The 57671-nt window shown below is 42.5% G+C and carries 54 protein-coding genes and 1 riboswitch (2 of these 55 cut by a window edge); of the genes, 20 read left to right on the top strand and 34 right to left on the bottom strand.

Annotated features, from left to right (window positions below):
• The 3 genes from mgtA to uvrA form a co-directional block, all read right to left on the bottom strand.
• Window positions 1-1280, bottom strand: the beginning of a protein-coding gene (mgtA, locus tag ACVC7S_RS04940; protein WP_447266400.1) for a magnesium-translocating P-type ATPase. 1381 nt of this gene lie to the left of the window's left edge; only the first 1280 of its 2661 coding nucleotides appear in the window; the start codon lies at window positions 1278-1280; its stop codon lies off the left edge, out of view.
• A 195-nt stretch (window positions 1281-1475) separates the two neighbouring features.
• Window positions 1476-1627, bottom strand: a riboswitch (M-box (ykoK) riboswitch).
• Window positions 1628-1682: 55 nt separating this feature from the next.
• Window positions 1683-2744, bottom strand: a complete 1062-nt coding sequence (locus ACVC7S_RS04935) for a M24 family metallopeptidase (protein WP_125457135.1) — start codon at window positions 2742-2744, stop codon at window positions 1683-1685.
• On the bottom strand, window positions 2737-5568 hold the full coding sequence (gene uvrA, locus ACVC7S_RS04930) for an excinuclease ABC subunit UvrA (RefSeq protein ID WP_447266399.1): 2832 nt from the start codon (window positions 5566-5568) through the stop codon (window positions 2737-2739). The genes ACVC7S_RS04935 and uvrA overlap by 8 nt, the downstream gene beginning before the upstream one ends.
• Before the next feature lie 136 nt (window positions 5569-5704).
• Between uvrA and ACVC7S_RS04925 the strand changes: the two genes are divergently transcribed.
• From ACVC7S_RS04925 to ACVC7S_RS04905, 5 genes are all read left to right on the top strand, one after another.
• On the top strand, window positions 5705-6649 hold the full coding sequence (locus ACVC7S_RS04925; protein WP_000815616.1) for a magnesium transporter CorA family protein: 945 nt from the start codon (window positions 5705-5707) through the stop codon (window positions 6647-6649).
• 11 nt (window positions 6650-6660) lie between these two features.
• Entirely contained in the window at window positions 6661-7338 is a 678-nt protein-coding gene (locus ACVC7S_RS04920; protein WP_000077994.1) for a DUF1129 domain-containing protein, read from the top strand.
• Between the two features lie 15 nt (window positions 7339-7353).
• On the top strand, window positions 7354-7701 hold the full coding sequence (locus ACVC7S_RS04915; RefSeq protein ID WP_000331825.1) for a TfoX/Sxy family protein: 348 nt from the start codon (window positions 7354-7356) through the stop codon (window positions 7699-7701).
• Between the two features lie 313 nt (window positions 7702-8014).
• A complete protein-coding gene (locus ACVC7S_RS04910) occupies window positions 8015-9049 on the top strand; it encodes a S66 family peptidase (RefSeq protein WP_447266398.1) in 1035 nt (344 codons plus the stop codon).
• Between the two features lie 105 nt (window positions 9050-9154).
• Window positions 9155-9418, top strand: a complete 264-nt coding sequence (locus tag ACVC7S_RS04905; RefSeq protein WP_000166112.1) for a SemiSWEET family transporter — start codon at window positions 9155-9157, stop codon at window positions 9416-9418.
• An 82-nt stretch (window positions 9419-9500) separates the two neighbouring features.
• Here ACVC7S_RS04905 and ACVC7S_RS04900 read toward each other — a convergent pair whose 3' ends face one another.
• The 3 genes from ACVC7S_RS04900 to ACVC7S_RS04890 are packed head-to-tail and all read right to left on the bottom strand — an operon-like array spanning window position 9501 to window position 11913.
• On the bottom strand, window positions 9501-10064 hold the full coding sequence (locus ACVC7S_RS04900; RefSeq protein WP_447266397.1) for a DNA-3-methyladenine glycosylase I: 564 nt from the start codon (window positions 10062-10064) through the stop codon (window positions 9501-9503).
• A gap of 10 nt (window positions 10065-10074) precedes the next feature.
• On the bottom strand, window positions 10075-10668 hold the full coding sequence (gene ruvA, locus ACVC7S_RS04895; RefSeq protein WP_042767653.1) for a Holliday junction branch migration protein RuvA: 594 nt from the start codon (window positions 10666-10668) through the stop codon (window positions 10075-10077).
• A 12-nt stretch (window positions 10669-10680) separates the two neighbouring features.
• The gene (locus tag ACVC7S_RS04890; protein ID WP_316584470.1) at window positions 10681-11913 is read right to left on the bottom strand and encodes an MFS transporter; all 1233 of its coding nucleotides are present in this window, start codon (window positions 11911-11913) and stop codon (window positions 10681-10683) included.
• Between the two features lie 172 nt (window positions 11914-12085).
• On the opposite strand from ACVC7S_RS04890, the gene ACVC7S_RS04885 reads away from it, so the two are divergent.
• Window positions 12086-12583: a helix-turn-helix domain-containing protein gene (locus ACVC7S_RS04885; RefSeq protein ID WP_447266463.1), complete on the top strand. Its 498-nt coding sequence runs from the start codon at window positions 12086-12088 to the stop codon at window positions 12581-12583.
• A 153-nt stretch (window positions 12584-12736) separates the two neighbouring features.
• Here the strand turns inward: ACVC7S_RS04885 and mutL are convergent, their stop codons facing one another.
• Window positions 12737-14686 carry a DNA mismatch repair endonuclease MutL gene (gene mutL, locus ACVC7S_RS04880; RefSeq protein WP_447266396.1) on the bottom strand — a complete coding sequence of 650 codons (1950 nt, stop codon included), beginning with the start codon at window positions 14684-14686 and terminating at the stop codon, window positions 12737-12739.
• 313 nt (window positions 14687-14999) lie between these two features.
• Here mutL and ACVC7S_RS04875 point away from each other — a divergent pair, with 313 nt between their 5' ends.
• Both ACVC7S_RS04875 and ACVC7S_RS04870 read left to right on the top strand, forming a co-directional pair.
• Window positions 15000-15440, top strand: coding sequence for a LytTR family DNA-binding domain-containing protein (locus ACVC7S_RS04875; RefSeq protein WP_447266395.1), 441 nt, complete (start codon window positions 15000-15002; stop codon window positions 15438-15440).
• Entirely contained in the window at window positions 15437-15895 is a 459-nt protein-coding gene (locus ACVC7S_RS04870) for a DUF3021 domain-containing protein (RefSeq protein ID WP_096408517.1), read from the top strand. The genes ACVC7S_RS04875 and ACVC7S_RS04870 overlap by 4 nt, the downstream gene beginning before the upstream one ends.
• A 38-nt stretch (window positions 15896-15933) precedes the next feature.
• Here ACVC7S_RS04870 and mutS read toward each other — a convergent pair whose 3' ends face one another.
• Both mutS and argR read right to left on the bottom strand, forming a co-directional pair.
• The gene (gene mutS / locus ACVC7S_RS04865; RefSeq protein WP_447266394.1) at window positions 15934-18468 is read right to left on the bottom strand and encodes a DNA mismatch repair protein MutS; all 2535 of its coding nucleotides are present in this window, start codon (window positions 18466-18468) and stop codon (window positions 15934-15936) included.
• 50 nt (window positions 18469-18518) lie between these two features.
• Window positions 18519-18965, bottom strand: a complete 447-nt coding sequence (gene argR / locus ACVC7S_RS04860; protein WP_096408522.1) for an arginine repressor — start codon at window positions 18963-18965, stop codon at window positions 18519-18521.
• 156 nt (window positions 18966-19121) lie between these two features.
• On the opposite strand from argR, the gene argS reads away from it, so the two are divergent.
• Window positions 19122-20810: an arginine--tRNA ligase gene (gene argS / locus ACVC7S_RS04855; protein WP_447266393.1), complete on the top strand. Its 1689-nt coding sequence runs from the start codon at window positions 19122-19124 to the stop codon at window positions 20808-20810.
• Window positions 20811-21377: 567 nt separating this feature from the next.
• Window positions 21378-21623, top strand: coding sequence for a hypothetical protein (locus ACVC7S_RS04850; protein WP_000084851.1), 246 nt, complete (start codon window positions 21378-21380; stop codon window positions 21621-21623).
• 109 nt (window positions 21624-21732) lie between these two features.
• Here ACVC7S_RS04850 and nrdI read toward each other — a convergent pair whose 3' ends face one another.
• From nrdI to ACVC7S_RS04825, 5 genes are all read right to left on the bottom strand, one after another.
• Complete coding sequence (nrdI, locus tag ACVC7S_RS04845; RefSeq protein WP_447266392.1) at window positions 21733-22197, bottom strand: class Ib ribonucleoside-diphosphate reductase assembly flavoprotein NrdI; 465 nt, start codon at window positions 22195-22197, stop codon at window positions 21733-21735.
• A 76-nt stretch (window positions 22198-22273) separates the two neighbouring features.
• Window positions 22274-22807 carry an ABC transporter permease gene (locus ACVC7S_RS04840; RefSeq protein ID WP_447266391.1) on the bottom strand — a complete coding sequence of 178 codons (534 nt, stop codon included), beginning with the start codon at window positions 22805-22807 and terminating at the stop codon, window positions 22274-22276.
• A gap of 59 nt (window positions 22808-22866) precedes the next feature.
• Window positions 22867-24153 carry a response regulator transcription factor gene (locus ACVC7S_RS04835; protein WP_447266390.1) on the bottom strand — a complete coding sequence of 429 codons (1287 nt, stop codon included), beginning with the start codon at window positions 24151-24153 and terminating at the stop codon, window positions 22867-22869.
• Between the two features lie 11 nt (window positions 24154-24164).
• Window positions 24165-25835, bottom strand: a complete 1671-nt coding sequence (locus ACVC7S_RS04830; protein ID WP_000800566.1) for a sensor histidine kinase — start codon at window positions 25833-25835, stop codon at window positions 24165-24167.
• Window positions 25813-26427, bottom strand: a complete 615-nt coding sequence (locus tag ACVC7S_RS04825) for a YesL family protein (RefSeq protein WP_049536854.1) — start codon at window positions 26425-26427, stop codon at window positions 25813-25815. The genes ACVC7S_RS04830 and ACVC7S_RS04825 overlap by 23 nt, the downstream gene beginning before the upstream one ends.
• 133 nt (window positions 26428-26560) lie before the next feature.
• Between ACVC7S_RS04825 and ACVC7S_RS04820 the strand changes: the two genes are divergently transcribed.
• The gene (locus ACVC7S_RS04820) at window positions 26561-27130 is read left to right on the top strand and encodes an MptD family putative ECF transporter S component (RefSeq protein ID WP_061407485.1); all 570 of its coding nucleotides are present in this window, start codon (window positions 26561-26563) and stop codon (window positions 27128-27130) included.
• 28 nt (window positions 27131-27158) lie between these two features.
• Here ACVC7S_RS04820 and ACVC7S_RS04815 read toward each other — a convergent pair whose 3' ends face one another.
• The 13 genes from ACVC7S_RS04815 to tsaB all read right to left on the bottom strand — a co-directional run bounded on the left by ACVC7S_RS04815 (window position 27159) and on the right by tsaB (window position 38171).
• Window positions 27159-27851: a methionine ABC transporter permease gene (locus tag ACVC7S_RS04815; RefSeq protein WP_220106705.1), complete on the bottom strand. Its 693-nt coding sequence runs from the start codon at window positions 27849-27851 to the stop codon at window positions 27159-27161.
• A gap of 1 nt (window position 27852) precedes the next feature.
• Window positions 27853-28914 (bottom strand): methionine ABC transporter ATP-binding protein, encoded by a 1062-nt coding sequence (locus ACVC7S_RS04810; protein WP_061407488.1) that lies wholly within the window; start codon window positions 28912-28914, stop codon window positions 27853-27855.
• Window positions 28907-30280 (bottom strand): M20 family metallopeptidase, encoded by a 1374-nt coding sequence (locus ACVC7S_RS04805; RefSeq protein ID WP_447266389.1) that lies wholly within the window; start codon window positions 30278-30280, stop codon window positions 28907-28909. Before ACVC7S_RS04805 ends, ACVC7S_RS04810 begins: the two co-directional genes overlap by 8 nt.
• A 117-nt stretch (window positions 30281-30397) precedes the next feature.
• Window positions 30398-31252, bottom strand: a complete 855-nt coding sequence (locus ACVC7S_RS04800) for a MetQ/NlpA family ABC transporter substrate-binding protein (RefSeq protein WP_447266388.1) — start codon at window positions 31250-31252, stop codon at window positions 30398-30400.
• A gap of 153 nt (window positions 31253-31405) precedes the next feature.
• Window positions 31406-32248 (bottom strand): amino acid ABC transporter substrate-binding protein, encoded by an 843-nt coding sequence (locus tag ACVC7S_RS04795; RefSeq protein WP_444817578.1) that lies wholly within the window; start codon window positions 32246-32248, stop codon window positions 31406-31408.
• 103 nt (window positions 32249-32351) lie between these two features.
• Window positions 32352-32675, bottom strand: a complete 324-nt coding sequence (locus tag ACVC7S_RS04790; RefSeq protein WP_061407499.1) for an AzlD domain-containing protein — start codon at window positions 32673-32675, stop codon at window positions 32352-32354.
• Complete coding sequence (locus ACVC7S_RS04785) at window positions 32665-33360, bottom strand: AzlC family ABC transporter permease (protein WP_447266387.1); 696 nt, start codon at window positions 33358-33360, stop codon at window positions 32665-32667. The genes ACVC7S_RS04790 and ACVC7S_RS04785 overlap by 11 nt, the downstream gene beginning before the upstream one ends.
• A 137-nt stretch (window positions 33361-33497) precedes the next feature.
• Window positions 33498-34106: a hypothetical protein gene (locus ACVC7S_RS04780; RefSeq protein ID WP_447266386.1), complete on the bottom strand. Its 609-nt coding sequence runs from the start codon at window positions 34104-34106 to the stop codon at window positions 33498-33500.
• A gap of 203 nt (window positions 34107-34309) precedes the next feature.
• Window positions 34310-34978, bottom strand: coding sequence for a lysostaphin resistance A-like protein (locus tag ACVC7S_RS04775; protein ID WP_444817576.1), 669 nt, complete (start codon window positions 34976-34978; stop codon window positions 34310-34312).
• 115 nt (window positions 34979-35093) lie between these two features.
• Window positions 35094-35957: an XRE/MutR family transcriptional regulator gene (locus ACVC7S_RS04770; protein WP_447266385.1), complete on the bottom strand. Its 864-nt coding sequence runs from the start codon at window positions 35955-35957 to the stop codon at window positions 35094-35096.
• Window positions 35958-36053: 96 nt separating this feature from the next.
• Entirely contained in the window at window positions 36054-37064 is a 1011-nt protein-coding gene (gene tsaD / locus ACVC7S_RS04765; protein ID WP_447266384.1) for a tRNA (adenosine(37)-N6)-threonylcarbamoyltransferase complex transferase subunit TsaD, read from the bottom strand.
• Window positions 37054-37491: a ribosomal protein S18-alanine N-acetyltransferase gene (gene rimI, locus ACVC7S_RS04760; RefSeq protein WP_447266383.1), complete on the bottom strand. Its 438-nt coding sequence runs from the start codon at window positions 37489-37491 to the stop codon at window positions 37054-37056. The genes tsaD and rimI overlap by 11 nt, the downstream gene beginning before the upstream one ends.
• Window positions 37488-38171: a tRNA (adenosine(37)-N6)-threonylcarbamoyltransferase complex dimerization subunit type 1 TsaB gene (tsaB, locus tag ACVC7S_RS04755; RefSeq protein WP_447266382.1), complete on the bottom strand. Its 684-nt coding sequence runs from the start codon at window positions 38169-38171 to the stop codon at window positions 37488-37490. The genes rimI and tsaB overlap by 4 nt, the downstream gene beginning before the upstream one ends.
• 1358 nt (window positions 38172-39529) lie before the next feature.
• Here tsaB and ACVC7S_RS04750 point away from each other — a divergent pair.
• Window positions 39530-39763: a DNA-dependent RNA polymerase subunit epsilon gene (locus ACVC7S_RS04750; RefSeq protein ID WP_000639582.1), complete on the top strand. Its 234-nt coding sequence runs from the start codon at window positions 39530-39532 to the stop codon at window positions 39761-39763.
• A gap of 1 nt (window position 39764) precedes the next feature.
• Window positions 39765-41444, top strand: a complete 1680-nt coding sequence (gene rnjA, locus ACVC7S_RS04745; RefSeq protein ID WP_061407519.1) for a ribonuclease J1 — start codon at window positions 39765-39767, stop codon at window positions 41442-41444.
• Window positions 41445-41631: 187 nt separating this feature from the next.
• Here the strand turns inward: rnjA and mnmG are convergent, their stop codons facing one another.
• From mnmG to apf, 4 genes are all read right to left on the bottom strand, one after another.
• Window positions 41632-43545, bottom strand: coding sequence for a tRNA uridine-5-carboxymethylaminomethyl(34) synthesis enzyme MnmG (gene mnmG / locus ACVC7S_RS04740; RefSeq protein ID WP_447266381.1), 1914 nt, complete (start codon window positions 43543-43545; stop codon window positions 41632-41634).
• A gap of 8 nt (window positions 43546-43553) precedes the next feature.
• A complete protein-coding gene (locus tag ACVC7S_RS04735) occupies window positions 43554-44009 on the bottom strand; it encodes an NUDIX hydrolase (RefSeq protein WP_447266380.1) in 456 nt (151 codons plus the stop codon).
• A gap of 139 nt (window positions 44010-44148) precedes the next feature.
• Window positions 44149-45270 (bottom strand): tRNA 2-thiouridine(34) synthase MnmA, encoded by a 1122-nt coding sequence (gene mnmA, locus ACVC7S_RS04730; RefSeq protein ID WP_447266379.1) that lies wholly within the window; start codon window positions 45268-45270, stop codon window positions 44149-44151.
• 194 nt (window positions 45271-45464) lie between these two features.
• Window positions 45465-46091 (bottom strand): aggregation-promoting factor, encoded by a 627-nt coding sequence (gene apf, locus ACVC7S_RS04725; RefSeq protein ID WP_447266378.1) that lies wholly within the window; start codon window positions 46089-46091, stop codon window positions 45465-45467.
• Window positions 46092-46332: 241 nt separating this feature from the next.
• Here apf and sdaAB point away from each other — a divergent pair, with 241 nt between their 5' ends.
• From sdaAB to ACVC7S_RS04710, 3 genes are read left to right on the top strand one after another with little or no spacing between them, the layout of a single operon-like run.
• Window positions 46333-47004 carry an L-serine ammonia-lyase, iron-sulfur-dependent subunit beta gene (sdaAB, locus tag ACVC7S_RS04720; RefSeq protein ID WP_061407551.1) on the top strand — a complete coding sequence of 224 codons (672 nt, stop codon included), beginning with the start codon at window positions 46333-46335 and terminating at the stop codon, window positions 47002-47004.
• An 8-nt stretch (window positions 47005-47012) separates the two neighbouring features.
• The gene (sdaAA, locus tag ACVC7S_RS04715) at window positions 47013-47885 is read left to right on the top strand and encodes an L-serine ammonia-lyase, iron-sulfur-dependent, subunit alpha (protein WP_447266377.1); all 873 of its coding nucleotides are present in this window, start codon (window positions 47013-47015) and stop codon (window positions 47883-47885) included.
• Window positions 47886-47906: 21 nt separating this feature from the next.
• Window positions 47907-48536: an HAD-IA family hydrolase gene (locus tag ACVC7S_RS04710; protein ID WP_447266376.1), complete on the top strand. Its 630-nt coding sequence runs from the start codon at window positions 47907-47909 to the stop codon at window positions 48534-48536.
• Window positions 48537-48660: 124 nt separating this feature from the next.
• Here the strand turns inward: ACVC7S_RS04710 and ACVC7S_RS04705 are convergent, their stop codons facing one another.
• The 3 genes from ACVC7S_RS04705 to ACVC7S_RS04695 form a co-directional block, all read right to left on the bottom strand.
• Window positions 48661-49083, bottom strand: a complete 423-nt coding sequence (locus ACVC7S_RS04705) for a DUF805 domain-containing protein (RefSeq protein WP_447266375.1) — start codon at window positions 49081-49083, stop codon at window positions 48661-48663.
• Between the two features lie 248 nt (window positions 49084-49331).
• The gene (locus ACVC7S_RS04700) at window positions 49332-51188 is read right to left on the bottom strand and encodes a polysaccharide biosynthesis protein (protein ID WP_001035411.1); all 1857 of its coding nucleotides are present in this window, start codon (window positions 51186-51188) and stop codon (window positions 49332-49334) included.
• Between the two features lie 82 nt (window positions 51189-51270).
• A complete protein-coding gene (locus ACVC7S_RS04695) occupies window positions 51271-52101 on the bottom strand; it encodes a glycosyltransferase (RefSeq protein ID WP_447266374.1) in 831 nt (276 codons plus the stop codon).
• Window positions 52102-52322: 221 nt separating this feature from the next.
• Between ACVC7S_RS04695 and ACVC7S_RS04690 the strand changes: the two genes are divergently transcribed.
• The 4 genes from ACVC7S_RS04690 to ACVC7S_RS04675 all read left to right on the top strand — a co-directional run.
• Window positions 52323-53489, top strand: coding sequence for a CynX/NimT family MFS transporter (locus tag ACVC7S_RS04690; RefSeq protein WP_447266373.1), 1167 nt, complete (start codon window positions 52323-52325; stop codon window positions 53487-53489).
• Window positions 53490-53690: 201 nt separating this feature from the next.
• Complete coding sequence (locus tag ACVC7S_RS04685; protein ID WP_447266372.1) at window positions 53691-56786, top strand: DUF2971 domain-containing protein; 3096 nt, start codon at window positions 53691-53693, stop codon at window positions 56784-56786.
• Window positions 56787-56941: 155 nt separating this feature from the next.
• Window positions 56942-57268, top strand: coding sequence for a PadR family transcriptional regulator (locus ACVC7S_RS04680; RefSeq protein ID WP_000273861.1), 327 nt, complete (start codon window positions 56942-56944; stop codon window positions 57266-57268).
• A protein-coding gene (locus ACVC7S_RS04675; RefSeq protein ID WP_447266371.1) for a DUF1700 domain-containing protein crosses the window boundary here: on the top strand, window positions 57255-57671 show its 5' portion. It continues 177 nt past the right edge of the window; the window shows 417 of its 594 coding nt (coding positions 1-417); its start codon is at window positions 57255-57257; its stop codon lies beyond the right edge, outside the window. The genes ACVC7S_RS04680 and ACVC7S_RS04675 overlap by 14 nt, the downstream gene beginning before the upstream one ends.

Below are 57671 nucleotides of genomic sequence, written 5' to 3'. Positions count from 1 at the left end.
ATCCGTCTGCGTTCAAAATCAAAGGGCAATTCATCTATTTTTTGGAAGCTAGTATCCAAATTTTGTAGAATAGGGTGTTCTTTAGCTTCTTTTTCAGTTCTACTGATAATGGCACGGTCCATCAAGTTTTTCAAACCGGTTTGAAAATAGGAATTGAGGTAGGCCCGTCTCAACACAGACAAATCCAAATCTCCATGTATATCCAAAGGATATTCAAGGACAATTTCATCTTGGGTAAGGGTTCCAGTTTTATCCGTACATAGGATATCAATAGCACCTAGGTCCTGTATGGCATTGAGTTTTTTGATAACCACTTTTTCCTTGGCCATGATAATAGAGCCTTTTGCTAGACTGGCCGTGATGATCATAGGAAGCATCTCAGGTGTCAATCCAACACCAACACTCAGTGCAAACACACCTGCTTCCAGCCAGTCGCCATCTGTCAAGCCATTGGAGAGAAACACGATGGGAACCATGACCAACATCAAACGGATCAAGAGCCAAGAGATGCTGTTCATCTCCCGTTCAAATGAAGTAGGTTCGTCATAGGTATTGAGAGTCTGCTCGATCTCTCCCATCATGGTGTCATCACCGACCGCTAGAATCAAAGCCTTGGCACTTCCTGATATCACATTGGTTCCCATAAAAGCGAGCGCTTCTGCTTCTAGCAGACTATCAAAGTTTGATTGACTCATTTTTGACAAGGCTAGTTTTTCAACCGAGTCACTTTCACCTGTCAAACCAGACTGTTGGACAAAGAAATCACGTGATTCAATTAAAAGGAGGTCTGCTGGAATCATATCCCCAGCACTTAATTTGACTATATCTCCAACGACCAAATCTTCAATTGCGACCTCTAAACTCTGGCCTTCGCGAATAACTGTGGCTGTGTTCACAATCATTTTGGATAGATTGGTCGCAGCCTTGTCACTCCGCAATTCTTGAACAAAGCGTATGCCACCAGAGATTAGAACGAGAACGACGATGATGATAGAGGTCGTCGGATCTTCTTGCCCAGGCTTCGCCAACCAGACATTGGTCACCATGGAAATCATAGCGATGACAAGAAGGATGATTGTAAATGGATTGATAATGGATTCGTAAATCTTTTTGAGGATACTGTCTTCTTGACCCTTGGTGATGGTGTTTTCGCCATATAGGTCACGGTTTTTCTCCACCTGCTCCTCAGTCAAGCCTGTTAGACTTGTCTTATAAAAAGATAGAGTTTCGTTTAAAGGTGTGTGAATAGCTGTTGCTAATCTTTCTTTTATAGTTTTCATTGGTTTCTCCTATCTGTATGAATGATGTGTTTCATACACAGAGACCAATCACTTTATAAGGGCAGAACGACACAAATCAGCGATTGGCTGTGTATGTGCGGTTCTGGATGATCGTCAATTTGCATCGTTTGTCTCCTTTCCTTGTTCTAAAACAGTAGAAAATCCCACCATAAAATGGCAGGATTAAAAAACTAATTATCTGTTTTTTCGTTCAAGCTTTAACTCCATAGGGCAATGAAATGAGCTTAGTCTTGGCCTTCGCGACCAGGACTGTTGACCAACGAGTAGTGTCTCCACTGCTTTGCGGTAGTCATCCGTATCCCTATGGTAGCCTCACCTACCGTTTTCGTTTATCAGTATAAACCTTTAAAATATAAAAGTCAATGATTTATCTTAATTTTCTTAAATAACAATTAATTCCTTCGGCGCTAGAGTCAACAATTCGCAACCGTTATCTGTAATTAAGATATCATCTTCAATACGAACGCCGTATTTACCTTCAATATAAATACCCGGTTCATCAGTCAAGACCATACCAGATTTAATGACTTCTTTGGAAGTTTGGCTAAAGTAGGGTTCTTCGTGGATATCCAGTCCGATACCGTGTCCAATACCGTGAGTAAAGTAATCACCGTAGCCTGCCTCGATGATAATATCACGAGGAATTTTGTCAAAGTCACGGAAACCTAATCCTGCCTTAGCTTGGTCAATCAAGGCTTGGTTGGCTTTTAGAACCGTATTGTAAATCTCTGCCTGCTCGTCACTGACATGACCGAGGTAGATGGTCCGTGTCATATCACTGACATAGTGGTCGTAGAGACAGCCAAAGTCCATGGTAATGGCTTCTCCTGCTTCAACCGGTTTGTGCATTGGATGAGCATGGGGCTTAGAAGAGTTGATGCCACTTGCTAGGATTGTGTCAAAAGACAAGCCCGCCGCTCCTAACTCACGCATGCGGAAATCAAGGAAGTTAGCAATTTCGATCTCAGTTTTTCCAGGTTTGATAAAGTCAAGTGCATCACGAAAAGCTTGGTCTGAGATGGAACATGCCTTACGAATAGTCGCAATCTCTTTCTCATCCTTAATCATACGGAGCGCTTCTACAAATTGAGTCTGTGGAAGCAAGTCAATTCCTGCAAAAGCAGCCTGCATACGGTGGTAATAAGAGACCGAAATCTCGTCTTCAAAACCGACGCGAGACAAGCCCATATCCTTAACAATGCCTGCAATGACAGCCAATTCATCACGGTCAGCCACAATCTCAAAACCTGTTACTTCTTGCTTAGCTGCAATGATATAGCGAGAGTCTGTCACCAAGACCTGACGGTCACGGCTGATGAAGACTGTCCCGTTTGAGCCCCAAAAACCAGTCAAGTAGTAAACATTTTTAAGGTTATTGATAATGATGCCATCTAGTTCTTTTTCTTGCATTTTAGCTAGAAATGCTTGTACACGTTTATTCATGATGTAACTTTCCTTTCAAATAGTGTCCTGTGTAGCTGGCTTCGTTGGCCGCTACTTCTTCTGGGGTTCCTGTTGCGATGATGGTTCCACCACCGACACCGCCTTCAGGACCCAAATCGATGATATGGTCTGCTGTCTTGATAACATCTAGATTGTGCTCGATGACGAGGACTGTATTGCCATCGTCGACAAAGCGAGCCAAGACTTTAAGCAAGCGAGCGATGTCCTCAGTATGAAGCCCTGTCGTTGGCTCATCCAGAATGTAGAAGGATTTTCCTGTCGAGCGTTTGTGGAGTTCACTAGCCAACTTCATACGCTGAGCTTCTCCTCCAGAAAGGGTGGTAGCCGGTTGCCCTAGCGTTACATAGCCCAGTCCCACATCCTTGATGGTCTGAAGTTTGCGTTGAATCTTAGGAATGTGTTGGAAGAATTCCACCGCATCGTTGACGGTCATGTCCAAGACCTGCGAGATATTCTTTTCCTTATAGTGGACTTCTAGGGTTTCACTGTTGTAGCGAGTCCCGTGGCAGACTTCACAAGCCACGTAAACATCTGGCAAGAAGTGCATCTCGATCTTGATAATCCCGTCACCTGAGCAGGCTTCGCAACGACCGCCCTTGACGTTGAAACTGAAACGGCCCTTCTTGTAGCCTCGAATCTTAGCTTCGTTTGTCTGGGCAAAAAGGTCACGTATATCGTCAAAAACTCCCGTATAGGTAGCCGGGTTAGACCTTGGCGTTCGTCCGATTGGACTCTGGTCAATATCAATCAAGCGGTCTACATGCTCAATCCCTGTAATCGTCTTAAACTTACCAGGTTTGTCTGAATTACGGTTGAGCTTCTGGGCAATGGCTTTTTTGAGGATGCTGTTGATTAAGGTCGATTTCCCTGAACCTGATACCCCCGTCACTGCGATGAATTTTCCTAATGGGAAACGAGCAGTGATATTTTGCAAGTTATTCTCACGCGCCCCTGTCACCTCGATAAAGCGACCATTTCCTACACGGCGCTCTTCTGGTACCGGAATGGCACGTTTACCTGATAGATATTGACCTGTGATGGACTTACTGTTGCGAGCTACCTGCTTGGGTGTTCCTGCAGCGACGATTTCCCCACCAAAAACACCGGCACCAGGGCCAACGTCAATCAAATAATCTGCCTCTCGCATAGTATCTTCGTCGTGTTCCACCACGATAAGAGTATTGCCCAAGTCACGCATTTTTTTCAAACTTGCAATCAAGCGGTCATTATCCCTCTGGTGAAGACCAATGGACGGCTCATCCAGGATATAAAGGACACCTGATAGGTTGGACCCAATCTGGGTTGCCAAGCGAATACGCTGACTCTCCCCACCTGAAAGGGTTCCTGCCGAACGTGACAGCGTCAGATAGTTAAGACCTACGTTATTAAGGAAGGTCAAGCGATCCTTGATTTCTTTGAGAATGGGACGAGCAATGATGGCTTCATTTTCAGACAAGGTCAGCTGGCTCACCAACTCCAAGTGATCTGCGATAGACAAGTCTGAGATTTCTCCGATATGTGGCCCTTGCTCACCACCCACACGAACAGACAAGGCCTGATCATTGAGACGGTAGCCGTGGCAAGTTCCGCAGGTTAGCTCATTCATGTAGAGGCGCATCTGGGTGCGCGTGTAATCACTGTTAGTTTCATGGTAACGGCGCTTGATATTATTGACAACTCCCTCAAAAGGAATGTCAATATCGCGCACACCGCCAAATTCATTTTCATAGTGGAAATGGAATTCCTTTCCATCTGAACCGTAAAGAATCAAGTTCTTATCTTCTTCTGACAAGTCCTCAAAGGGCTTATCCATATCCACTCCAAAGGCTGTCATGGCCTGCTCTAGCATGTTGGGATAGTAGTTAGATGAGATAGGATTCCAAGGCGCAAGTGCTCCCTCACGTAAGGTTTTGCTGGCATCTGGTACTACCAAATCAGTATCCACCTCCAGCTTGATTCCCAAACCATCACACTCACTACAAGAACCAAAAGGCGCATTGAAGGAGAAGAGACGTGGCTCCAACTCGGGAACAGTAAAGCCACAAACTGGACAGGCATAGTGCTCAGAGAAGAGCAACTCAGAGTCGTCCATGGTGTCAATAATCACATAGCCTTCTGCGATACGAAGGGCAGCCTCAATGGAATCAAAGAGACGGCTACGAATGCCCTCCTTGATGACAATACGGTCGACCACAACATCGATATTGTGTTGCTTGCTCTTAGACAGCTCTGGAACTTCGGTCACATCATAGACTTCCCCATCCACTCGGACACGGACATAGCCATCTTTCTGAATCTTTTCAATGACACTCTTGTGTTGCCCTTTTTTCTTACGTATGACAGGAGCTAAAATTTGCAGACGTTGGCGTTCTGGCAATTCCAAGACCTTATCCACGATTTGCTCTACAGAAGAAGCCTTAATAGCCCCGTGCCCGTTGATACAGTAAGGCGTCCCCACACGTGCGTAGAGGAGACGCAGATAATCATTAATTTCAGTCGTCGTTCCCACGGTCGATCGTGGATTTTTACTAGTGGTCTTTTGGTCGATGGAAATAGCAGGGCTGAGACCATCAATAGCATCTACATCTGGTTTTTCCATATTGCCCAAGAACTGGCGAGCATAGGCTGATAGACTCTCTACATAGCGACGTTGGCCCTCAGCATAGAGGGTATCAAAAGCTAGACTGGATTTTCCAGATCCTGACAAACCAGTCACAACAACCAGCTTGTCTCGCGGAATCTCCACATCAATATTTTTTAAGTTATGGGCACGCGCCCCATGAATCACAATTTTATCTTGCATCTTTGTTCTTTCTAGTCCATTATTGCTTTCCATTATACCAAAAAATGTGAAATTCTATTACCCAAAAAGCTGTTTTTGTAGTATAATAGTACGGTGCAAAAAATGAATCACTGAATAGTAGGAAAGGATAGGGGATATGAAACAAGTTTTTCTCTCAACAACAACTGAATTTAAAGAGATCGACACGCTTGAACCGGGTACTTGGATCAACCTCGTCAATCCTACACAAAATGAATCGTTGGAAATCGCTAACGCCTTTGACATTGATATTGCCGACCTTCGAGCACCACTCGATGCGGAAGAAATGTCCCGTATTACCATCGAAGATGAGTACACTTTGATCATCGTGGACGTTCCCATCACAGAGGAAAGAAACAATCGCACCTACTACGTTACGATTCCGCTAGGGATTATCATCACCGAGGAGACCATTATCACTACCTGCTTGGAGCCCCTCCCTGTTCTTGATGTCTTTATCAACCGTAGACTGCGCAATTTCTACACTTTCATGCGTTCACGTTTTATCTTCCAGATTCTCTATCGCAACGCTGAACTTTACCTGACAGCCCTTCGTTCGATTGATCGTAAGAGTGACCAGATCGAAAGTCAACTTCACAAATCCACTCGAAACGAAGAACTGATCGAACTCATGGAATTGGAAAAGACCATCGTCTATTTCAAGGCCTCACTTAAGACGAACGAGCGCGTGATTAAGAAATTGACCAGTGCAACCAGCAATATCAAAAAATACTTAGAGGACGAAGACCTACTCGAAGACACCCTGATTGAAACCCAACAGGCCATCGAGATGGCAGATATCTATGGAAATGTCCTTCACTCTATGACAGAGACCTTTGCCTCTATCATTTCCAATAACCAGAACAACATCATGAAGACCCTGGCTCTCGTGACCATCGTTATGTCTGTCCCAACCATGATCTTCTCAGCCTACGGGATGAACTTTAAGGATAATGAAATCCCTTTGAACGGTGAGCCTCATGCCTTCTGGTTAATCGTCTTTATCGCCTTTGCTATGAGTGTTTCGCTCACTCTCTATCTCATCCATAAAAAATGGTTCTAAGAGGAATCCCTATGTCTCAGATTGATTTACAAAAATTAACTAAGAAAAACCAAGAGTTTATCCACATCGCTACCCAACAATTTATCAAAGATGGTAAAACAGACGCTGAAATCAAGGCTGTTTTTGAAGAAGTCATTCCTAAAATCCTTGAAGAGCAAGCCAAAGGAACGACTGCACGTTCCCTCTACGGGGCTCCAACCCACTGGGCTCATAGCTTCACTGTCAAGGAGCAATACGAAAAAGAGCATCCAAAAGAAAATGACGATCCAAAACTCATGATTATGGACTCAGCCCTTTTTATCACCAGTCTCTTTGCATTGGTTAGCGCTCTGACTACCTTCTTCTCTACAGATCAGGCTATTGGCTATGGGTTGATTACCCTCTTGTTGGTTGGACTTGTAGGAGGACTTGCCTTCTACTTGATGTACTACTTTGTCTACCAGTACTATGGACCAGACACAGACCGTAGCCAACGTCCTCCATTCTGGAAATCAATCCTCGTTATCCTGGCTTCTATGGTTCTTTGGTTGGTTGTCTTCTTTGCAACAAGCTTCCTACCAGCCAACCTCAATCCAGTCCTTGCTCCATTGCCTTTGGCTATCCTAGGAGCTGCCCTTCTCGCTCTTCGCTTCTATCTCAAGAAACGTTTCAATATCCGAAGTGCAAGCGCGGGCCCATCACGTTATTAAGAAAAGTGAAAAGCTATGGCATATAGTCAATCTTTAGCTCAGCAGATTCGAAAAATTCTAGCACTCAAACTTCCTCCCCAAATTTTCGAAGAAGAGTTAGAAGAAAAGAAACTGTTTGGTGGTCTTGCCTTTATGATTCGTGGGAAAATGGTCCTTACAGTCAGTTCCAGAAAGGACGAGCTGGTTATGGTGAGAATTGGCAAAGAAATGGAGAAGCAAGTTCTACCCCGAACAGGAGCTCATACTACATTGATGAGAGGGCGACCTTATCATGGCTATATAGACCTAGATATCGAAGGTCAAAAAGAACTTCCTTACTGGATTGATTTAGCCCTCTCCTATAATCAAGAGTTGACCAAGTAACTCATATCTAGCGAGATTAGAAAAACGAAAAGCAACTGCACAGGCGGTTGCTTTTTCACTTGCTTTCTTGAGATCCAATAGCACTTCTGAGTCTGATTCTTATAGTTTTCTCTCATCTTTTGTGATAGAATAGGCTCATACTCAATCAAAATCAAAGAGCAAACTAGGAAGCTAGCCGCAGGTTGCTCAAAGCACTGCTTTGAGGTTGTAGATAGAACTGACGAAGTCAGTAACATAGACACGGCAAGGCAAAGCTGACGTGGTTTGAATTTGATTTTCGAAGAGTATCAATCTATTTCTAGGAGGATGAGATATGGTTTCTACTATTGGTATTGTTAGTTTGTCTAGTGGTGTTATCGGAGAGGATTTTGTCAAACACGAAGTCGACTTAGGTGTCCAACGTCTCAAGAATTTGGGACTCAATCCTATCTTTTTGCCTCATTCGCAAAAAGGATTAGACTTTATCAAGGATCATCCTGAGGCACGTGCAGAAGATTTGATGCTGGCCTTTTCTGATGATAGCATCGACATGATCCTCTGCGCCATCGGTGGGGATGATACCTATCGCTTGCTACCTTATCTTTTTGAAAACGACCAGCTTCAAAAGGTTATCAAGCCAAAGATTTTTCTTGGCTTCTCAGATACCACTATGAACCACCTTATGTTGCACAAACTAGGGGTCAAGACTTTTTATGGGCAATCCTTTTTAGCAGACATTTGTGAATTAGACAATGAGATGTTGCCCTATAGCTTTCACTACTTTAAAGAATTGATCAAGACAGGAAGAATCTCAGAAATCCGCCCTAGTGACGTTTGGTATGAGGAACGGATTGACTTTAGTCCCAAGGCCCTGGGAACAGCTCGTATCAGTCATACAAATACTGGTTTTGACTTGTTGCAAGGAAATGCTCAGTTTGAGGGAGAAATTCTCGGTGGTTGTCTTGAGTCTCTCTATGATATTTTTGACAACTCTCTACACGCAGATAGCACCGACCTCTGCCAAAAATACAAACTTTTCCCTGACTTGTCAGACTGGGAAGGAAAGATTCTCTTACTAGAAACAAGCGAAGAAAAGCCTGAGCCGGAAAACTTCAAACAGATGGTGCAGACTTTGAAAGAAACTGGAGTATTTGAGGTAATCAGTGGACTCTTGGTCGGAAAGCCAATGGATGAAGCCTTCTATGACGACTATAAGGAAGCACTATTGGATATCATTGATAACAATATCCCGATTGTCTATAATCTAAATGTCGGCCACGCAACGCCAAGAGCCATTGTTCCCTTTGGCGTTCACGCCTATGTAGATGCACAGGAGCAAGTCATTCGCTTTGACGATAACAAAAAATAAACAATTTCTCCATTTTTGTGCTTTGGTATTGATTTTCGTTACAATTTGTGTCTGAATTTATTGCATTTTGCTTATTTCTATGATATCTTTTTAAAGGAGGTGTATATGACTAAACAAAAAATAAATCAAATTGTCGGTTCAATCGGGGCCTTTATCGGGATTATTGTATTTATCGCCTACATCCCACAAATTTTTGCCAATTTACAAGGCAACAAAGCTCAACCATTCCAGCCTTTATCCGCAGCAGTATCTTGTTTAATTTGGGTTATTTACGGATGGACAAAAGAGCCTAAGAAGGATTGGATACTAATTATTCCAAACTCAGCTGGCGTTGTCTTAGGTGGACTGACATTTCTTACTGCACTATAAAAGTTACTAGCATATAATCAAAAAGCTGAGATAATTTTCTCAGCTTTTTCTATTTTCTCAGATAGTTAGACGCTTGGACTCACTAATTTCCGTTTTTCCACTCGCAATCATTCTCGTGGTCATCAACCAGGCCTGCTGCTTGTAGAAAAGCTAAAACTGCGACTGGACCTGCGAATTTGAAACCACGTTTTTTGAGATCTTGAGATAACTTTTCAGACAAGGCTGTTTTAGCAGGCGCTAGGTGATAGTCAGGAACATCATTTACAATCGTTTTCCCCTCAACAAAGGACCATAGATAAGTGTCAAAAGAGCCAAAGGTTTTCTGAACTTGTAAAAATGCTTGGGCGTTGGCACGTGTCGCAAAGAGCTTGGCACGATTTCGGATGATGGCTGGATTCTCTAACAAGGCTTCCAACTCCCCATCTGTCATTTCCGCGACACGTTGAACTTGGTAGTTGTAAAAGACTTCTCGGAATCCTTGGCGTTTGTTTAGTACCGTTTCCCAAGATAGACCTGACTGGTAAGTTTCCAAACAAAGCAACTCAAAAAGAGAACGGTCATCATGAAGGGGTTGGCCCCACTCTTCATCATGATAGGCTACATATAAAGGGTTGTTCATTTTAACCCAACCACAGCGTTTTGTCATATATTTTCTCCTATTTCACCAACATCTTGAGGGCTGACTTGATGTAGTTTTCAGCTGTATCCGTTGTTCCTTCAAAGAATTTCTTGATTTTCTTGAGCTCTGTTGCCTTGTATCCCAGTGCCAGCATGGCTTCCATAGCTTCTTCCAGTTCTTGGTTTTCATTACTCGCTTGCACAGCGACTTTGGCAGGAAGGTCATCACTAGCCACGACTACCTTGCCTTCCAAGTCCAGCACCATCTGTTGGGCTGTTTTCTTGCCAATTTTGGGGAACTTGGTCAAGTAGGTGATGTTCTTAGTCTCGATGGCTTGAACCAAGCCAGCATTGTCATCAGCTGCGATGATAGCCAAAGCTGACACAGGACCAATCCCCGAAACCGAAATCAGACTAAGAAAGAGTTTTTTCTCATCTTCTGAGCGAAAGCCGTAAAGCAGATGGGCATCCTCACGGACAACTTGGTGCACATAAATCTGAGTTTCTTGATTCACCTGACCTGAATAGGCATAAGGATTGGCCACATGCAGGATATAGCCGATACCGTTAGCTTCTAGGACGATGTATTTAGCAGTGATTTTGGTAATGATTCCTTTTAGATATTCGTACATAATTTTCACTTTCTATAATTGATTTGCAATTCCTTGTAAATGCGCTGCTCTGATGATAAGAAGCAACCCAAGTACTGCACACACAATAAAAACGAGCCAAACACCTACAGCACCTGTTGCAGCGCTGATAGAAATCATCGCCCCCGCTAAAATAGACGCTAAAGGCTGCGCCATATTAAGGAAACCTGAGTAGGTTCCGAGCTTATTCTCATTCATCATTTCCGCCCGCAAAACTTGGCTTGGTGGCATGCAGATGAGTTCCCCCATAGTATAGAGAATGGCTAGCAAAAACAGAGCCCAGAAACTCCTGAAGACAATGGTGAAAAGCATACCCAAGTCAAAGATAATACTTCCCAATAAAAACTGCGGTATGATCTTCATTTCCTTGGTCAAACGATTGGCAGTCGTTATGAAGCAAACAATAATCAGGGTATTGATAAAAACCATGATACTGAGCATCTTAGCTCCTGAAATATGAATACCGAAAACACTACTCGCGATGAATGACTCTTTCAAATGAACGGGTATATAATTGTCAATTTGCAACCAGATAACACCATTAAATACAGTCCCTAACGTATAAAGTAGGAAAATTTTGTCCTGAAAAACAGAAACATAATTTTTCACAGTTGCCAAAGGACTGCTACCATGCTCAAAGACCAGATTAGCTGGCTTGCTTTCTGAAAAATATTTCCAAGCGAGGAAAAAATTCAAGAAGCTAATCACCGTCAAAACCAGAAGCAGCTCAAAAAAATGGTGGTCGTAAAAGAAACCTGCAAGCCCTGCTCCTAACATAACGGATACATTGACAAACCAATAACTAATCGTATAAACGAAACGGCGATTTTGCTCGTCGGTCAAATCAATAATCATCGCATCAATAGCCGGCCAAGAGAAAGTTCCTGCGGTCTCTGCCAGCAACATTCCGACAAAAGTCAAAAAGGGAAAAATATGATTAGGCATATTTGCCAGCAGCACAAGAAAGTAGCCACTAGCAAGACCAAAGTTTCCCCAGTCAATGACTTTCTTACGTCCCCAAAGATCCGCCAAATGTCCACCATACAGTCCAGCTAAAAAACCAATGAGTTTGGTTGTGATCATCAATAACCCCGCCCAAAAGGCTCCAAAATATTGAACATAGTACATGGCCATAAAAGGAGTAATGGCACTCTCTAAAATCCGTGCTACAAAGCTCATCCATTCCCGCATTTGAATTTGCTTGGGGAGGGCAAAAAATTCTTTCATCTTTCATTCCTTTTTCATAATTTCTTCGCTTTTTCTTACCTAGTATATCATATTTTTTTGCTGAAAACTGCAAACACAAGTGCAACCTCTGGTTGACAAATAGTACAGGAGATTGTATTCTCATTATAAGTAAAAATTGTTAGGATAGAGGTAGAAAAAGGAGGATAGAATGATGAAACTCGCAGAAAAACTATTTGAACTCCGAAAGGAAAAAGGTTGGTCCCAAGAAAAGCTAGCAGAACAAATCAATGTTTCTCGGCAAAGCATCTCCAAATGGGAGTCTGGACAAGTCCTTCCTGAAATTGAAAAAATCATTGAAATAAGCAAGATTTTCCAAGTGACAACTGACTATCTACTACTGGATAAAATCTCTGAAAAAGCTTCCACAGCAGTGATTTTGGAGGAAGACAAGGATAAATACTATAAAAAGGTTAAATCCTTTGGTCTCTGGCAAGTGATTTATATTTTTGTATTGGCTCTGGCTATCTATCTCTTTTTAGCCGGTTCTAGTTTTCCAGCTGAATTCACCACTTGGATCTGGCTAACCTTCGTTCTCTTAATCGCTTCTGCTGTCGCTATCAATAAGGTTCTCAAAACCAAACAACGTTATCTTGATAAGGTCATTGGTCTTGAGAATCATTCAGACCATGACGACTCTACAAAATCTTGAATCACCTAGTTCAGTTTTCACAACACTTTTTATAGGACTGGTCTTGTCAAGCAAGTGTAAACCTCGTGTCAACTTGCCCATGTCCAATCAAAGTTCCCACTTTGGAAAAACTAAAAAGCCTTGTTCGAAAAGGAACAAAGGCTTTTTGTGTTCTTAATATTTTCCCAACTCACGAAGACTGGTATGATTTTCCTGAATGCGTCGGAACATCTTTTCCATATCCGACTTGGTGAAATGCACCAAAACAGGACGTCCATGCGGACAGTTATAGGGGTTGTCACATTGGGAAAGCTGATAAAGGAGCTGTCTGGCTGAGTGGTCATCGATACGATGGTTGGCCTTGATAGACCGCTTGCAGGACATCATGATGGCTAGCTCTGCTCGGTATTTCTTGATCGAAACTTCCTTGGTCAAGAGCAGCATGTCGCACATTTCATAGATACCTGACTCAATCTCTTCTTCTGCCATCCAAATAGGATGTTCACGCAGGATGAATTGATTTTCTCCGTACTCTGCTAGAAAGACGCCCGCTTCCTCTAAAAGAGGCATTCTTTCCCTGAGACGAAGGGCATCATCCACTGGGAATTCAAAGATGTAGGGCACTAGGAGTTGTTGCTGACTCTGGTCAACATTGCCGATGCTTTCACGGTATTCCTCGTACTTGACTCGTTCCTGAGCCGCGTGCTGGTCTATGATGTAGAGTCCATCTCGCCCCTGGGCAAAGAGATAGGTCCCGTGCATCTGTCCGAAAAACTCCAACTCTGGGAAGCTGGATGATTCTTCTCGCTCCAGCTTGTCATAGGCTTTATCGAGACTGGCTAAATCTAGTTCTGGATGGTCCAGTTGGTCATAGCTAGCTGGCTTTCTCTCTGCAAAATGCAGTTTTGCAGGCTTGGTCAACTGGTCCAAGGTTTCCTTGGCAAACAAGGTTAAATCCTGCCTTTCCTCAGTCAAGTCTACTTGATGGTCTGAAACCTCAACTTGACTGGGTTTTGAGAGTTCTGTTTTTTCATAGTAGAGCGTATTTTCTTTGAGTGGGAGAATGGTCTGCTCCACCTTTTGACGATTACGCACGGTCGACTTGGCAAGATTTTCTAAAGCATCTGGAATCAAGGTCTGTTCCTTGAGACTCTTTGCGATAGCTTCTGAGACAAGTGCCATCAGCTCTCTTTCCTTAGAAATTCGCACCTCTTGCTTGGTTGGATGCACATTGACATCCGCTAGATAAGGGTCGATATGGATATGAATCACGGCCAGCGGAAAACGTCCCACCATGAGCTTGCTGCCATAGCCATCAAGAATAGCACGATTGAGCAGGAAATTCTTGATATAACGGCCATTGATGAAGAGACTGATATAGTTGCGGTTGGCACGAGTCAACTCAGGCAAGGACACAAAACCTGTAATTTCAAAGTCTAGATCCGAATTCTCAATGGCTATCATCTTCTTGGCACTTGCCAAACCGTAAATCCCAGCAATGGCTTGACGCAGTTGACCCGTACCAGCTGTTCGGGTCATTTCCTTGCCATCACTAATCAAGCTAAAAGAAATCTCAGGATGAGCAAGGCCCAGACGGTTGACAATATCGATGATATGAGACAGCTCCGCTTGCTGGCTCTTCATATACTTGAGACGGGCAGGCGTGTTGAAAAAGAGGTCCTCCACACAAACCTTGGTTCCCACAGGACTTGTCGCTGGGATGATTTCTTCGACTTGACCTCCACGCGCGACGAGCTTGGTCCCATGACTCGCGCCATCCACCGCCGTCAACAGAGTCAGCACACTGACAGAAGCGATAGAGGGCAGGGCTTCACCTCGAAAACCAAGCGTCCGAATCCGAAAGAGGTCTGCTTGATTTTTTATCTTACTGGTTGCATGACGACGTAGGGCCAATTCCACCTCATCGTGGGCAATTCCATGACCATTATCTGTGATTTGAATCTTCTTAAGACCAGCTTCCTCAATCTCAATGATAATCTGACTTGAGCCCGCGTCAATGGCATTTTCTACCAACTCTTTGACCACACTGGCAGGACGTTCAATCACTTCTCCTGCCGCTATCTGGTTTGCCAGTACCTCTGGCAATTCAACAATATGAGACATCTTTCAGCCCCTTTCTGTATCTATTTTCCTAGAAATTGATTAGTGCTATTATACCATATTTCAGATGTTACCAGAAAAAGCAAATGCCACATAGACGCTAAATCTGTGCACATAGGCAAAAGCTCTTGCCATGGGTCGTAAAATAGTGGTATACTCAATAAAAATCAAAGAGCAAACTAGAAAGCTAGGCGCAGACAGTACTTTAGTACGGCAAGACGACGCTGACGTGGTTTGAATTTGATTTTTGAAGAGTATTAATAAAGGTGTACAAGAAGTGAGATTAACCTTGTATAACTGAAAAGGAGGGAAATTTATGAAAGTAGAACTACAGATTAAGGAGACTTACGAGGAGGAAAAGCTGATTGTCCAAGCACCTCAGCCGACCGAAAAAGTCCAGAAAGTCATCGAATTCGCTGAAAATCTTGACCAAAAAGAAACAATCAAAGGAAAGATTGATGATCAGGTCTATCTAGTTGAAATTGGCAAGATTCAGCGCTTCTATATCGAGAATCGCAAGGTTCTAGCAGAAACTGCTAGTCAGACCTACAGTATTGATTTGCGACTCTATCAGGTTCTTGAAATGCTGCCGACCACTTTTATCCAAATTTCCCAATCAGAAATCGTTAATATTGACGCTATCTCTCATCTCAAACTAACCCCCAACGGTCTGGTTGAAATTTTCTTGAAAAACGAAAGCTTCACCTACTCTTCACGCCGTTACCTAAAAACCATCAAGGAGAAATTAGAACTATGAAAAAACAAATCTTTCACGACGCAGCTGCTGGCGTCCTCATCGGCCTCATCCTCTCTATCCTCTTTTCACTCATTTATGCACCAAATACCTATGCCCCACTGAGCCCCGAGTCTCTAGTCGGACAAGTGATGGTGGAACATCAGGTTCACGGTGCTCTGGTCTTGCTCTACTGTATGATCATCTGGTCAGCTATCGGTGTTCTCTTTAGCTTTGGCGGTCGCTTATTCAGCCGTGACTGGAGCTTACTCCGTGCGACGCTTTCCCATTTCTTCCTCATGCTGGCTGGCTTTGTCCCACTGGCAACTCTAGCTGGTTGGTTCCCCTTCCACTGGACCTTCTATCTCCAGCTCATTCCAGAGTTTGCGATTGTCTACCTTATCATCTGGACTATCCTCTATAAAAGAGAAGCTAAAAAAGTGGACCACATCAATCAACTTTTGGCCCATAAAAAGTAAAGAAAAACCCACTCACAAATACATGAGTGGGATTCTTTTTATAATTTTTGTTTGAACTCAACTAAGACATTCATAGCCTGCATAGGTGTCATGTTGTAAACATCCAGTTTAGCTAATTCTGCTAGGATAGGATGTTCTGCTGGCGTATCAAAGAGAGAAATCTGTTCCGTGACGGTGCTAGTTTGCCTCATCGGAGTAGGACTTTCTTGCCCCTGACTCTCCAGTTGCGTTAAAATCTTATCCGCTCTTGCTAAAAGTTCTTCTGGTAAGCCAGCAATTTTAGCAACATGGATACCATAGGATTTATCAGCAGGTCCGGGTTCAATCTTGTGAAGGAAGGTCACCTGCCCATTCTGCTCCAAGGTTGCCACGTGAACATTGACCAAGTGCTCCAAACTGGACTCCAGACTAGTCAACTCATGGTAGTGGGTCGCAAAGAGGGTTTTGGCTCCGATATGTTCATGAATGTATTCGATGATGGACTGGGCAAGAGCCATGCCATCATAGGTTGCCGTTCCCCGTCCCAATTCATCGAAGAGAATGAGTGAGTCCTTGGTCGCATGCGAAATGGCATTGTTGGCCTCCATCATCTCCACCATAAAGGTTGATTGACCTGAAACCAAGTCATCTGCCGCTCCGATGCGAGTAAAGATGGCATCAAAAATCGGTAAGTAGGCGCTCTCAGCAGGAACATAGGAACCCATCTGGGCCATCACCGCCGTCATGGCTAGTTGGCGCATATAGGTGGACTTCCCGCTCATGTTAGGTCCCGTAATCAGTTGAATGCTGGTATCTTCTGACATCTGGATGCTGTTTGGAATGTAGGTCTGCACCCCCATAACCTTTTCAACGACCGCATGGCGTCCTTTCTGGATAGCGATTTGTGAATCCTCTCCAAACTCAGGTCGAATCAAATGCTGGGTTTCAGCCACAACTGCCAGACTTTGCAAGACATCAACTGTCGCAATTCCTTGGGCTAGAGCCTGCAAACGCTGGATGTACTTGCTGACTTCCTCACGGATACGCATAAAGATTTCATACTCTAGGTTGGCTGACTTTTCACGCGCCTCCAGCATATCTCCCTCGATACGAGCTAATTCCTCGGTACCAAAGCGTTCAGAGTTTTTCAACGTCGCCTTGCGGAAAAAGTGGGCTGGCACATTTCCCAGTTGCGAATTGGTCACATGGAAATAATAGCCGTCTTTTTTATTGTAGTCAATCTTGAGCGTGCTGATGCCAGAGTTTTCTCTCTCCTTAGCCTCAATCTCTGCAATCCAGCTCGTACCTTCTCTGAGGACACGACGGTATTTATCCAAGGTCTCATCAAATCCCGTACGGATAATGCCACCTTCCGTAATCACATGAGGAGCTTCAGGAGCAATCGCTGCGCTAATCAAACTCTCTAACTCTGGAATGGCATCCAACTGTGCGATGAGATAAGCTAAAGCAGGCTGCTCCATTCCCTCTAAAATCGCTCGAATCCGTGGCACACTAGATAAGGTAGTCGCCAATTGCAAGAGATCCTTGGGATTGGTCTTGCCAAAAGAAACACGACTAGCCAAGCGTTCGATGTCATAAACACCCTTGAGACTGTCTGTCAAATCACTACGCTCAAAGAAATGGTCAAGAAAGACCTGCACCACCTCTTGACGCTGGACGATTCGTTCCTTATCAATCAAGGGACGATGGATCCAAGAGCGCAAGAGCCGCATGCCCATAGCTGTTTTGGTTTCATCCAAAAGCCAGAAAAGACTCCCCTGCTTCTTGCCTGAACGGGCATTCTCAACCAAATCCAGACTGGCCTTGGTCGCATAATCCATCTGCAAGAAATCTTTGATTTCATAGCGGATAACTGGTTTGAGGTGGTTCAATTCCCGCATCTGGGTCCGATGAACATACTGGAGGAGCTTACTAGCTGCCGCTTGCTCCACAGCTGCCAAACGTGGATCCAGTAAATGAATATCCTCAAAGCCTTCCTTCTCATAAGAAAGTACCAGATTCATCTGACGGCTGAGGATTTGCTCCTCTTCTTCAGACAAGTCATAACCCAGCACCACTTCTCGCGCCTTGAGGTTACGAATTTCACCACAAACTAGCGTGAAATCCAATAAGCCTGTCACATAAAAGTCACCCGTCACCAGGTCCATATAAGCCAGACCAAACTGACTGCCATCACGATCTAAGGCAACCAAGAAATTATTCTGACTATCGGGCTTACTGCTATCAACTACTGTACCAGGTGTTATGACCTGGACCACCTCTCGCTTGACAACCCCGACCGCTTGTTTGGGATCTTCCATCTGTTCTGCAATGGCAACTTTATAGCCCTGTTCAATCAGAACATCGATATACTGCTGGGCAGAATGATAGGGGACACCCGCCATGGGTATCGGATTTTCTGCATTTTTATTCCGACTCGTTAAGGAAATTTCTAAAATCTGTGCTGCATTGATTGCATCTTCATAGAACAACTCGTAAAAATCACCCATCCGAAAAAGCAAAAAAGCATCTGGGTATTGCTTTTTAATATCCACATACTGTTGCATGCCGGGTGATAGCTTTTCTGTTGCCATTTTCCGTCTCTCCTTGCTAAAAATAAGTCTTGAGAGCAACTCCCAAGACCTTATTTATCTTTCATCAAATCTAGCAAACGATCTTCCATCAGCTTGGCAACGTGCTGGTCTCGACAAATAACCAATAAGGTATTAGCACCAGCAACCGTTCCTAAAATCCATTCATCCTTGTTTGCATCTACAACGTTTGCTAAGACTGCCGCTTCCCCAAGTTTTGTATGAAGTACCAAGGTGAATTCTGCTCTTGCAACTCCTTCTAAATGATGAGACAAAAACTCAACTAAATCAATCTTATCTGTCTCATTTGCTAGTACATAATACACCATATCATTTTTCTTGATCTTGGTCAAGCCGATTTCACGCAAATCACGTGACAAAGTCGTTTGCGTCACATAGACATTCTGAGCTTCAAGACGATCTTGAATCTCTTTTTGTGTTCCAAGTTTTTCTTCAGCGATCATCTTTTTAATCAACTGATGCCGTTCTCTTTTTCTCATATTATCCTCTTAAGCGAATATTTATAACAAATTTTACATTTATTCTATAACTATATTATACCAAAAAAAATAGAGAATTCAAAAAAATTCTCTTCTTTCTCAAAAAATGTAGTAAATTGTGTTAAAATAGAAGAAAAGCCCAAAAGGAGCCTACTTATGAATACAAAAAAACTGATTGCTAGCGAATTGGCTAGCGTCATCGATAGCCTGGACCAAGAGGCTATTTTCAATTTACTAGAACAACCTAAAAATTCAGATATGGGAGACGTCGCTTTCCCTGCTTTCTCATTAGCAAAAGTCGAACGCAAGGCACCGCAAGTGATTGCTGCCGATATTGCTGCAAAGATCAACAGCCAAGCCTTTGAAAAAGTGGTGGCAACAGGTCCTTACGTAAACTTTTTCCTTGATAAATCTGCTATTTCTGGTGCAGTTATCAAAGAAATCATCGAAAAAGGTGCTGACTACGCCCAACAAACGGAAGGCCAAGAGCAAAATATTACGATTGACCTTTCTAGTCCCAATATCGCCAAACCCTTCTCAGTCGGCCACTTGCGTTCAACAGTTATCGGAGATGCCCTCTCTAATATCTTTAAGAAGATGGGCTACAAAACCATTAAAATCAACCACCTTGGAGACTGGGGGAAACAGTTTGGTCTTCTCATGGTTGCTTATAAGAAGTGGGGTTCTAAAGAAGCCATCGAAGCCAACCCAATCGATGAGTTGTTGAAACTTTACGTTCGCATCAATGCCGAAATCGAAACTGACAAGGCTCTCGACGATGAAGGTCGCCTCTGGTTCAAAAAACTAGAAGATGGTGATCCTGAAGCAACTCAACTTTGGCAATGGTTCCGTGATGAAAGTTTGGTCGAATTCAACCGTATCTACAAACTACTCGGTGTTGAATTTGATAGCTTAAACGGTGAAGCCTTCTACAATGACAAGATGGATGAAGCCGTACAAATCTTGGAAGAAAAAGGTTTGCTAGAAGAGTCTCAAGGGGCTTGCATTGTCAACTTGGATGATTTCGATTTGCCACCTGCTATGATTAAAAAATCAGATGGCGCTACTCTCTACATCACTCGTGATATCGCAACAGCCATCTACCGTGCTCGTACATACAACTTTGTTAAAAATGTCTATGCTGTCGGCCAAGAGCAATCTAACCACTTTAAACAGTTGAAAGCTGTCTTGAAGAAAATGGGATTTGCTTGGAGTGACGATATGGTTCACGTTGACTTTGGTCTTGTAACCAAAAATCGCCAAAAACTCTCTACTCGTAAAGGAAACATCATCCTGCTCGAGCCAACTCTCCAAGAAGCCATCACTCGTGCTAAAGCTCAAATCGAAGCGAAAAATCCTGACCTTGAAAACAAGGATCAAATCGCCCAAGCTGTTGGGGTTGGAGCTGTCAAATTCTACGACCTGAAAACTGACCGCAGAAATGGTTACGACTTTGACCTAGAAGCAATGGTTTCATTTGAAGGTGAGACTGGGCCATACATCCAATACGCTTACGCCCGTATTCAGTCTCTACTTAGAAAAGCTGACTTCCATCCAAATGCTCAAGAAAGTTACAGTCTAAATGATGCCGAAAGCTGGGAAATCATCAAACTTCTCCAAGACTTTGCCCGTGTCATCAAACGTGCTTCTGACAACTATGATCCATCGCTCATTGCTAAGTATGCAATCAGCTTGGCGCAAGCTTTCAATAAATACTATGCTCACACTCGTATCTTGGATAAAAGCCCAGAGCGCGACAGTCGTCTGGCCCTCAGCTACGCAACCGCAGTCGTCCTCAAAGAAGCTCTTCGTTTGCTCGGAGTAGAAGCACCAGAGAAGATGTGATTCAGTACTAACAATTGGAACTAAAGTTCCTAATTGTTAGACGCTAGCCGCTATATGCAGACTAGCTAACTGCTTCACTAATTCACCTAACCAAATAATATCGATTTGGTTAGGCTCATGTCGTAATCTTTTAATCACTTTATTGTAAAGCAGTCTAAGTAACTATCACCAAATCCTATACAGACTTTGGCTTGGCGCTTCACTAATATCTCGAAACAAATAATATCGATTTGTTTCGAGATATGTCGTAACTATATGGCGAATTGCTTAAACGCTTTACTAATGCGTCCCAACAAATTATAGTGATTGGTTTAGACGCATGTCCTAATCACTCAAATAACTTAATCATAAAGCATTCTAAGTAACTAAGCCAAAATCCTATACGGACTTTGGCTTGGCGCTTTACTAGTCTTCATTTCAACTGGACGGACTTTTCAGTTAAAGGTCCACATTGTCTGGTTTTAGCTATTGGATACCCGTTCTGCTCGCCTAGTGACTTAGTTGAAAAGCGAAATTTCTTTCGCTTTTCTTATGCCTTCAATTTTTTATCAAATCAGGGGAGATTTTATGAGCCAGTACGCTTATATCTTAGTTCTTATCAGTCTTGTCGTTCTTTTTCTCATCAATAAATACGAAAAAGAAAAACTTCAGAAACTTCTTCAGGAGCAGCTTTTAAAAGACGAAACTTTCAAAGCAGATATCCACGAAAGAATCCAAACAACAGAGAATATCAACGATGTCATCGCCTACATCAACAAGGGCTATCGTTTGGGACTCATGCTTTCCAAGGAAATCACTGATCAACTCAAATAATCAAAATCCGAGAAGTCTTCTTCTCGGATTTTTCTCTTCTTCATGAAACGGCTAAAGATTCCTATTAGATTTTAAATAAATAAAGTAGAAGAAAAAGCTAGGCCGAAGCTTAACTTTCCAATCCATATAAGTCCGCGATAATCGCTGCAACCTTTTTAATATCTCCCAGCATGCCTCTCATTTCAAAATCTGCTAGAACAGGGAAACCAAAACGTTGGCTGTACTGCTTGGCAGTCAAACAGTATTGATTATTAAAATTGCGATTACCAGATCCCACTACACCAAAACACTTACTAGCATTGTCTCCATAGGCGATAAAATCACCCACTGGAGTCGTCAGGATCTCAACATCGCCGTTGTCGACACCATTTCCACCTTCTAGATAGGTTGGTAAAAAGGCGACATAAGGATGGTCCATCTCAAAGAAATCTTTCCCTTCCTTGACCAAATCCTTGATATGGATCTTTTGGACCTCAATCCCTTTGTGCTGGGACAGGAGATAGTCCTTGAGTCGGCTTACAAAACTCTCTGTATTCCCGCTCAAACTGATATAAACTAAGGATATTTTTTTCATATTGACCTCGATTTTTATTTTTGGATATTAAAAGAACTACCAAGATTGTAACTTGATAGTTCTCTTTTGTCAATACTTAGGCAACTTCCTCTGCTTCGGCTTCCTCAGCCAAATCTTTTTGTTGGCGCCACATCTTGTAAAGGACTAAAGCTAAAAAGAGGACATTGATAATCATGAACAAAATAACGGTTCCTTTTGCTAATGTGCCTATTCCTAAGCCTAGGGTATCATCTTTGATCAATTGAATTGCATCTTGAATGTTCACAAAAGAATAGACCAAACCAACAATCGCTAGCAAAAGATAGCCAAGATAAGCATAGTTGGCAAATTGGACGTTTTTACGAACTAAGAACACAAAGGCTACCACAACTAAAATAGCAGATAAAACAATCAAAACTACATTAAAAATTGAGTGCGATGATGCTGTTACTTGGTAGGTATAGTTAACCGTGTCTTCTATTTGCTGAGCAGTAAGAGATCCACTATTAGATAGACTCGCACGAAGAACTTCTTTGCTAGGGACTGGGCCCAAGATGCCAAATAATGACGAAGCAGAAATGAGTGCGGATAGGACTAACAAAATCCAGAGATAAATTGGTTTCTTTTTCATATTTTCCTCCTATAAAACCTTTTGGACATTATAGCATTTTTCGTACAGAAATACAATTCTTACAGGCCTGTCTCGACTTGTTTTCGGTAAGCTTTTGGTGATTTTCCGCACAATTTACGGAAAACTTTGTAAAAATAGCCGACATTACTGTAACCAACGGCATAGCAAACATCTTCAATACTATCATTGGTTGAAAGCAAGAGCTGTTGCGCTGCCTTAATTCGCTGTTTGTTGAGCAGTTCTGCAAAGGTCGAGTTGGTTTCTCGCTTAATCAGCTGACCGAGGTAGACTGGGTTAATAAAGAGATCCTTGCTAATATCCTTAAGTGAGAGCTCTTTTTGATAATCGCAGCCGATCACCTCTAGAACACTGACCACATTTTCATTCATCCGATACTGGCCAAAGAACTTAGTCAAGGTTGCTTTGATGTAGGCAACCAATTCTTCAAAGGAGTTAATAGCATGGATGGCTTTGACAATCTCTGTCATATCATCCGCTTTTAGATGCTCAAACAAGTGGAAGACATCCATGACAAATTGAGTGAAGAGTTGTTTGGTGATAGCCACGCGCGGTGTATTCTCTAAGACAACCTTCTCCAGCAGGGTCAATTCTTCGATGATTTGATTGATATTTCCTTGGATAATCACGCGATAAATCGGTTCGTAATAAGCAAATAGACTCTCGGATTTTTCTAGATTGACAGAACCGTAAAAGAGGGCTTTTTCTGCGTTGATCTTCCATTTTTCAAAGGCTTGTTGGTAGGGTGCTACAAAGGGCGTTACTACGATTCCATCTAGTGGTTGATCAGAGATGAAAATCTGCCAGTCTTGACCTAAAACATAGTAAGGAATAGTGAAAGAACCTTGTTTTTCCTTGGAAAGACCTATCCACCAGTTGTCTTTACCTGCTAAGAAGTTGACAAAGCCTTCTTCATCCAATTCTTGGCTGAGAGTCTGACTCTGCACCACTTTTTCCTGAAGTTGGCTCGCAATTTTTTCTAATAAATGACTCAACTCCACCTTATCCACTGGCTTCACCAGATAATCCACGACACTCAGGTTCATTGCTTTCTTGACATAGTCAAACTCCTGATAGCCAGATAGCAAGATATAATAGGCATCTGGGAGAATCTCCTTCATCTCCTTGATCATCTCCAGTCCTGTTTTATCGGGCATATTGACATCCGAAATAATCACATCAACCGGATGATGCTTGACATAACCTAGAGCATCGTCAGCATGATTAGCTGTTGCGACGACTTTCATATCCCATTTTTCAAAGGGAATCAAGCGCTTGAGCCCCTCTGTCACCATGTACTCGTCGTCTACTAATAAAACTTTATACATTTCTACCCTTTCTATTCATCCTGGATAGTGATTCGATAGCGAACACCTTCTTGCTCAGCTGACTCTACACGGATTTGGTAGCGATCCCCAAAATAGAGGACAAAGCGTTCGTGCACATTCACTATTCCGATTGACTGTCGCTCGCCGCTGTAGCTTGCTTCGTGCTCAAAACTTCTCTGAGCTAATTTCTCTTGCAAGGCAGCTAATTTTTCAGCAGGCATGCCACGACCATTGTCTACCACTAGAATTTCAACAAATCCCTCACCCTTCAAGACCTTGATGCTGATGACATTGTCTGTTCGGCGGTGGTCAATACCGTGGGCAAAGTAATTTTCGACCAATGGTTGGAGCGTAAACTTGGGAATCTTCATATTTTCTAATTCTGGCGCGATCTTAAAGCCATAAGCTACTGACTTTGGATAGCGAACCATACAGAGATAACTGTATTTACGACAAAATTCTAGTTCTTGTTGCAAGGTCGTTTCACGCTCATCGGAGATATTGTTACGCAACAAGCTACTAAATTCATAGATAATATCCGCCAGCTCATCTTGGCTTTCCATCACCGCATACATGCGAAGAAATTCCAATGTATTATACATAAAATGCGGATTAATCTGAGCTTGCAAGGCTCGCATATTGGCATCTTTTTGGCTAAGTTCCAACTGATAAATATCGTGGATATTTTTTTCCAGTCGATCTAACATATCATTGGTTGTTTCTGAGATAAGGAGTAACTCCTGATCTTTCTCAGAAGTATCGATGCGAAGTCCCTCTTCTCCTTGAGCAATAACCTGAATAGACTCGACCAAATCCACCACCTGCTTTTGATATTTTGAAAAGGTCTGTCTCAGAGTGATATACAAAATGATGATAAAGAGAATACTTAGTCCAATAATGACAGCAGAACTAGTCAACGTTCCCTTAAGAACAAAATCCTTAGGGACGGCTACACGAACTTGATAGCCATGAGAGGTGACTCCTACAAGCCAGTTCTCCCGCTCTGCTGACACCTTCTCCCCAAGCTGAAACATCTCCGTATCAAAAGGCGAAGTCACCGTCACAGCCATTGGGGTGTTGCCTCGGGTATTGTCAATAGCTCCACGCAAGACATCTGGGGATAAAGAGATGTAGATCACTCCTAAATCCTGATCAGAAACGGGATCGGATACAGGAATGGCAAAACTATTGGGAGCTGGTTTGAAATTTTCTGCTGGAATTTTTTCTCCACTTCGTTTCCCTCTAGTTGAAACAAAAACTTCTTTGTAATCTTGGAGGACAATTGCCACCCCTGTCACAAAATCATTGCGAACATAGAGATCGTCGATATTTTCATACAAGGATACCGAGATATAAGGAGAAGCCTTGCGCTCTAATTGCCAATAAAAATAGTCTGGCGTACTGAGACTAAAGTACTTGTAAATCCCTTCGATACGAGCCTGATTTTCAACCAAAGTCTGGGCAAGCCGAGTCGACTCTCTATGGTAATATTCAATCTCACTTACTGTCCGAGTCGTCACGCGTTGAGCTACTCGCTGAGCTTCTTTCTCGCGCGAATCCCAGTCAGCATAGGAAATCATCACCGCAAAACTAGCAATGATGATGATCATAACGAGGCTATAAATTCGTAAAAGAGAGTGAAGCCAAAATTGCTTCATTCTATTTTGTCGCCAATTTTTCATGGATACTTTCATAAATAGGTTCCAACATATCACTGATAAAGAAATGCCACACACCAATTCCTACAAAAAAGAGGAGAGCAGGCATATAGTAACCAACTCCTACAAGCAAGCCTGTGCCAATCAGAACCTTGGCGATTGCTGGCAAGCTCATGAAAATCCCAATAAGGGACAATTTCACGGTATTTCGGTAGGATAAATCAAAATATACCTGAAGTTTCAAGGAAACAGTATAGGCTAGAAAGACAAGGGCCACTACAAGAACATTAAGAAAGGTTGCCAAGAGATGAAAAATAGTCTGATGGGGCAATTGAACCAAAAGATACAGACCATAAACTAATACTAGATCTACAAATACAAAACTATAGAAAGCGAGGTTGCTCTTGACAAAGTTACTCTTATAGAGTTCCCAAGCTTCTTTCAAACTATAAGCTCGATAAGTATAACCGTGCTCAGCATATAAACTCATAAGGGTTGCACTAGCTGGTGCCAAACCAAAGACCACACCTCCTGCTAGTGTGAATAACCAGAAAAAAGCCGTCACAATCATTCCTAAAAAGAAACGATTAAAGACGAATTCTAGAAATTTTCCCATGATATCCTCCTTCAAACAACTGTGTAACTATTATATCATATTTCAAACGTTTTCAAAAATATAGAGTGTCCATTTACAATCCTCTAAAAGCATGATACAATTGATTTTGTTAGTCTATATTAAGGAGAAACTCATGAAGAAAAATATCTTAACCACCCTCTTAGCTGTCGTCCTCTATTTCCTCTGTCTAGGGATTGGAGTAGTACTTGGACACCTGGTTGACTCAACGGGCAATATGTTCTATGCTCCGGCTTTTTCAGCCCTTGTTGGGGGGAGCGTCTACATGTTTCTTCTGGTAAAAGTTCCTCGCTTTGGTGCCATTTCCACTCTAGGGCTCTTTATGGCTCTCTTCTTCCTAGCTAGTAAACACGGCGCTGGAGCCTTTCTACCAGCTATCGCCTGCGGTCTTGCAGCAGATGCCACCGCTCGCCTCGGTCACTATCAGGATAAGATTAAAAATCTTTTCTCCTTCCTAGTCTTTGCTTTTAGCACAAGTGGTCCTATCCTCCTCATGTGGATCAATCCAGCATCCTACGAGGCAGCTCTCCTCGCTCGTGGAAAATCTCAGGAATACATTGACCGTATCATGGTCGCTCCAGAGCTAGACAAAATTTTTCTCTTTGTCGCAAGCATTCTCCTTTGTGCCTTGATTGGTGCTTTGCTTGGGCAAGTCATTAGTAAAAAGTTTACACACAAAATCTAATCACTAAAAAAGAGCCCTTCGGCTCTTTTTATTTATGACTTAATTTCTTGGTCAAGAAATCTCCCAAGAACTGGATTGTAAAAATAATCAAGATGATAATGATGGTCGCTAAGATGGTCACATCGTGATTGTAACGGTTGAACCCATAGGCAATAGCCACATTACCGATACCACCAGCACCAACTGCTCCCGCCATAGCTGTTTCACCAACAAGGGAAATCAAGGTCACAGTCGTCACACGAATCAAATCTGGAAGACCTTCGGATAGGTATACCCCAACGATATCCCAGAAAGTCGCTCCACTAGCTTGAGCCGCTTCAATCACACCACCATCCAACTCAGCCAAGACGACCTGCACCTGACGGGCAAAGAAGGCAAATACCGCAAAAGAGAGTGGGACAAGGGCTGCATTTGGCCCAATACTAGTCTTAACAATCAAGTGAGAAAGTGGTGACAAGATGGCCAAAAGGATGATGAAGGGAACCGCACGAAAAATTGAGGTAATCTTGTCTAAAATCCAGAAAACGACCTTGTTCTCCAAGACACCGCCTGGCGCTGTCAAGACAAGGAAAAGACCTGCAACGAGCCCCAGGAACCCTCCGATAATGAAGGAAAGAACTGTCATATAAAGAGTAAGGTAGATGGCTGTTCCCCAGCCTGCCTGACCAGACCAGCCCATCTTATAGACATTTGGTAAGTAAGTTTGAATCAAGTCTGTCATTTTACTGTCCTCCCTTCAGTACTTTTAACTGCACACCCGCCTGACGGATGGCTTCTTGAGCACCTGCTAGCGCTGATTTTTCACCGGACAAGACCACAACCAATTCTCCGACTGGAGTGCCATCGAGGATTTCAATATTCCCATAGAGAATATTAGCTGTTACTTGGTAATGTTTATACAATTCATTCAAAAGTGGTTCGTCTGTCGAAGCCCCTGCATACTTGAGTTGCACTAAAATACTGTTCTCAGATAAATGTTCTACGATTTCTTGCTTCTCAATCTTAACCATAGCTTCGTCAATTCCTGTGGCTGTTGAGATGAAGTCTTGGGTCAAAGGTTGTTTAGGATCTGAGAAGATTTCAAGGACACTGCCTTCTTCAATCAAACGGCCATCCTGCATGACTGCCACACGATTAGCAATGTCTTTGACAATTTGCATTTCGTGTGTAATCAGGACAACGGTCAAGCCTAATTTTTGGTTCAAATCTTGCAACAAGGCCAAAATCTGCTTGGTTGTCTTAGGGTCGAGGGCAGACGTTGACTCGTCTGAAATCAAAATTTTCGGATCGTTGGCCAAGGCACGCGCAATGGCCACACGCTGTTTTTGCCCTCCAGATAGTTGTGAAGGGTAGTTTTCAGCACGATCTGCCAAACCAACCAAGTCTAACAACTTAGCAACTTTTGCTTTCTTTTCTTCCTTGCTGAGTCCAGAGTGTTTGAGGGCAAAGGCCACATTTTCCTCTGCTGTCTTTTGACTCATCAGATTGAAATGCTGGAAAATCATTCCGATATCTTGACGTTTGCGACGCAACTGCTCTGCCGTCAAGGTCACCTTACCATCAAAAATCACATCGTCGTCAATGGTAATTTTGCCTGCAGATGGTTTTTGCAGGAGGTTAATCACCCGGACTAGAGTGGATTTTCCTGCTCCAGAATATCCTACGATTCCGTAGATATCCCCTTCTTGGATGTGAATGGTCACATCCTTGACTGCTGTGATGGTTCTCTTCTTTTGGTGAAAAGTCACATCGATCTGATCTAACTTGATAATATCTCTACTCATAGCTTCTAATCAGCTCCTCTACTAATTCAATATGGGTGTAGTAATCGGCGATCCGCACGTTTTCATCTCCACCGTGGTCTCGGCTATTGGCATTGCCTAAACCGAAGGCTACCATAGGTACCTCTAAGGCGTCAAAGACCGTATGCATAGGTCCTGTCCCCGCTGTAGTCGGCAAGACTGAAACGCCCTGTGGATAGAATTTCTTGGCCAACTCGATGACATTGAGAATGGCTGGCGCACTCATATCGCTTCGATAGCTCATCTCTCCCAAGGTATAATATAATTCTACCTTATCAAAACCATTTTTGTCTAGCTGTTTCCGAATTTTTTCCAGAACATCTTGCGGTTCTAAACCAGGAACCAGACGAACCTCTAGCTTGGCGCTGGCTTCTGCTGGCAAAATAGTCTTAACACCCTGACCTTGATAACCAGACTGGATTCCCTCTATATTGAGTGCAGGCTCAAAAAAGAATCGTTTGAGAAAGGCAGTGCGCTCCTCTTGTAAGAGAGGCAATTCCAAGCCGTAAATGCTACTGATTTCTCCCGGGTTGCCTTGTGCGTAGGTATCCACCAAGGCTAGTTCTCGTTCATTCGGCTCTTGGACATCCTCGTACAAGCCTTCTACTAAGATACGTCCATCTGCTGCACGTAGGCTACTTAGAGCCTGAATAAGATACCATGGAGCTGACTCCACGACACCACCATAACTCGAGTGGATATCCACATCCGCACTTTTCACCTTGGCATCAAAGGTCACGATTCCCTTGTTTCCACCAGAAATTTCTAACTGCTCCAAGGCATTTTTGGTTCCTTGCTCCCAAACTAGCAAATCTGCTCCTCGGAGTTTGTCTGCGTGTTTCTCTAAATACTTATCTAAATCCATAGAAGCAGACTCCTCTGCCCCTTCCATGATAAAGCTGATATTGACTGGCAAGTCATTGTGGTCCTGCATATACTTTCTCAGAGCACTCAAACGAGCCGTGATATGACCCTTATCGTCGTCCACTCCACGCCCATACATAAAGCCATTTCGCACAGAAAGTGTAAAGGGATCCTCTGTCCAAATCTGATCTCCGTCCGCTGGTACGGTGTCATAGTGATTATAGAAAATCAAGGTCTTAGCATCTGGACGCGAACTCTTGAAATGCGCCATGACAAAAGGCGCCGTGTAGCTCTCATCAATCTCAACTTCAGCTCCCACACGCTTGAAAATCTCACCCAAATAGTTGGCGACTTCCTTGAACCCGACCTGCTGGGCAAAGACTGATTTCTTGGAAATCAAGGTACGCAAAACTTCAAAATAATGCTGGGCGACATGATCCTTTTCAAATTTTTCAATCTGTTCTTGTTCGCTAGGAAAAACCATTTTTCTCTCCCTTTCTAAGGACTTGTGTCTATGGACGGACGACTAGATTATCTTCTTCAAAACCAACAGTCTAGACAAAAGCAAGAGGTGGAAACTCTCCCACCTCCCTGTGTCTTATTACCAAACTGGTTGGTCCAAACCGTCTGATGTTTCTTCGATAACTTTTTTCACTTCATCAGTGTGGTAAGCCGCGATAATTTTCTTGATGGCATCAGCTTTAGGTGATGATTCCCAATCTTTTTTCGCAACGATGATGTTGTACCATTGTTTTGAGTTTTCATCAGCTTGCTCTTTGAAGAGTGCTTTCTTGTAGTCCAATTTTGCTTCTGTAACGAAGGTATTGTTTACAACGGCAGCGTCAACTGATGACAATGAACGAGCTGTTTGGCTAGCGTCCAATTCTGTAATCTTCAAGTTCTTTGGATTTTCTTTGATGTTCGCAACTGTTGCTAGAGCCGTTCCAGAAACATCCAATTTGATCAAACCAGCTGATTGAAGCAAGTAAAGCGCACGGCTTTCGTTTGTTGCATCGTTTGGTACAGCAATTTCACCGTTATCTGGGATTTCTTCCACTTTGGTGTACTTGTTTTCTTCTCCATTTTTACCTGAGTAAAGGCGGATTGGTGAGATGTACGTATCTGCAATCGCTACAAGGTCTTTCCCGTTTTCTTTGTTCCAGTTGTTCAAGAAGTTGTAGTGTTGGAAAGCGTTCAAGTCTACTTCACCGTCAGCAGTTGCCTTGTTTGGTTGAGAGTAGTCAGTGAACTCTGTGAATTCCAATTTAATTCCATCTTTTTTAACCAATTCTTGGATTTTATCCCAACGTGCTTCTTCAGAACCGCTACGGTTAACTGTTGCAATTTTGACAACTGTTTCGTTGTCTGCTTTCTTTTCTGCATTTCCGCAAGCTGCAAGAGCCAAACCTGCGACTGTAGCAAGAGCTGCTACGCCGAGCCATTTTTTAATGTTCATGATTCTTTCTCCTTTAAAAATAATACCGTAATAGTATCTCATACTTTATTTGATTTAACAAATTGTTAATAGATAGGCAGACATATAGTTTAAAACTATATACCTCCAGAATGGAAAACCATCCATCTACCAGAGAATGGATGATTTACAAATTTATTTGATATCAGCTTCTGCTGGGAGATAAGTGTCTCCGAAGAACTGTTTAGACAATTTTTCAAGAGTTCCGTCTTTGTAGAGTTCTTGGATACGTTTGTCTACAAATGATTTCAACTCATCTTGACCTTTAGCAAGGAGTGGGTAAACGTAAGGTTGTTGGTCGCTTGGAAGTTCGATGACTTTCAAGTTGTCCAAACCTTGGTTTTTGATAACTGTCTCAACACCGATTTTATCAAAAATTTTGTAGTCAAACTGGCCATCACTCAAACGAGACATGATTTGTTGGAAATCTGCCTTAGTGTAGTTAAGAACCGTTGGATTGTCTGCGTGTTGTTTGTTATATTCTTCCAATTGTTTTGCTGAGGTTGTTCCTTGAACAACTTCAGTAGATTTTCCACCGATATCATCGAGAGATTTGATGCTATCGTCGTCTTTCTTCACAACGAGAACGTTAGGGTTTTTAGCAGTTGGTGCTGCGTAAAGGTATTTTTCTGCACGTTCTTTGGTATAGCTGAGGTTGTTAACAGCCATTTGATAACGATCACTATCAAGTCCTGGGAAAATCCCTGACCATTCTGTCTTTTCAAACTTGACTTCATACTTGTCAGAGTCTTTAAAGATGGCACGAACCACTTCAATCTCGTAACCAGTCAATTCACCATTTTCTTCATAGATAAATGGTTTTGGTGAACCGTTAGTTGCTACGACGATTTCTTTTTTACCAGATGTTGCTTCACCTGATGCTGCATCTTTCTTCTCACCACCTGAGCACGCTGCTAGTACACCTGCAGCAACAAGCCCTAGGGCAGCAAGAGATGAATATTTAACGATTTTTTTCATGTCATTTCCTCCAAAATAGAATACTGTATTATCTTAACAGAAAAAAGGAATTTACGCCATTATATGATATCTATCTCTGTGATAAGTTTTCTTTATGACTGATTTAAAAGACCAAACGCAAGACTGCAATCAAGACCACTCCAAAGAGAACCGTGCCAACTAGATTGCGGTAGCGAAAGGCTACAAAAGCCGTTGGAAAAACTGCCAAGAAGTCCAGCCACTTGATCTGAGGTAGGCTCCCAATCTTACCTGACACTACACTTGAAAGGATCAAGGCAAAGATGATGGAAACAGGCAAAAATTTCAAAAAACGCTCAACGATAGCTGGCAAACCCTTGTACTTAACCAAGATGAAGGGAATCATACGAGGTATCCAAGTCACTAGGCCTGAAAAGATAACGGCTAACAAAAGATATTTACTGACCATCTAAGACCACCCCCATTGTACATCCAAGTAGCGTCGCAAATAGAACAGCTAGAGGCTGAGACACCACTGTCAAGAGCAAAAAGAAAGACACCGTAACAACTGCTAGGATTTTCAGCAGATTGCGGACAGGAATCCGTCTTTGCATAATCTGGAACTGCGAAGCAAAAATCCCGATAAACATTCCCACAAGGGCAAAATCAAGGCCAAAGATTTCTGGATTTGGCAGTAAACCACCTAGAGCTGTCCCAACAACTGTCCCAACAAACCAAGCTACATAACTGTTGAGATTATTCCCATGCATCCACATAGGATTGACCTTGTCTGTATGGGCTAATTCTCCCATCAAAACCCCGTAAGTCTCATCTGTCAAGAGACTAGACATACCGATATTTTGCCAGAGACTGGTATGACGGAAATAGGTCGACGCATGCAAGCTCAGCAAAAAGAGTCGTAAATTGATTAAAAAGACTGTCATGGCAATGGCTGCTACAGGTGCTTGGACCGCAATCAATGCCAACATGGCAAACTGGGCGCTCCCAGCATAAACAAAGAGGCTCATCAGGCCCATCTCAACAGGTGTCACATAGGGCGCACCGATAATCCCACAAGCTAGACCGATACTAACATAGCCAAGGGCAGTCGGCATGGCAGCCTGAACACCTTCCCAAAATCCTTTTTCTTTCATTTTTTTCCTCTTATTTTCTTCGTTTGAGGCTGTTCAAGGTCACAGCCACAGCAAGAAATATTATAACACATTCATAAAAGAGAAAAAAGTTTAGAGTTTGGAACTTGGAACTAGTAAAAAGTACTGAATAGGATGTATTATGGATACATGAGAAATTGATCCACTCGAATCATATACTTGTTGGCTACAGTTTTTTCAGCATATTCATCTTCTGTCGGATAGACATCGACCCAGAGTTCCCACTGCTGTCCTTTCAATTTGACCTTGTAACGATAACCGTCATCGTATAGTCCTACCGGATCAGTGATCATGGACTGGTAATCTGGAAGTGCTTCAAGTTCAGTTTTTACATTCTGGGATAAGGTATCGAGCAATGCTTTCTGCTCAGCTTTGGAGGAAACGGGGAAATAAGTCGCTACTGTCTCCAAGCGATGCGATTTTGAAAATGTGAATCTTACTCGACCTTTATGGTCCTTCAAAGAAATATTTTCGTAATCATAGAAAAGGCGACCTGTTTTATAGAAATACAGATCTTCTGCACGCCAAGTATCGCGATAGGCCATTTCCTCTTCTTCCACCACTTGGCTAGCCTCTCCAAATACTTTTTCAAAAGATTTAACAGGCATACCGAAAGAAAGGGATTCAAACAAGACCAGTTGCGTCTTTTTGATATGATGGCAAGCTGATAAAAGCATGAGTAAAGCTCCAAGAGCAAGCAAACTACTAATTATTTTTGTAATTCTCATATATCTACAATACAAAAAAAGTCTCAGACTGACAAACTTTGGATTTTCCGATTACATTTTGAGACTTATTCTCTAAATTTGGAGGAAACAAAGGACTACTCAAAAATTAGTAACAGACAGTCAAAATAAAAAAGACTGAAAAAACAGTCTTATTTATAATACTTAGCTAGTCAGTTCTTTTGTTTTTATGATTGGCAGAAACTCTAAAACAACAAGGGCAGAATTTGACCAATGGCATTATTGACTATATGCAGTCCAATAGGCCAATAAATGGACTTGGTTACTCTAAACAAGACTGCAAGTATGAGGCCACCACCCATATATACGAAAAAGTCTGTCAAGACCCAACCGTGATTACTAATGTGCAAGATTCCAAACAAAGCAGCAGAACCAAGCACATCCAGACCCCACTTCTTTCCTTTTTCCAGAGCAGTCATCACCAACCCACGATAAATCATCTCTTCAAAAATGGGACCTGCAATCACAGGATAGAAAAAATACATCAAAAATGCCGTTGCACCTGTAAAAGTAGGAACATCCAGTTGATAAGCAATTTCATTTTTGGTAGGTGGGAAAATAACAAATGTGACAAAATTCCAAATAACAAAAGCAAGAAGAGCTAAAAAGGAATAAAAAAGATAAGACCCTTTAAATTTTCTACTGTTGATTTTCTGCCATTTACCTGACCAAACCATAACAATAATAGCAAGCAGAACCACAAGAAAATTCAACATCATATCCGACAAATAATAGGCAAAGTCAGATAGACCAGCAGCAAGGTCGCTGTGTAAGAGCAGACGAATCAAGAACTGGTCAGTAATGACAAGTAGAATAGCTACAAACAAGTAGTAGCGTGAGATTATCTTTTTCATTTTATTTTCTCCTATACTATGAAATAAAGACAGTATAACACGAAAAATGCCCTATTTTAGAAAATCGCATATTTGACATTTTTTCTTATAGAAATTTCATTTTTGCGATTGTTTGTTAATCGATAAGGTCTTTATATTGCTGTAAGCGTAGTTCAAAAAGGGCTGTTAATTGTGGATTTTCTAATACTTGTAGAGATTGGATAAAGTCTTCAATCTCTTTTTGATTACTTCCCTTGGTTTGAAGGAAAATGCTCATCTTCTTTAAAAACTGCCACAATAATTTCTCAAAAACATCGTATGGACGGAGCATGCTCTCCAACTCGGCTTCAAAGATTGGGATATAAGAAAAAAGTTTGCGCTCCATGAGCTCTGAGATGATATTTAACAGTCCTTGTTTCATATACAATCGATTGTGTACTAACTCTTTAAATTCCTTGGATTTTTCAAGTAAAGAGGTGGATAAAAAGATTAGGTCCTGATTACTCAAGAAGGGCATGGTATTACAAAAAATATAAAGTTCAAACCAGGTCCAAGACTCGATAGCATAAAGGTAGGTGGTCAAAAACTCACGATCCTCCTCTTCGAGCAGATAGCTTTTATCCAAGGAATGGATAGCATTTTTAATCACGACGGCATTCAAACGACGATAGGTATCTGCCATCTGTTCTTGTTCGATTTCCTCCAACAGTTGCTCTAAACCCGCTATATCTTGATGGGCAAAGCGATCCACAACCTTTCGACCAAATCGCATATGTGGGGATTCTTGATAGTTGTTGAGCTTGTGCCCAAACTCATCGAAGGTCACATTTATCCCTTGGATAGCTAGAATCAGCTTGTCCGCAGATAGCATAGACTGTCCTAGTTCAAACTTGGATAGCTGGGATGCTGTCAGTCCGGCGCAAGCCACATCTGACTGCTTGAGCTTTCTCGCCAGGCGCAATTCCTTGTAAAATTCTCCCAATTCCATTTTTTCAATCATGGCCAAACTCCCTTTACTATTCTATTTGTAAAAACTTTTCTTTTTTTAACATATTATAAAATATTTTAGCAAAAAAGCCAGCCTCAAGCTGACTCTTTATTCCATGGTATCAAAGGCGAGACTTGGTTTGGCATTGAGGTCCAAGTCTGCAAAGTTTTCTTTGTTCCACTCGCTGACACTGGCATAGGCAATCATACCTGCATTGTCTCCACAGAGACGCAGGGGGGGAATGATGACCTTGACATCTTTGATTTCGTCTGCCAAGCGTTCTCTGAGACCTTTATTGGCTGCCACGCCACCTGCCACTACCAGAGTTTTAACAGGATATTTCTCCAAAGCCTTCTTGGTTTTTGCCATGAGAATATCCATGACAGCTGCTTGGAAGGAAGCACACAAATCCTTTGTAGACAAGCTTTCTCCCTTTTGCTCAGCATTGTGGTGAAGATTGATAAAGGCAGATTTCAAACCTGAGAATGAAAACTCCAGATTGTCTTCCTTGATCATGGCACGGGGAAAGTCATAAACATCCTGACCTTGATGGGCCAACTCGTCAATCTCGCGACCTGCTGGATAAGTCAAGCCCATGACACGTCCGACCTTGTCATAAGCCTCCCCAACTGCATCATCTCGTGTCTCCCCAACAATCTTGTAATCGCCAGCCTCTGACACATAGACCAACTCGGTGTGTCCTCCGCTGACCAAGAGTGCCAACAAAGGAAACTCCAAAGGCTCCACACTCTGAGCTGCCATTAGGTGGCCAGCCATGTGGTTGACGGGGATAAGCGGCAGGCCATGTGCCCAAGCAAAGGCCTTGGCAGCTGACAAACCAACAAGCAAGGCTCCGACCAAGCCTGGTCCGTAGGTAACCGCCACAGCTGTCACATCGTTTTCAGTAATTCCTGCTTCTGCTAGAGCCTCCTCGATACAGGCTGTAATGACCTCGACATGGTGACGACTAGCTACTTCTGGCACTACGCCCCCAAAACGTTTGTGGCTCTCAATTTGACTAGCAATGACATTGGACAAGAGCTGGTCGTCGTTTTTTAAGACAGCGACACTGGTCTCATCACAAGATGTCTCAAATGCTAAAATATATCTATCCTTCATCTATTTCTCTCTTCATGATAATGGCGTCCTCGACTGGGTCATGGTAGTAGGCCTTTCTCTCAGCGATGACCGCCATCTTTTCTTTCTTGTAAAATGCTTGCGCTCGTTGGTTTGACTTTCTCACTTCGAGGAAAATCTCCTTATCCGTCGGCAACATTGCAAACAAGGCTGACGCAATTTCCTGCCCTTGATAGGCTCCTTTGACAGCGATTTGTAGGACTTCTACTTCAAAGAGATTCTCCTGAACGGCTAGAAATCCAATCACTTCTGCTCCATCATAAGCTAGAGCATACCAAGTCTGGTCTTGGGACAGGTCTGCTTGGATTTGTTCCAGCGTCCAAGGACTGACTGGGTATACATCTAGCATGACAGCGTAGATAGCTTGTGCTAAGTCAGCTTGCTGTTGGATTCGTTTGATCTCTATCATAGGCGTTTAATGTAGGACTCGCCAGACTCAGTGTGATTCTTGAGCCAGTTTTCCTCGGCTTCGACACGCTTGAGGTAATTTGGCACAAAGTCGTGCAAGGAGTCTGCTTCTTTGTCCCAGACCCAAAGAGCTAGATTAGCTGCATTTGGCAAGGTTTCTTGGTAGCTGGCTTGTGGTAGTTGTTCTTGGATCTGTTCCACAAAGGCTCCAACTTCTCCGACAAAGGTCACCTGCTCAGCATCCTTGACCTGCTCTAGCACTTCCGCAAAAGACAGATGCGCTTCTGGCAAGACTGGCTTGGCATTTTCATAAAAGCCTGCATAGACATTGTTGCGACGCGCATCCATGATAGGAACCACCAAGCCTTCTTTTTGGCGTGGCACCAGAGCCAATAGACTAGACATCCCAACTAACTCAATGTTCAGGGTATGAGCCAAGGTCTTGGCAGTTGCTACCGCAATTCGCAAACCTGTATAGCTACCAGGTCCCTCTGCCACCACGATGCGATCCAAATCCTTGGGTGTCAAATCTAGACTGGCCATCAAAAAATCGATAGCAGGCATCAGAGTGATACTGTGATTTTTCTTGATATTAATAGTCGTCTCGGCAAGAAGCTGCTTGTCCTCTAAAATGGCTAGAGAAAGAGCCTTGCTAGACGTATCAAAAGCTAATACTTTCATAACACATTCCTATCTTTTTGTCTGCTTACTATTATACTACAAAAGCTGACGCATGGGAATTTTCTTTCTCCCCAAACAAAAAGTCCTGCTACTTAGACAAAGAGGATGGCAAAAAAATCAAAAAAGTTCTAGCTTTTTTCTATTTTTCCGAATATATAAGTGAACAAGAAAATTGAAAGGATCGCCATAAGAAGTTTAGATAAGTCATGCTAGACAAAAGACACATTTTTAGAAGGGTAAATTTTATTCTCTTCATTTCTTACAGTTTGCTCATCATTTTCAATGATTTAAACATAATCGTTACACCCTTACCAGTTGATTCATCTGTTTGTATTGTTTTCTTTTTATGCTTCAACTCGATTTTTTCTGAGAAAAGAGGGGCGTAAAGATGGCGAATCCATTGACTCTTTTAACCGTCAATGTTAAAATATAATTGAACATTGGCAGGAAAATCAGGTTGAGTCTTTGACTCTTCGGGTTGCAGTGCTATCCCTGAAACTTTGGTTTCTAAAGAACTGAAATTGCGATTAAATAGTTCGCCCCCAGTGTTAGATGGCTCTTGACTTCGGTCAGGAGCTTTTTGATGCTTTCAAAATTGATTCCCTCAGTAAGTTATAGTAAAATATAGATATTGAGAGGATAACGTAGGGCGACTGGTAACAGAGCGTTCAAAGGTACCAACTTCTGGTACGGGTGTGGGACTGCCTTCAGCTTTGAGCTGTAAAGACCCCGGACTACCATTGGTCCTCTCTTTTTGCTTACTCTTAGATTAAGGGCTTTTCTTTGCCTCTTTAGTAAACACTCCACTCCATGCTATTTCTACATCATTATACTTATAGATTGACTTCTTAGCCTCATAGATGATAAAATAGGGTAAAGGTTGAGATTTGGTCTGACTTGGTGACAAGTCTTTCAAAGGTTGTGATTCAATCACTTCAGGTAATGGTGCTGCCCCTTGAGCTTGCTCAGAAAGATCCCTTAATTTTGTCTCAGCCTTTTTGTTTGCTCTTGAGATTTCTCAAGAGTTTTTCTTTTTTCAAAGATATCATTCTGCCCCAACCATCTACACCAACGATTAATGAAACTAAAACTGTATTCTTCCTTAAATCTATTATCTCTTTAGATTCCCCCTTTAATTATAACACCTAAACGCTCTCCGACCAAATCCTACCTGTCTTTTTGCTCCTCCTTTCCCTCCCGACTTTCTCCATTTCCGTCTTTTACTAATTTTTCATTTTGTGGTATAATTGAAATAATTGTAACGAATCAAGGTCAATCTAGACACAAAATGGAATGAAATCAAGCAAATCTCTGCTAAAAGTTTGGAATAAGCTGACCTGTAAATAGAAAGGAACTATATGATTTACAAAGTTTTTTATCAAGAAACAAAAGAACGTAGCCCACGTCGTGAAACAACACGCTCACTTTACCTAGACATCGATGCCAACTCAGAACTTGAGGGCCGTATCGCTGCTCGCCAACTTGTCGAAGAAAACCGCCCAGAGTACAACATCGAGTATATCGAACTCTTGTCTGACAAATTGCTAGATTACGAAAAAGAAACTGGCGCTTTCGAGATTACGGAGTTCTAATATGGCCTACACTCTTAAACCTGAAGAAGTCGGCGTTTTTGCCATCGGTGGTCTGGGAGAAATCGGGAAAAACACTTACGGAATTGAATACCAAGACGAAATTATCATCGTCGATGCTGGGATTAAATTCCCAGAAGATGACTTGCTGGGTATCGACTACGTTATCCCTGACTACTCTTACATCGTGGACAATATCGACCGCGTCAAGGCTGTTTTGATTACACACGGACATGAGGACCACATCGGTGGGATTCCCTTCCTGCTCAAGCAAGCAAATGTCCCTATCTACGCTGGACCACTTGCCCTAGCTTTGATCCGTGGAAAACTCGAAGAACACGGCCTCTTGCGCAACGCCAAACTTTACGAAATCAACCACAACACTGAGTTGACCTTTAAAAATCTCAAGGCAACTTTCTTTAGAACTACTCACTCCATTCCAGAGCCTTTAGGGATTGTCATTCATACTCCTCAAGGAAAAATCGTCTGTACGGGTGACTTTAAGTTTGACTTTACTCCAGTTGGAGAACCTGCAGACTTGCACCGTATGGCTGCCCTTGGTGAAGAAGGAGTGCTCTGTCTCCTCTCTGACTCGACAAATGCGGAAGTACCAACCTTTACCAACTCTGAAAAAGTCGTTGGTCAGTCTATCATGAAGATCATCCAAGGCATTGAAGGACGTATCATCTTTGCATCCTTTGCCTCAAACATCTTCCGTCTCCAACAAGCAACAGAAGCCGCTGTTAAGACTGGACGCAAGATTGCTGTCTTTGGTCGTTCTATGGAAAAGGCCATTGTCAACGGGATCGAGCTTGGCTACATCAAAGCTCCTAAGGGAACCTTTATCGAGCCAAATGAAATCAAAGATTATCCTGCAGGCGAGGTTCTGATCCTCTGTACAGGTAGTCAGGGGGAGCCGATGGCAGCCCTCTCTCGTATCGCTAACGGAACTCACCGCCAGGTGCAACTCCAACCCGGCGATACCGTTATCTTCTCTTCAAGTCCAATCCCTGGAAATACGACTAGCGTCAACAAGCTGATCAATATTATTTCAGAAGCTGGTGTCGAAGTCATTCACGGTAAAATCAACAATATCCACACCTCTGGACACGGTGGTCAGCAAGAGCAAAAACTCATGCTCCGCTTGATTAAGCCAAAATACTTCATGCCTGTCCATGGTGAATACCGTATGCAGAAAGTCCATGCTGGACTAGCGGTGGATACTGGTGTCGAGAAGGACAATATCTTTATCATGAGCAATGGTGATGTGCTTGCCCTTACTGCTAACTCTGCTCGTATCGCAGGCCACTTCAATGCCCAAGATATCTATGTCGATGGAAATCGTATCGGTGAAATCGGTGCTGCTGTCCTCAAAGATCGTCGTGATCTATCTGAAGACGGTGTCGTTCTGGCAGTCGCAACTGTTGACTTCAAATCGCAGATGATTCTGTCTGGTCCAGATATCCTCAGCCGAGGTTTTGTCTACATGCGAGAGTCTGGCGACTTGATTCGCCAAAGCCAACGTATCCTCTTCAATGCTATTCGTATCGCACTGAAGAACAAAGATGCTAGCGTGCAGTCTGTCAATGGTGCTATCGTCAACGCCATTCGCCCCTTCCTCTATGAAAATACGGAACGTGAACCGATCATTATCCCTATGATCCTCACACCAGATGAAGAATAATACTCTTCGAAAATCTCTTCAAACCACGTCAGCTTCGCCTTGCCGTATATATGTTACTGACTTCGTCAGTTCTATCTACAACCTCAAAGCAGTGCTTTGAGCAACCTACGACTAGCTTCCTAGTTTGCTCTTTGATTTTCATTGAGTACAAGTCAACAAAACAGCCCCGTTTTCGGAGCTGTTTTTTCTATGCTTTCTTTTCTTGATTTTTAGAAATACTACGATTTTTACCTTCCAAATAGACCATCAAAATAGAAATATCTGCCGGGTTTACTCCCGAAATACGGCTGGCTTGGCCGATGGTTTCTGGATTGATGAGTTTGAACTTCTGACGGGCTTCGGTTGCGATAGAATCAATGTCATCCCAATCAATATTGGCTGGAATGCGTTTTTCTTCCATGCGTTTCATCTTGGCAACCTGATCCATGGCTTTTGAAATATAGCCCTCGTACTTGATCTCTGTTTCAATCAATTCGATAATCTTGTCGTCCAAGTCCTCTGCTGCAGGTCCGATGAAAGCCACCACATCCTGGTAAGAAACTTCTGGGCGACGAAGGAATTCCTTGGCTGTCACTGCATCTGTCAAGGGCTTGAAGCCCATCTCCTCAACCTTAGCATTTGTTTCCTTGACTGGCTTGAGTTTGATGCTGTCTAAACGCTTCATTTCATTTTCAAATTGATTTTTCTTGATTTCAAAGCGAGCCCAACGTTCATCGTCAACAAGCCCAATCTCGCGCCCCATCTCGGTCAAACGCATATCGGCATTGTCATGACGGAGGATGAGGCGGTATTCAGCACGACTGGTCAAGAGACGGTAAGGTTCAATGGTCCCCTTGGTCACCAAATCGTCAATCATGACCCCAATATAACCGTCACTGCGCTTCAAAATCAACTCAGGCTTACCTTGGATTTTCAGAGCTGCGTTGATACCAGCAATAATCCCTTGGCCAGCAGCTTCTTCGTAACCTGACGTTCCATTTGTTTGACCAGCTGTGAAAAGTCCTGAGATTTTCTTGGTTTCAAGTGTTGCACGCAACTGGTGTGGCAAGACCATGTCATACTCAATGGCATAACCTGTTCGCATCATCTCTGCATTTTCCAAACCTTTGATAGAATGAACTAGCTCGCGCTGTACATCTTCAGGCAGACTGGTTGAAAGACCTTGAACATAGACTTCCTCTGTATTGCGCCCTTCTGGCTCAAGGAAGAGTTGGTGGCGTTCCTTGTCCGCAAAGCGCACAATCTTGTCCTCAATCGACGGACAGTAACGAGGTCCCACTCCCTTGACCACACCTGTAAACATAGGCGCGCGGTGGAGGTTTTTTTGGATAATCTCATGACTGGTACCATTAGTGTAAGTCAACCAGCATGGCACCTGGTCCTTGACATAATCCTCATCACGTGAAGTATAGGAGAAGTGATTTGGCGCCTCGTCCCCTGGCTGAATCTCTGTCACATCATAGTTGATAGAGGAAGCCTTGACACGTGGAGGAGTTCCTGTCTTGAAACGACCGATTTCGAGTCCCAATTCCTTGAGATTGTCAGCTAGGTTAATAGAAGCCAGACTGTGGTTTGGACCTGACGAGTACTTGAGGTCCCCGATGATGATTTCCCCCCGGAGGGCAGTCCCTGTAGTCACGATAACAGCCTTGGCAGCATATTCCTGATGGGTCGCTGTACGAACACCGACAACCTTGCCATCTTCCACCAAAATCTCATCAATCATGGTTTGACGGAGGGTCAGGTTGTCTTGATTTTCAACCGTCTTGCGCATTTCCTTAGAGTAAAGCTCCTTGTCAGCCTGCGCACGAAGAGCACGGACAGCAGGGCCTTTCCCTGTGTTGAGCATCTTCATCTGGATGTAAGTCTTGTCAATGGTTTTAGCCATTTCGCCACCGAGGGCATCGACTTCACGCACAACAATCCCTTTGGCAGAACCACCGATAGAAGGGTTACAAGGCATAAAAGCCAGCATTTCAATGTTGATGGTCGCGAGCAAAACCTTGCAGCCCATACGGCTAGCAGCTAGGGAAGCTTCAACCCCCGCATGTCCCGCACCGATTACAATAATATCGTATTCTTCCGTAAAATTATAAGTCATTTTCTCTCCTATTCCTCAAGATGAATGTGTCGCAGCTGGCCGTCCCAATCTGGTAGGGCTGTTTTTAAAAAGGCTGGAACTAGATTGATCCCCTTAAGCTTATCTAAGTCAATCCACTCACAGGGCTGCATTTTCTCATCTTCCTGCATGGTCAATGGAGCATCTTCAAGTAAGTTCACCAGATAATGAAACTCAATGTTGTGATAGGAAACATCGTCTTGTTCAAAACGATTTTCAACCACGAAAGCTAGCTGCCCAGCTTGAGCTTTGACACCCAGTTCTTCCCTCACTTCTCGGACTACCGCGTCTTCCGTGCTTTCATTGACTTGGATGGCACCGCCAATAGTGTAATACTTGCCCTCATCTTTGGTGACTAGGAGCTTGCGGTTTTGAAGAATCAAAGCTGTCGCCCGAACACCAAAAACAGTATTTCCCACTTTTATCCGAAAGTCTTGTTGAGTCATTTGTTTCCTTTCCCTTAAACGACACAAAAACAGTCAAAACTCCAAAGAAGTGCAGGACAAAAAGCCTGCAACATCCATGAGCTTTGACCATCATTTCTATTGCTTTTATTATTGTAGCAAATTGAGAAAATTTGTCAATCTATATGTACTGACAAACTTGTCCATCGCGGTAAGCATTGTCAATCAAACCGCCACCGAGACATTCTTCACCGTCGTAAAAGACAACTGCCTGTCCTGGTGTAATCGCGCGTTGTGGCTCCGCAAAGATGACCTCCGCCTTGTCACCTTTGACATGAACTGTCACCTTAGAGTCAGGCTGACGGTAGCGGAATTTAGCCGTACATTCGAGCGTGAATTCCTCTGGCATGTCACGAGTAAAGTGAACTTGACTGGCCTCTAGGCTAGTTGACATGAGCGAATCATGGTAGAAACCTTGGCCTACATAGAGAATGTTCTGGCTCAGGTCTTTTCCAACAACGAACCAAGGGGCATTGTCACCGCCGTGTTGCCCACCGATACCGAGTCCGCCACGCTGACCGATTGTATAGTACATCAAGCCAGCATGCTCACCCATATCGCGTCCATCTACGGTCATCATGCGACCAGGCTGAGCTGGTAAGTAGTTGCTGAGAAATTCTTTAAAGTTCTTTTCTCCGATAAAGCAAATCCCTGTCGAATCTTTCTTCTTAGCAGTTGCAAGGCCTGCTTCTTCTGCTAGTCTGCGAACTTCAGGCTTTTCCAAATGTCCCAGTGGGAACATGGTCTTTTGTAATTGTTCTTGCGAAAGTTGACTGAGGAAATAGGTCTGGTCCTTGCCATTGTCCACGCCACGAAGCATGTGAACGACGCCATCCTCATCACGTGCTACACGGGCATAGTGCCCAGTCGCTACATAGTCTGCACCCAAGGTCATGGCATAGTCCAAAAAGGCCTTAAACTTGATTTCCTTGTTACACATCACATCTGGATTTGGCGTGCGCCCTGCACGGTATTCCGCTAAGAAGTACTCAAAAACGCGATCCCAATACTCTTTTTCAAAGTTGACAGAGTAGTAAGGAATGCCAAGTTGGTCTGCTACCGCAGCCACATCCTTGTAATCTTCGGTCGCCGTACAGACTCCGTTTTCATCTGTGTCGTCCCAGTTCTTCATGAAGATACCGATCACATCGTAGCCCTGCTCTTTGAGAAGAAGAGCCGTCACCGACGAATCAACACCACCACTCATCCCCACGACAACACGTGTTTTAGAGTTATCACTCATGGTAAGTCTCCCATCTATTCGTTTATTCACGATTGAAGGTCGTGTGTGCTTCACGATTGAAGGTCGCTTGAGCAGTATTCATTATAACACGCTTTAAAGAAGAAGACAAGGGAGGGATAGGAATACATGCAGAAAAGCAAACAAAAAGTCGAGGGATTTCCTCGACTTTTACATATTTTTCTGTTAGTTCGTTCTTAATACCAACCGTTGTTAAGCCAGAAGTTCTTGGCAGCTGTCCATGAACCGTAACGTCCTGCAACGTAGGCATCTGCTACACGTTCTTGGTTTTCAGCTGAGTAGTCACCGTTCAAGTATGAATCTGTCAATTGGTAACGTCCGATGTAACGTCCGTTTGTAGCTGTGTAACTACCGCCTGATTCTTTTTGAGCGATCCATTCTTTTGCTTCTGCTTCAGAACCACTTACAGTAGAAGCTGCTGCAGTGTTGCTTTCTGTTGCTGGAGCTGCTGGCGCTTCATAGGTTGTTGTTTCAGTTGTTTCTTCTGCAGTTTCTTCTGTAGCAGCTGGTACTTCATAAGTTGTTGCAGAAGCTGCAGCGGTTGCAGTTGCTGTCGATGGAGCTGTTCCTTCGATGACCAAAACCTGGTCCACAAAGATCAAGTGGATGTTTTCAATCTTGTTTTTTTCTGCCAATTTTTCAACAGTAGTGTTGTACTTCTCAGCGATTTCTGAAAGAGTGTCACCTGATTTAACTGTGTAAGTTACAGTTTCTTGTGCAGATGCAAGGGCTGGTGCAAAGAAAGCAAGCAAGGCTGCTAGTCCTGCAAAAGTTGTTTTGATTTTTTTAGTTGTTAATGTCATATCTAAAAATTCTCCTTTTTATCTATGATACTATTTTACTCCTCGAATGTTACCATTTCTTGACGGTTTTGTGTAGAAATATTACAAAAATGTTTTATATTTACCGTTTTAAGGAGGTTTTTGTCACAAAAGGCCTTATTTTATACTATCTTTAATCATTTTGAGGTTTTGATAAGGGAAATAAGCGCAGAGGTCCATTCTTTGATATAATAGATATAAGAATCTTTGTAAGGGGAAACAGATGCACTCACTTCGTTTTCAATCTGTCTTTGATATTATCGGACCTGTCATGATTGGCCCATCAAGTAGCCATACAGCTGGTGCCGTTCGTATCGGGAAAATCGTCTCATCCATCTTTGACGATACGCCGACAGAAGTCGAATTCCAATTGTTTAACTCATTTGCCAAGACCTACCGTGGTCATGGAACTGACCTTGCTCTCGTCGCTGGTATTTTAGGTATGGATACGGACGATCCCGACATTCCAAATAGTCTAGAGATTGCCCATAAACGGGGTATCAAGATTGTCTGGACCATTCAGAAAGACAGCAATGCTCCTCACCCTAACACCACTAAAATCACTGTAAAGAATGACCATAAGTCCATCAGTGTGACAGGGATTTCCATTGGTGGAGGAAATATCCAAGTTACGGAACTTAACGGCTTTGCTGTCTCTCTTAACATGAATACCCCGACCATCATCATCGTACATCAGGATATTCCAGGTATGATTGCCCATGTCACAGAAGCCCTCTCTCGTTTTGATATCAATATCGCTCAGATGAATGTGACTCGGGAAAAAGCTGGAGAAAAAGCCATCATGATTATCGAAGTCGATAGTCGAAGTTGCGAAGAGGCGATTGAAGAAATCCGAAAAATCCCTCATCTCCACAATGTCAATTTCTTTAAGTAGGAGGAAACATGTTTTATTCTATCAAAGAATTGGTTGAGCAAGCAGATCTAGACTTCCAAGGAAATGTCGCAGAACTCATGATTGCGACAGAATATCAACTAACCGGTCGGGAACGCCCAGAAGTTCTCCTCCTCATGGAACGCAATCTAGAAGTCATGAAAGCCTCTGTTGAGCTCGGTCTTAGTGAAAACAAATCCCGCAGTGGCCTAACAGGTGGCGATGCGGCCAAGCTAGATCGCCATATCAAAAGTGGCAAAGCCTTGTCTGACTTTACCATCCTATCAGCTGCCCGAAATGCCATCGCAGTCAACGAACACAATGCGAAGATGGGCTTAGTCTGCGCTACTCCAACCGCAGGAAGTGCTGGCTGTCTGCCAGCCGTTCTCACTGCTGCTATCCAAAAACTTGACCTCAGCCACGAAGAACAACTGGATTTCCTCTTTGCCGCGGGTGCCTTTGGATTGGTTATCGCAAACAACGCTTCTATCTCAGGTGCTGAAGGTGGTTGTCAGGCCGAAGTCGGCTCTGCCTCTGCCATGAGTGCCGCAGCCTTGACCTTGGCTGCAGGTGGAACGCCCTATCAGGCTAGCCAAGCCATTGCCTTTGTCATTAAAAATATGCTGGGCCTCATCTGCGACCCCGTCGCTGGTTTGGTCGAAGTTCCCTGTGTTAAGCGCAATGCCATGGGAGCCAGCTTTGCCTTTATCGCAGCTGATATGGCCTTGGCAGGTATCGAGTCTAAGATCCCTGTTGACGAAGTTATTGATGCTATGTACCAAGTCGGATCGAGCCTTCCAACTGCCTTTCGTGAAACGGCTGAAGGTGGACTCGCAGCCACCCCGACTGGTCGTCGCCTACAAAAAGAAATCTTCGGAGAATAAGTTTATCTATTAGGAGAAATCATGCCCTCTATCTCAGCTATCTTTTTTGATCTAGACGGAACCCTGGTTGACAGTTCCATCGGGATCCACAATGCTTTTACCCATACCTTTAAAGAGCTAGGAGTGCCTAGCCCTGATGCCAAAACTATTCGTGGTTTTATGGGTCCGCCTCTTGAAAGTAGTTTTGCGACCTGCCTTCCCAAGGAACAAATCTCAGAAGCTGTTCAAATCTACCGTTCTTACTACAAGAAAAAAGGGATTCACGAAGCGCAACTCTTCCCCCGAATGACGGAATTGCTCCAAGAACTCTCTCAAAACTACCCTCTCTATATCACTACAACAAAGAATACTCCGACTGCCCAGGATATGACTAAAAATCTGGGAATCCATCATTTCTTTGATGGCATTTACGGCTCTAGTCCTGAAACGCCACACAAGGCGGATGTCATCCGTTACGCCTTGCAAACGCATCAACTCCCTGCAGACCAAGTCCTCATCATCGGGGATACCAAGTTTGATATGATTGGAGCCCAAGAAACTGGCATTAAAAAGTTCGCTGTTACTTGGGGATTTGGCGAAGAGGCTGATTTGCTCAGCTATCAACCTGACTGGATCGCCCGTACAATTGATGATATCATTAGTCAGCTCTAACCATACAAAAATACTCCTAACACTAGTGAACTAGGTTGAGGAGTATTTTTTTGTATAGGTTGTTACTATAAACGATTATTTGCTGTGAAACGACTCAGCCGTTTTTAGCTAGACTAAAAATATCTTAATATTTTCGTACCATGTCTTCAAATTGAGAGTCTTTCTTATTATCTTCATTTTTTTCACTATTTTCTATCACTTTTTCTCTAAAGCGTTGACTGGGCATAGCGAGCATAATTAGCAGTGTTAATGCACCCAAAGGGACAAATACAATAAAGATATAGGCCCAATGGATACCCACATCTCGTAAGCGACGTACTATCAGTGCTAGTAGAGGAACAAACTCAACTAGCAACAAAATAATATACATACTGAAAAGCGCTATATTGATGATGGGGTTGTCAAATTCTAATCCAGTAAACAGCGAGTAATAGACGGGAAAGAAAATCACCATATTTAGCAGCCAAACCCACCAAAACTCTGGACGTGTAGAACGACCAGAAAAATTCGCATAGCCTTTGAAAAAACTCCTAATAGCAGTCAGCATACAATAATCTCCTTTTGATTTTAATACTTTTTTTCGCAAAGTTATGTTACCAGCTCAAAATAGAGGTAGTTTTTAGATTGTCTGAAATCACTCTCCTGATAGATCACATAACATCGTCCCTTGAATAGTTGCGCTTATTAAACCTTCGAAATATCCGATGTTCTCTACTCTCTATCTATAAAAACCAGCCTCCTGCTTTAAACAGAAAACTGGTTTATCTTTTTCATTTTAAAAATCAGTCGAAATCCTTACTCAGCATGAGTTGTCTCATTCGCAAAGGAAATGATTGCTTCTTTGAGCTCATCTCCGCTGAGTGAACGGAACTCCTCTATTTTTTGATTGATGGCTTCTAGAGGCATGACGTTTACCTTACCAACGAAAATCTTGTCCATGACTTGGTTATCAACCAATTCGGTCGAAACCAATAGTTCTTCATAGAGTTTTTCCCCTGGGCGAATCCCAACTTCAACGATTGGAATTTCACTTTCTGTATGTCCGCTTAGAAGGACCATTTTCTTAGCCAAGTCATAGATCTTGACTGGTTTGCCCATATCAAGGATAAAGACTTCTCCGTCCTTGGCATAAGCGCCAGCATGGATTACCAGACGGCTAGCCTCTGGAATGGTCATGAAGTAACGTGTCATACGGAAGTCTGTCACCGTTACCGGACCGCCTTCAGCAATCTGACGTTCAAAGACAGGAATCACGCTACCACGGCTACCAAGAACATTTCCAAAACGAACTGCACAGTAGGTTGATTTACTACGTTGGTTAAAGCCAGTAACAATCAACTCTGCCACGCGCTTGGTTGCACCCATAACATTGGGTGGATTGACCGCCTTGTCAGTCGAAATCATGACCATCTTAGGTACTTTGGCCTCATCCACAGCCTTGGCAACATTGTAGGTTCCGAGGATATTGTTTTTGAAGGCTTCTTTTGGATTGCGCTCCATCATCGGAACGTGCTTGTGAGCAGCAGCATGGTAGACAATGGCTGGTTTGTACTGTTCAAACACTTGTAAGAGACGGTCATAATCCTGAATATCTGCAATGACAGGAACATAATCAATCCCTTGGAATGTACGGATCAATTCATGATAAACGAGATAGATTGAGTTTTCCCCATGACCGAGCAAAATCACACGCTCTGGATTGAAGCGGCTAACCTGACGACAAATCTCTGAACCAATCGAACCACCAGCTCCTGTCACCAAGATAGTCTTGCCTGTCAGTTCTGAACCCAGACGGGACTCATCCAGACGGATTTCCTGGCGTCCTAATAGGTCTGTAATATCAATTTTCTGGAAGCCACTGCCTCCACCCGGTTGGTGAAGTCCTTGCACAACTGTCTCAACCTTAGGCATCTTGTAACATTTAACGCCTAGCTTATTACACATCTGCAAGATGCGTTCGTACTCTGAAGGGTCAAGTGAAGGAATCGCTACGATGACACGCTCGATTTGGTGACGTTTAGCCAATTCAGGCAGATTGTCATAGGAGCCCAAAACTGGAATTCCACCTAGTTTTTGTCCCTTTTTCTTTTCATCATTATCCAAAATCCCCACCAGCTCAAGCTCGCTAGTTGGATGCTGGTAGCTGTTCATAAAGAGGGCACCACCATCACCAGCACCAATCAAGAAGGTCCGACGGTGTTCTCCATCTCCACTACCTTTTTTACGTTTGGAGTAAATCAATTGCCAAGTGATACGAGGAAGCAAGATGAGGAAGGTACTCAACAAAATGAAGAGCACGATGAAACGGATAGAAAATAGTGGAAGAAAGGCATAGCAGATTCCATAGGAAAGAACACTACTAAATGTTACTCCAAAAAAGATTTTCATGAAATCCGTAATCTTACTGTAGCGGCTAATACTAGCATTCAGCCCCCAAAAAGCAATCATAATCTGATAGAAGAAGAAGGCTAAAAGAGTATAGATCACGTAGTCCACAGGCGCAGGATTTATTAGGCCATAAAACAAGATATAAGATACGATGATGGAAACCACCATACTCAGAATGTCGAATATCCCCCAAAACACCTGTTTTTGTTGTTTATTCAAAATTTCAACCAGATCAATAACATAATCTGCTAGTTTTTTATTCATCGAAGTTTACTCCCCCTTAAAAGAGTCGGATAAAGCTGTTTTCATCATAATATGCCTCGTTTTAACATACTCAACCTGAGGCTTATTTGCTTTTTCTTAGAAGTTTGACAAAGATAAACTGACGTACAAAGCCTGGGCAGAGTGCAACGATTGCTTGAATGGCAATGCTTTTCGCATATTCCATGTAGGAAATTTGCCCTCTCTCAAGCATGCGCTGACGAGCCTGGCGATAGAGTTTGAGGTAGCGCAAACCACCACGACGTTCAAACATCCCTGCTCCCACACGAACCTGACACAAGATCTGATCCAGATTTCCAGTCTTAGCTCCTGCGGCAATCATATTGAGCCAAAGGAGGTCATCCTCCATGTAAAGGCCATCTTCATAGTTGCCTGCCTTGAGAATCATATCCTTCTTGAACATCACTGTCATATGGTTGAAGGCGCTTCTCATTCTTTGGTAAGCCACAATGTCTGCATGCCGAGTTGGGACACGACGGTAAGAAACAATCTCGTCAGGATTGTCAATAAATTCTGCAATATGTCCACCTAAGAGATCCAGATTTTCCTGTTCCATTAGTTGGACTTGCTTTTCAAAGCGGTCAGCTACCGCTATATCATCTGTATCCATACGAGCAATGATATCGTACTGACACTGTAAAACACCGTATCGAAGAGCCAAACCTAAACCTTGATTTTCTTCTAAGGGGCAACGCTTAACTGGAATTTCTGACTGAGCTTCCACTTCATCTAGCACCTGATAGAGTTCTGGTGTGAGAGGCCCGTCCTCAACAAGAACAAGCTCACTCGGTTTTAAGGTCTGGTTTTGAACACTTTTGATGGCATCTCTCAAAAATGTCGGATTTTCTTTTACATAGACCGACATCAAGACGCTGATTTTTTGCTTTTCAGACACAGTTTTTCTCCAATATATAGATTTCCTTCCACTATTTTATCACAAAATTTCCTAGTTTCCTATTTTTATATCAAATCAAGGAAAATTCTAGTAAAGAAATCTGTCTTCTTTCTGTATATTTTCAGTTAAATCTTTCCAGCTTTCCTCCCAGTCTTTACTTGACATTATATAGAAAAAACCTTAAAATAAGCTGTTATTAAAGTCATCTTATCGAGGTTTTCATGAAAAAACAATCACTCTTTTTTGTTCTAGGAATTGTCTTAATCGGGACTGTTTTACGCTCTCCTTTTACTGCTTTACCAACTATTTTAGGAGACATTGCTCAGGGACTAGGAGTTGAGGTCAGTTCTCTTGGGATTTTAACCAGTCTCCCTCTCTTGATGTTCGCCCTTCTCTCTGCTTTTACGAGTCGCTTGGCGCAAAAGATTGGGCTAGAGCATCTCTTTACTTACTGTCTTCTTCTCTTAACTATTGGCTCTGTCATTCGTATCTTCAACCTTCCCCTTCTCTATCTAGGAACTCTGATCATCGGAGCAAGCATTGCGATCTTCAATGTACTCCTTCCAAGTATGATCCAGGCAAATCAGCCTCAAAAGATTAGCTTCCTAACGACACTCTATGTCACTTCTATGGGGATTTCCACAGCTATTGCTTCTTATCTATCTGTCCCTATCACCCAAGCTAGTTCTTGGAAGGGACTCATCCTCGTTCTCAGCTTTCTCTGTCTGGTCACTCTGCTAGTTTGGTTGCCAAATCATCGCCACAACCACTATCTAGAAGGGCAGCAAGAAAAGAAATCGAAAGAGAATATTCTAAAAAGTAAAGATGTCTGGGCTATCATTATCTTTGGCGGGCTTCAGTCCTTGCTCTTTTATACAAGCATGACCTGGTTGCCAACTATGGCTGTTAGCGCTGGTATTTCTAATAGTGATGCTGCTCTTCTGGCTTCTATCTTCTCGCTGATCAGCATTCCTTTTTCGATGACCGTTCCAAGTCTGACTACTCGTCTGTCAGATGGTCATCGTCGAATCATGCTGGCAATTATCTCTATCGCAGGGATGATAGGAATTGCTATGCTCTTGTATCCAGCCAATAATTTCCTCTACTGGTTAGTCGTCCATCTCTTGATTGGAACGGCCTGCAGTGCCCTCTTCCCCTACCTAATGGTTTGCTTCTCTCTTAAAACCAGCTCACCTGAAAAGACTGCGCAACTCTCAGGTCTAGCGCAAACAGGGGGCTACATCTTGGCGGCCTTTGGTCCTACCTTGTTTGGCTATAGTTTTGACATGTTCCAATCTTGGGTCCCTGCTGTCCTTGCCCTTCTAGTCATCGATATCATCATGACCGTCTCACTCTTTATGGTAGATCGGGCTGATAAGATTCTTTAATTTTTCTAAAATACTTCTCAGATACAAACAATGCAAAGCCAGACTCTGTCTGGTTTTTTGGTGCTTCTATAAACAAAAGCACCATCCATCTGTTAGCAGAAAGGTAGTATTTTTGATATAATAAGATGTATAGAAACTAATTATCATGCGAAAAATAAATTAGTTTATAAGATAGCTACTATTTTAAACGAGGTACACAGAATGGATGAAAAGAAATACAATTTGGAACAAAGTATAGCAGTGTTAGGTAAGCTCCTTGACTTATCGGCCAAGGAAACAGATAAAGCTAGCTGTGAAGCTCTAGCTGAAAAAGCAAAAATAATTTATGAGAGACATCCTGAATCAGAAGACACTGCTTTAGGTTATGCAATAACTTTACTCATTTTATCAACCAAGGAGACTGAGTTAAAAAAGCGGATGGCTACTGCTAAAAAATTAGAGAAATTACAACAAAAATTCCCTGATTCGCAGAATATAGCTTTGCAGTACGCCAGGATTTTGGTCAATTTATCAATCAAGCAGACTAGGCTGAAGGAAATCGAAGGTACTGCTAAAAAATTAGAGAAATTGCAACAAAAATTTCAGGATTCGCAGGATATAGCAGAAGCATTTGCCAGGATTTTGGTCAACTTATCAACCGAGCAGGCTAAGTTAAAAGAACGGGAGGCTACTGCTAAAAAATTAGAGAAATTACAACAAAAATTCCCTGATTCGCAGGATGTAGCTTTGCCGTATACCAGAATTTTGTTCATTTTATCAACCAAGCAGACTGGGCTGAAGGAAATCGAAGGTACTGCTAAAAAATTAGAGAAATTGCAACAAAAATTCCAGGAATCACAAGATATAGCTTTGCCGTATGCCATGATTTTGGTTAATTTATCAGCAGAGCAGACTGAGTTGCAGGAACGGATGGCTACTGCTAAAAAATTAGAGAAATTGCAACAAAAATTCCCTGATTCGCAGGATATAGCTTTGCAGTTTGCCATGATTTTGTTCAATTTATCAACCAAACAGACTGGGCTGAAGGAACTAGAAACTACTGCTAAAAAATTAGAGAAATTGCAGCAAAAATTCCAGGATTCGCAGGATATAGCTTTTCAGTATGCCAGGATTTTGTTCATTTTATCAACCGAGCAGACTGGGTTAAAAGAAATCAAGGGTACTGCTAAAAAATTAGAGAAATTACAACAAAAATTCCCTGATTCGCAGGATATAGCTTTGCAGTTTGCCAGAGTTTTGTTCATTTTATCAACCAAGCAGGCTAAGTTAAAAGAACGGGAGGGTACTGCTAAAAAATTAGAGAAATTGCAGCAAAAATTCCCTGATTCGCAGGATATAGCAGAAGCATTTGCCATGATTTTGTTCAATTTATCAACCAAACAGACTGGGCTGAAGGAAATCGAAGGTACTGCTGAAAAATTAGAGAAATTGCAGCAAAAATTCCAGGAATCACAGGATATAGCTTTGCCGTATGCCATGATTTTGGTTAATTTATCAGCAGAGCAGACTGAGTTGCAGGAACGGATGGCTACTGCTAAAAAATTAGAGAAATTGCAACAAAAATTCCAGGAATCACAGGATATAGCAGAAGCATTTGCCAGGATTTTGGTCAATTTATCAATCAAGCAGACTAGATTGAAGGAACTAGAAACTACTGCTAAAAAATTAGAGAAATTGCAACAAAAATTCCCTGATTCGCAGGATATAGCTTTGCAGTTTGCCAGGATTTTGGTCAATTTATCAACTAAGCAGACTGAATTAAAAGAGCTGAAAACTACTGCTAAGAAAGAACAAGACTTGCAGCAAAAATTCCCTGATTCGCATGACATAGCTTTATCGTATGCCACGATTTTGTTCAATTTATCAACCAAGCAGACTGAATTAAAAGAGCTGAAAACTACTGCTGAGAGATTACAAGGCTTGCAAGGACAATTACAAGAATCTGAAGAAATCGCTTTTATATATGCTGTGTTCTTAGCAAGCTTATATAATCATCAAACGGAGTTGAGTGAACGTCGACAAATCACAAAAATAATTAAAAAAATCTATAATAAATTTTCCAAATTTATTATACAAAATTTTGATGATCTATTTTTTAGTAATGATAATGTTTGTGACAGTGAGGAGTACATACTATTCAACTTTACCCTAAGGGAAGGTCTTTTAAAGAATACTAAATATGCTATTTTACAAAAATGGACAGATCGTTATAAAGAAGACTCGAGTGAACTAGAGAACTTGCTATCTATTTATCAACTTGTTCAAAAAATCAAGTATCAACTTGGGCTAAAAGGCGAAGATAAAAATCAGGTGCTTAAATTCGGCCACTACACCAAGGGAAGCACTCTCCAAATTATGTTAGATCAAGAGGAGAATGAAAAGAAGAAAAATACTTTTTCGGTATCTGGGAAAACTCGCTTGTATAACGCTAATTATATGAATGATCCTGAAGAAGGAATCGTCATAGAAAAGATATTAGGTTTAGATAGACGAGATATCTTAGAACCAAGCTCATGGTTTTTAATGAGTTTTACAAACAAAACAGATGATCTGGCCATGTGGTCCCAGTATGGTGATGATGCCAAAGGTGTTTGTCTAGTACTTCGTGAAGATGATTTTTCTAGATTTACTTCCTTCAATGATGTTTCGTGGCGTAAAGAGGCCATCCCCATAGTAGAGACAATGAATACGATAGAATCTACTCTATCGTACGATTTAAAAAGCTCACCAAATGAATTAAATAATATTAAACCAACTATAGCTATTAAAGATGAAGAAAAAAGATCGAAATCTGAAAAAAAAGAGAATGTACCAAAAGGGAATAGTGATTATCTCTATAGAATAGCCTATGTTAAAAATATAGATAAAGATATAGATGAAGATATAGAACTTGAACAAACCGAACTATTTAGTAAGTCCGAAATAGAAGATTTAGCAAAAATGTTGAATATTTTAAAGAAAAAACTAGATAGTAGTTCAGAAGTTACGGAGGAGAACTATCAAAATGCTATTTCTGAATGTATCGAAGAAATTCGCTACTTATTTAAATCTGTCGATTACAAATATGAAAATGAACTTCGTATCTTACGCTATGCCAACCTAGACCCTAGCAATAAGGAAATAAAAATTGATAAAACCTCTGGAGTAGGTAAACTTTATGTAGAACGGAAAAATTCAATTCAAATCGGTGAAATTATTTTCGGTCCTAAGTTTCCGAATCCTGAATACGTGACTCCTTTATTGAAACTTTTGAATAAGGAAATTAACTATAAGAAATCCACAATAAAATTTAGATAAAGACTGACAATACCCTCTAAACTCCTAATTTTTACTAGGAGTTTTTTATATGTAAAATTTTTACACATATTTCTTGACAGGGCTTTCATTTTGAGATACAATATATTTGAAAAGAGTATATATAAAATTTTTATATAATATAAAGGAGGTTTCCCATGTACTTCCCAACATCCTCTGCCTTGATCGAGTTTCTCATCTTGGCTGTACTGGAGCAGGGGGATTCTTATGGTTATGAGATTAGTCAAACCATTAAGCTCATCGCCAATATCAAAGAATCTACGCTCTATCCCATTCTCAAAAAATTGGAAGCCAGTGGCTTTCTGACCACCTACTCTAGAGAGTTTCAGGGGCGTATGCGCAAATACTACTCCTTGACCAATCGGGGCGTAGAGCAGCTCGTTACTCTAAAGGAAGAGTGGACGCTCTATACCGAAACCGTCAACGGAATCATAGAAGGGAGTATCCGCCATGACAAGAACTGACTATCTGACTCAGTTAGAAACCTATCTCCATAAACTACCTGAAGCTGACCGCATCGAAGCCATGGACTACTTTAAGGAACTATTTGACGATGCAGGTTCAGAGGGCGAAGAGGAACTCATTGCCAGTCTGGGAACTCCAAAAGAAGCTGCCCATGATATCCTTTCTGATCTTCTCGACAAAAAAGTCAATGAAGCCCCTGCTCAAAAGAATGACCGTCAACTGCTACACATTGCCCTCTTGGCCTTACTAGCAGCTCCTATCGGAATTCCTGTTGGAATTGCAATTATCTTAACCATTATCGGGCTTTTTATCGCAGCTGCCTCCGTCATTCTAGCCTTCTTTACCGTCTCTGTGACAGGTATCCTACTGGGCGGACTCTTTATCGTAGAGAGTTTTAGCGTC

It is taken from the genome of Streptococcus sp. Z556, assembly GCF_053010225.1.
Note: the sequence above shows the minus strand (reverse complement) of the source record. Positions and strands in the feature narration are given on the sequence as shown.

Coding starts and splice junctions, on each gene's coding strand:
- ACVC7S_RS04910 (WP_447266398.1), top strand. CDS start 8,015: ATGGTTTCTACTATTGGTATTGTTAGTTTGTCTAGTGGTGTTATCGGA.
- ACVC7S_RS04905 (WP_000166112.1), top strand. CDS start 9,155: ATGACTAAACAAAAAATAAATCAAATTGTCGGTTCAATCGGGGCCTTT.
- ACVC7S_RS04915 (WP_000331825.1), top strand. CDS start 7,354: ATGGCATATAGTCAATCTTTAGCTCAGCAGATTCGAAAAATTCTAGCA.
- mutS (WP_447266394.1), bottom strand. CDS start 18,468: ATGGCAACAGAAAAGCTATCACCCGGCATGCAACAGTATGTGGATATT.
- ACVC7S_RS04805 (WP_447266389.1), bottom strand. CDS start 30,280: ATGGTTTTTCCTAGCGAACAAGAACAGATTGAAAAATTTGAAAAGGAT.
- rnjA (WP_061407519.1), top strand. CDS start 39,765: ATGGCCTACACTCTTAAACCTGAAGAAGTCGGCGTTTTTGCCATCGGT.
- ACVC7S_RS04840 (WP_447266391.1), bottom strand. CDS start 22,807: ATGAAAAAGAAACCAATTTATCTCTGGATTTTGTTAGTCCTATCCGCA.
- ACVC7S_RS04825 (WP_049536854.1), bottom strand. CDS start 26,427: ATGGGAAAATTTCTAGAATTCGTCTTTAATCGTTTCTTTTTAGGAATG.
- sdaAB (WP_061407551.1), top strand. CDS start 46,333: ATGCACTCACTTCGTTTTCAATCTGTCTTTGATATTATCGGACCTGTC.
- ACVC7S_RS04790 (WP_061407499.1), bottom strand. CDS start 32,675: ATGGTCAGTAAATATCTTTTGTTAGCCGTTATCTTTTCAGGCCTAGTG.
- ACVC7S_RS04750 (WP_000639582.1), top strand. CDS start 39,530: ATGATTTACAAAGTTTTTTATCAAGAAACAAAAGAACGTAGCCCACGT.
- argS (WP_447266393.1), top strand. CDS start 19,122: ATGAATACAAAAAAACTGATTGCTAGCGAATTGGCTAGCGTCATCGAT.
- ACVC7S_RS04885 (WP_447266463.1), top strand. CDS start 12,086: ATGAAACTCGCAGAAAAACTATTTGAACTCCGAAAGGAAAAAGGTTGG.
- ACVC7S_RS04690 (WP_447266373.1), top strand. CDS start 52,323: ATGAAAAAACAATCACTCTTTTTTGTTCTAGGAATTGTCTTAATCGGG.
- ACVC7S_RS04820 (WP_061407485.1), top strand. CDS start 26,561: ATGAAGAAAAATATCTTAACCACCCTCTTAGCTGTCGTCCTCTATTTC.
- mnmA (WP_447266379.1), bottom strand. CDS start 45,270: ATGAGTGATAACTCTAAAACACGTGTTGTCGTGGGGATGAGTGGTGGT.
- ACVC7S_RS04810 (WP_061407488.1), bottom strand. CDS start 28,914: ATGAGTAGAGATATTATCAAGTTAGATCAGATCGATGTGACTTTTCAC.
- ACVC7S_RS04900 (WP_447266397.1), bottom strand. CDS start 10,064: ATGACAAAACGCTGTGGTTGGGTTAAAATGAACAACCCTTTATATGTA.
- ACVC7S_RS04870 (WP_096408517.1), top strand. CDS start 15,437: ATGAAAAAACAAATCTTTCACGACGCAGCTGCTGGCGTCCTCATCGGC.
- argR (WP_096408522.1), bottom strand. CDS start 18,965: ATGAGAAAAAGAGAACGGCATCAGTTGATTAAAAAGATGATCGCTGAA.
- ruvA (WP_042767653.1), bottom strand. CDS start 10,668: ATGTACGAATATCTAAAAGGAATCATTACCAAAATCACTGCTAAATAC.
- ACVC7S_RS04710 (WP_447266376.1), top strand. CDS start 47,907: ATGCCCTCTATCTCAGCTATCTTTTTTGATCTAGACGGAACCCTGGTT.
- ACVC7S_RS04735 (WP_447266380.1), bottom strand. CDS start 44,009: ATGACTCAACAAGACTTTCGGATAAAAGTGGGAAATACTGTTTTTGGT.
- ACVC7S_RS04890 (WP_316584470.1), bottom strand. CDS start 11,913: ATGAAAGAATTTTTTGCCCTCCCCAAGCAAATTCAAATGCGGGAATGG.
- tsaD (WP_447266384.1), bottom strand. CDS start 37,064: ATGAAGGATAGATATATTTTAGCATTTGAGACATCTTGTGATGAGACC.
- nrdI (WP_447266392.1), bottom strand. CDS start 22,197: ATGAAAAAAATATCCTTAGTTTATATCAGTTTGAGCGGGAATACAGAG.
- ACVC7S_RS04795 (WP_444817578.1), bottom strand. CDS start 32,248: ATGAAAAAAATCGTTAAATATTCATCTCTTGCTGCCCTAGGGCTTGTT.
- tsaB (WP_447266382.1), bottom strand. CDS start 38,171: ATGAAAGTATTAGCTTTTGATACGTCTAGCAAGGCTCTTTCTCTAGCC.
- sdaAA (WP_447266377.1), top strand. CDS start 47,013: ATGTTTTATTCTATCAAAGAATTGGTTGAGCAAGCAGATCTAGACTTC.
- ACVC7S_RS04875 (WP_447266395.1), top strand. CDS start 15,000: ATGAAAGTAGAACTACAGATTAAGGAGACTTACGAGGAGGAAAAGCTG.
- ACVC7S_RS04770 (WP_447266385.1), bottom strand. CDS start 35,957: ATGATTGAAAAAATGGAATTGGGAGAATTTTACAAGGAATTGCGCCTG.
- ACVC7S_RS04685 (WP_447266372.1), top strand. CDS start 53,691: ATGGATGAAAAGAAATACAATTTGGAACAAAGTATAGCAGTGTTAGGT.
- ACVC7S_RS04775 (WP_444817576.1), bottom strand. CDS start 34,978: ATGAAAAAGATAATCTCACGCTACTACTTGTTTGTAGCTATTCTACTT.
- ACVC7S_RS04700 (WP_001035411.1), bottom strand. CDS start 51,188: ATGAATAAAAAACTAGCAGATTATGTTATTGATCTGGTTGAAATTTTG.
- ACVC7S_RS04815 (WP_220106705.1), bottom strand. CDS start 27,851: ATGACAGACTTGATTCAAACTTACTTACCAAATGTCTATAAGATGGGC.
- ACVC7S_RS04780 (WP_447266386.1), bottom strand. CDS start 34,106: ATGAGAATTACAAAAATAATTAGTAGTTTGCTTGCTCTTGGAGCTTTA.
- ACVC7S_RS04850 (WP_000084851.1), top strand. CDS start 21,378: ATGAGCCAGTACGCTTATATCTTAGTTCTTATCAGTCTTGTCGTTCTT.
- ACVC7S_RS04920 (WP_000077994.1), top strand. CDS start 6,661: ATGTCTCAGATTGATTTACAAAAATTAACTAAGAAAAACCAAGAGTTT.
- ACVC7S_RS04830 (WP_000800566.1), bottom strand. CDS start 25,835: ATGAAAAATTGGCGACAAAATAGAATGAAGCAATTTTGGCTTCACTCT.
- rimI (WP_447266383.1), bottom strand. CDS start 37,491: ATGATAGAGATCAAACGAATCCAACAGCAAGCTGACTTAGCACAAGCT.
- ACVC7S_RS04680 (WP_000273861.1), top strand. CDS start 56,942: ATGTACTTCCCAACATCCTCTGCCTTGATCGAGTTTCTCATCTTGGCT.
- ACVC7S_RS04705 (WP_447266375.1), bottom strand. CDS start 49,083: ATGCTGACTGCTATTAGGAGTTTTTTCAAAGGCTATGCGAATTTTTCT.
- ACVC7S_RS04785 (WP_447266387.1), bottom strand. CDS start 33,360: ATGAAAGAAAAAGGATTTTGGGAAGGTGTTCAGGCTGCCATGCCGACT.
- apf (WP_447266378.1), bottom strand. CDS start 46,091: ATGACATTAACAACTAAAAAAATCAAAACAACTTTTGCAGGACTAGCA.
- ACVC7S_RS04835 (WP_447266390.1), bottom strand. CDS start 24,153: ATGTATAAAGTTTTATTAGTAGACGACGAGTACATGGTGACAGAGGGG.
- ACVC7S_RS04925 (WP_000815616.1), top strand. CDS start 5,705: ATGAAACAAGTTTTTCTCTCAACAACAACTGAATTTAAAGAGATCGAC.
- mnmG (WP_447266381.1), bottom strand. CDS start 43,545: ATGACTTATAATTTTACGGAAGAATACGATATTATTGTAATCGGTGCG.
- mutL (WP_447266396.1), bottom strand. CDS start 14,686: ATGTCTCATATTGTTGAATTGCCAGAGGTACTGGCAAACCAGATAGCG.
- ACVC7S_RS04800 (WP_447266388.1), bottom strand. CDS start 31,252: ATGAACATTAAAAAATGGCTCGGCGTAGCAGCTCTTGCTACAGTCGCA.
- ACVC7S_RS04935 (WP_125457135.1), bottom strand. CDS start 2,744: ATGAATAAACGTGTACAAGCATTTCTAGCTAAAATGCAAGAAAAAGAA.
- uvrA (WP_447266399.1), bottom strand. CDS start 5,568: ATGCAAGATAAAATTGTGATTCATGGGGCGCGTGCCCATAACTTAAAA.